The organism is Bacillus sp. PS237 (genome assembly GCF_037963345.1).
Lineage (GTDB): Bacteria > Bacillota > Bacilli > Bacillales > Bacillaceae > Bacillus > Bacillus subtilis.
In genome coordinates, this window is record NZ_CP150156.1 from 3,398,690 (window position 1) to 3,456,360 (window position 57,671).

Below are 57,671 nucleotides of genomic sequence, written 5' to 3' on the forward strand. Positions count from 1 at the left end.
AAGCAGAATAGTGGAAAAAGAGAAAGGTCAGGGCAATAACGGCGGCTATGCCGATCATGACAGCCGCATAATGACCAATGCCGCTATGTCCGGCGGAAAGGCTCATCACTGTTGCAATCGTTCCGGGCCCAGCAATGATCGGAATGGATAAAGGTGTGACTGATATATCCGCTTTTTCCTTGCTTTCCTTATGTTCATCATGGTGAAGAGATTGCACGTGCGATTCTTTCGCATTCAATAGATTATAGGCAATGCCGAAAATGAATATGCCGCCCGCCACTCGGAGCGCGTGAATGTTGATATCAAACAGTTTAAAGATAAGATGACCGAAAACCAAAAAAGCTGCGAGAATAAAAAAGGATAAAATAGCTGCCTTCCGGGCAATCGCTTTTCTTTCCGCTGCAGTATAGCCTTCTGTCAGCGTCAGAAATATCGGTACGTTTCCGATCGGATTCGATACTGCGAATAAAGAAATGAAGACGTGAACGATAAATGAGAACATCATATACCTCCTTGTTGATAGTCTCTGCACAGGAAATAGAATGATTCTCCACCCTTTTACCCGGAGGCGATTTCCCGGTAAACCTTTATAGCCTGTCAGAAACGCGCCATGCTACAATGAAGTGACAAATTGAATAGGAAGGACGTATACAGATGTTCAAAAAAATTGCGGCAGATGCCTTGGGCTTATCTGATATCGGAAAAATTATCGAACCTCAGGACTATGACAAAACAGACGCAGATGACTATGTCATGCATGAAGATAATGAGAAAATTTATTTCTTGATTAAAACAAAAGCAGACGAGTATTGCTTTACGAACCTGGCCCTGATCCATGTGGACGGCGAACGCGCCACTTCCTCAAAACGAACGTTGAAACGCTATCCTTATTCGCAATATAAAATCTCTGACGTTTTTCTTGAAACTGCCGGAAAAGTGGATTTGGATGTTGAAATTAAGTTCAAGCTGGGCGGTGAACAATTCGACATTGATGTCCACAAAGACCAGATTGAAAAGTTAAAAGACCTTTATAAAGCACTGCTTCGCATCGCTGAAACAACCTATGAAAATGACATTTTAATCAATCAAGCGGAGCAAAGCTTAGATAAAGCAGTGACGATTCTTCACCATACCCGCCCTGAGCACGTCAATATTGAAACGCAATACAAAGAGCTGACCGAATTCGGATTCACTTGGCTGACATCCGTTCGCTCGCAGTATCATATTAAGGATTTTGGGGATGTATTTGAGAAATATATTAATAACTAGATAAAAAAAGACACAGCTGCTATCGTGCTCGTGTCTTTTTTTGTATGAATATTGATTACTTTACAACTTTTTTCTTTTATAATAAAACTATTAGTCTATTTTCCCTATATTACAGATAAAGGAGTTATTTTATGTATTGTCCTCAATGCGGCCATCAAACAGATGGCGGAAATTTTTGTGAGAAATGCGGATCACCGCTCCCCGGTCAATCAGGCCACCAGCATGCAGCTCAAACTGGAGCCGCTGCAAAGCAAGCAGCAAAACAGTTCGGTTCATTTGTCTTATCCGTCCTGAAACGCCCTTATCAGGAATGTAAAGCAACAGGCGGAGAACAGCTGATCAGCGCAATCATTACGATGGTTCTTTTCAGTTTGCTGACCCCTTTGATGTTTTATATTCTTTTTTCAGACGGTCCCGGAAGCGTAAGCTTTACAGCAATCTTCTTAGAGCCAACCATTTATTTTATTTTATTTCTATTTGGCCTGCATGCATGCATCTTTTTCGCCCTGAAAATCGCGGGAAACCAAGTGTCTTTCAAGGATTCATTCTCAAGATTCGGAGCATTTCTTATTCCTTTTACGGCTATTTTGATTCTTGCCCTTTTCTTCTTTTTATTACATACAGACATTTGCTTTACCATATTAGCCGTTGGTTTAATCGGTGCATTCTTCGCCATTCCTCCTGCGATGCTGAGCAGTTACCAGCATTCATATAAAGGGAAGGTTGATTTCATTTACTCAACGATTGTGATTTATCTGATCATCTGCGTTACATTTCAGCTTATTATCGAACACTATGTCAAAGAAATTTTCCGTTATATGCTCTTTTAAAAACAACCCCATCACCTGCTGGTGATGGGGTTGTTTTATTGAATAGACGTTAAGTAAATTCTTCCGTTCTTCACTACGCCGGTGTAGGTCCAGTTATATGTTCTGAGCTTTGGACTGCCGCCTGATTTTGTGATATAGAATTCTTCATACGTCTTAATCGTGATAGCCGACCCATTTTGGCTCCAGCTTTTCACTTCATAGTTATTAAAGTCTTCTGTTGTCCCCTCTTTATTTAATTTCGACACGAGATGCTGCTGGTCGGAATAAAGGGAACTGCCTTTTTCAAGGCTGTCTTCCATCAGTGAGAAATTATTTTGATTCACGGCATCTGCCTGACTTTGCAGATAACTGCCCATAAATAATGTCACTTGTTCATCTGTAACATCGCCGCTTGCAGAGCTTTCACTGCCTTTGTTTTTCGAGCCAGCCCAGGCGGAAGTGTATGTCTCTGGTTTATCATTTTTGATTTTCTTTATATTTGTGCCTGCAGATTCGAATGTTGATTCTGCATCTTCGAAAATCCACTTTTTCTGTTTTTTATCATATGAAAGAAGATATTCATAACTCGGACTGTCGTCAGTCATTTCAGACTTTGTATAGTCGTTATACGAAGAAGACTGGTGAAGTTCTTTTCCTGTTACCGATACCTGCCACGTTCCGTCGTTTTTCTGAGAGAGGGCAAATGTGTCCAGGTCAAAATCAGTTTCCAAGTATCTATCTTTTAAGTATGAATCCGCGCTTTTCATAGAATCGACGGTGTCCTTCGTCTCCGCCTTCCAATTGGCACTTGCCTCTGTCATCTGGGCTGTATTCCCATCAGATAGAGCTTTGGAGTATTGTTTTGTTGTTTTGACAATTGTGTTCATAATCTGTTCCTGTGTATCTTGATCAGGAATTAACGTTAACTCCATTTCTTTATCATCGATCGGAACGCCGGCAGTTTTTGTTTTTCCCCACGGAAATTCTGCCTCGACTGAAGCTGTCATTGATCCATCTGTCAGCAGCGGACCATATGTTACGGATTTGAACGGATCTTTATGAATTGATTTACCGTTAATCAGCAAATCTCCCTTCCCGCTCTTGATGTCATTCGCTAAGCTGAATGTCACATCGTCTGCTTCCAATGAGAGATCAACACGAAAGCTGCTATCGCCAATCGCCTGAATGTCTTCCTTTTTCACAAGGTCAACGACATCGTTTTTCAGTTTGGCTGAGACTGTATATTCGCCGGGAATGTACGGACCAAGGGTTTGTGCTTGATCTGCTTTCTTTACAGATCCGGCTTCCTCTTTATTGACATATAGATCGGTATTTTTATAATTGCTGCTCACTTCAAAATAAACAGGTGCTACCTTTAAGTCATAATGGTCAAATACCAGCAGGCTTTTCCCGTCTTTTTCCGCATATACGATATCCTTCTGGGCTGTTTCATCACGCAGCGATGCAAAAAGTTCATCTTTTTTGTCTGGATGATCCTTCAAATATGTAAGAAACGGTTTTACATTATTTTTAGTGAGTTTAAGATTGTCATTTACCGGTGTAAGCAGAGTCGCGATTTGGTCCTGATCCCCATCATTTACGGCCTGTTCAAACTTGTCTACTAACCTATCCTTTGAAGTAAAATACGCTCCGGTTTTATATGCGGCGAATAATATAACGCACGCCGCGGCAATGCTGCTCCATAAAATGATGGTTTTCTTAGGGATCGGTTTTCGCGGAGCCTGCCTCGTTTCTGCAGTGCTAGCTGTTTCTTGATTTGCCTGTTTGCTGCCCCCTCCGATCGGGGTGCCGCATTGTTTACAAAACTTGGCTCCTTCATTATTCTGGGAGCCGCAATTCTTACAAAATAACATGACTTTCCTCCTATTCTACTAATTTGATAACATTTACTGCTTTTCATATTTTATAATAAAACAGAATGAAATTGGGAACGAATGAAAAAATTAAATGTCTATCAGACTAAAAAGGTGGAATGAATATGCAAAAGCTCAGGATTGAATTAGGAGAAGAAACAAATGACGAATTATATGATCTATTGCTGCTCGCCGATCCATCGAAAGACATTGTAGATGAATATCTTGAGAGGGGAGAATGTTACACAGCTTGGGCCGGTGATGAGCTTGCAGGGGTTTATGTATTGCTAAAAACAAGGCCGCAAACAGTTGAAATTGTAAATATTGCGGTAAAAGAATCTCTTCAGAAGAAAGGCTTTGGCAAACAGCTTGTACTTGACGCCATCGAAAAAGCGAAGAAGCTGGGGGCGGACACGATTGAAATCGGAACGGGGAATTCGAGCATTCATCAGCTTTCCCTCTATCAAAAATGCGGATTCCGCATTCAGGCGATCGACCACGATTTCTTTCTCAGACATTATGATGAGGACATTTTTGAAAACGGGATTCAATGCCGCGATATGGTAAGGCTTTATTTGGATCTCTGAAAGCATAAAAAAGCCGCCGAGAGAAAATCCCGGCGGTCTTTTTATTACTTGTTTAAGTTGTAGAAAGAGTTGATACCGTGGTATTGAGCAGTTTCAGCCAACTGATCTTCGATGCGAAGAAGCTGGTTGTATTTCGCAACACGGTCCGTACGAGACGGAGCACCTGTTTTGATTTGTCCTGCGTTTGTTGCCACAGCGATGTCAGCGATTGTGCTGTCTTCAGTTTCACCAGAACGGTGAGAGATAACAGCTGTGTAGCCTGCGCGTTTCGCCATTTCGATCGCATCGAATGTTTCAGTCAATGTACCGATTTGGTTTACTTTGATCAGGATAGAGTTGCCTACGCCGTTTTTAATACCTTCAGAAAGTTTTTTCGTGTTTGTAACGAAGAGGTCGTCACCAACAAGCTGAACTTTTTTGCCAAGACGCTCAGTAAGAAGCTTGTGGCCTTCCCAGTCGTTTTCGTCAAGTCCGTCTTCGATCGAGATGATTGGGTATTTAGAAACAAGCTCTTCATACCAGTCAACCATTTCAGCAGATGTTTTCACAACGCCTTCGCCAGACAGATGGTATTTGCCGTCTTCTTTGTTGTAGAACTCAGAAGATGCAGCATCCATAGCAAGTTTAACTTCTTCGCCAGGTTTGAAGCCGGCTTTTTCGATTGCTTCAACGATTGTTTGAAGCGCTTCTTCGTTAGAACCAAGGTTTGGAGCGAATCCGCCTTCGTCACCTACAGCAGTGTTTAAGCCTTTTGCGCTTAATACTGATTTCAGGCTGTGGAAGATTTGAGCGCCCATGCGAAGTGCTTCACGGAAGTTAGGAGCACCTACAGGCATGATCATGAATTCTTGAATATCCACGTTGTTATCAGCATGCTCTCCGCCGTTTACGATGTTCATCATCGGTACAGGAAGCGTTTTTGAGTTGAATCCTCCAAGGTATTGGTAAAGAGGAATCTGTAAGAAATCAGCAGCAGCACGCGCACAAGCCATAGATACGCCAAGGATTGCGTTCGCACCAAGTTTGCCTTTGTTTTCAGTACCGTCAAGCTCGATTAAAAGCTGATCGATTGCGTTTTGTTCAGTTACATCAAAGCCAAGAAGCTCTGGAGCAATGATTTCGTTTACGTTGTTAACAGCTGTTAACACGCCTTTTCCAAGGTAACGGTCTTTGTCGCCGTCACGAAGCTCAACCGCTTCGTATTCACCTGTAGAAGCTCCGCTTGGCACTAATGCGCGGCCGAAAGCTCCTGTTTCTGTATATACTTCAACTTCAACTGTTGGGTTGCCGCGGGAGTCTAATACTTCGCGTGCATAAACATCAACAATGTATGGCATGAGTTTTGTCTCTCCTTTTGATTTTCAAATTATTTTTGAATTAAAGATGTTCCTGTCATTTCTTTCGGTTTTTCAACACCAAGAAGGTCTAATAACGTTGGTGCAAGGTCGCCTAGGATTCCGCCTTCACGCAGCGTAATGCCTTCTTTCGTTACAATCACAGGGACTGGGTTTGTTGTATGCGCAGTGTGCGGTTCGCCTGATTCTGTAATCAGAATGTCAGCATTACCGTGATCAGCGGTAATGATAGCGTGTCCGCCTTTAGCAAGGATCGCGTCAACGACTTCGCCCAAGCATTCGTCCACTGCTTCAATTGCTTTAATTGTTGGTTCAACCATTCCGGAGTGGCCGACCATATCAGGGTTTGCGAAGTTAAGAATGATCGCGTCATGCTTGTCAGCTTCAATTTCTTTGACAAGCGCGTCTTTCACTTCATACGCACTCATCTCAGGCTTCAAGTCATACGTTGCAACTTTAGGCGAGTTGATGAGAATACGCTCTTCACCCGGGAATTCAGCTTCACGGCCGCCGCTCATAAAGAACGTGACGTGCGGATACTTTTCAGTTTCTGCAATTCGAAGCTGTTTTAACCCGTGCTGAGATAATACTTCTCCGACTGTGTTATCAAGATTTATCGGTTTAAACGCTACATAGCCGTCAACTGTTTCACTGAAGTGAGTCAGGCAGACGAAATACAGGTTCTTTGGATAATTCTCGCCGCGGTCGAAGTCACGGAAGTCTTTGTTTGTGAACGTGTTGGAAATCTGGATGGCGCGGTCCGGTCTGAAATTATAGAAAATCACAGAATCGCCGTCTTGGATTTTCGCAACAGGCTCACCGTTTTCTTTTGTGATGACAGATGGAATCACGAATTCATCGTAGATACCATTTGCATATGAATCATCAACAACATCCAGGGCGCTGCGGTAAGATGGGCCTTCGCCGTACGCCATTGCGCGGTACGCTTTTTCTACACGGTCCCAGCGTTTGTCGCGGTCCATAGAGTAGTAACGTCCGGAAATGCTGGCGATTTCACCTACACCGATTTCCTTGATTTGATCGTTCAACTGGTTGATGTACGTTTTCGCTGTCTGCGGACCTACATCACGGCCGTCAAGGAAGCCATGGATATAAACCTTTGTCAGCCCTTCTTTTTTCGCAAGCTTTAACAGTGCGAATAAATGATTGATATGGCTGTGCACGCCTCCGTCAGATAAAAGACCGAACAGGTGCAAGGCTTTGTTGTTTTCTTTCGCGTTGCTGATCGCGTCAAGGAATGTTTGATTGCGTTCGAACTCTCCTTCACGAATGGCAACATTTACGCGTGTTAAGCTTTGGTACACAATACGTCCCGCACCGATATTTAAGTGACCTACTTCGGAGTTCCCCATTTGCCCTTCAGGAAGACCTACAGCCTCGCCTGAAGCAGTCAAAGTTTGATGAGGATACTGGTTCCAATAGCGGTCAAAATTCGGTTTTTTCGCTAAAGCGACTGCGTTCCCTACTGTTTCGTTACGTAATCCGAACCCATCAAGAATGATGAGTGCAGCTGGTTTTTTACTCATATTGACCTTCCTCCAATAATTGAACGAATGACTGTGGCTCAAGGCTCGCGCCGCCGACCAAAGCACCGTCAATATCGGACTCTGCCATATATTCTTTAATGTTTGCAGGCTTTACGCTTCCGCCATATTGGATGCGAAGCTTGTCTGCAGCTTCTTGGCTGAAGCTTTCAGCGACGGTTTTACGGATATGCGCACACACGTCATTCGCATCTTTCGCTGTAGAAGATTTGCCTGTTCCGATTGCCCAGATTGGCTCATACGCAATAACAGAAGCAGCAACTTGTTCTTCAGAAAGACCAGCAAGGCCTTTTTTCACTTGGTCAGCAACAAGATCATTTGTTTTGCCGGCTTCACGCTCTTCAAGCGTTTCACCTACACAGATGATCGGCACAATGCCGTGTTTGAAAGCTGCGTGTGCTTTTTTGTTAACTGTTTCATCAGTTTCAGCGAACATTTCACGGCGCTCAGAGTGGCCGATGACGCAGTAGTCAACGCCAAGGTCTTTCAGAGCAACCGGGCTGATTTCGCCTGTGAACGCGCCGCTTTCTTCGAAGTGCATGTTTTGAGCGCCGACTTTTAGGTCAGTGCCTTTCACAGCAGAAGCAAGCTTTTCTAAGAAAAGCGCTGGCGCGCAAACAACAGCTTCAGCTTTGTCTGCTGCTGGAATGGAAGATTTCACTTCTTCAACGAAGCTGACAGCTTCGCCGAGTGTTTTGTTCATTTTCCAGTTACCGGCGATAATTGGTTTTCTCATCTGTTCCACTTCCTTATAGCAGTTTTGAGATTATTTATCGTTCAGTGCAGCTACCCCTGGAAGCTCTTTGCCTTCCATAAACTCAAGGGATGCGCCGCCGCCTGTTGAGATGTGGCTCATTTTGTCAGCAAGGCCGAATTTTTCAACCGCTGCCGCAGAGTCTCCTCCGCCGATGACAGAGTATGTATCTTTCGCCTCTGCCAATGCTTCCGCAACCGCTTTTGTTCCTTGAGCGAACAAGTCGATTTCGAATACGCCCATTGGTCCGTTCCACACGACAAGTTTGCTGTTTTTGATGACGTCAGCATACGTTTCGCGTGTTTTCGTACCAATGTCGATTGCTTCTAAATCACTAGGGATTTCAGAGATCGGCACAATTTTCACGTTTGCATCGTTAGAGAAATCATCTGCAACGAGTACATCTTCAGGCATGTAGAAGTTAACGCCTTTTTCTTTAGCGCGGTCCATAAATGATTTCGCAAGCTCGATTTTATCCTCTTCAAGAAGAGATTTCCCGACTTCATAGCCAAGCGCTTTTACGAAAGTATAAGCAAGACCTCCGCCGATGATCAGGTTGTCTACTTTATCAAGAAGACTTTCGATTACACCGATTTTGTCTTTTACTTTCGCTCCGCCGATGATCGCTGTGAACGGGCGGTCAGGATTGGAAACCGCTTTTCCAAGTACATCAAGCTCTTTTTCCATTAAGAAACCTGCAACTGCTGGCAGATGCTCGGCAATTCCAGCTGTAGATGCGTGAGCACGGTGGGCAGCACCGAATGCGTCATTTACATATACATCTGCAAGCTCAGCAAATGCTTTTGCAAGCTCAGGATCATTTTTCTCTTCACCAGGATAGAAACGTACGTTTTCCAATACAAGAACGTCTCCGTCCTTCATCTCAGAAATTTGTGCTTTTACAGCATCGCCGTATGCTTCATCCGCTTTTTTCACTTCTTTGCCAAGCAGTTCGCCGAGACGTGCAGCGACAGGAGTTAAACGAAGCTCCTCAACCACTTCGCCTTTCGGGCGGCCTAAGTGGCTCGCAAGAAGGACTTTTGCGCCTTGGTCTGCAAGGTGTTTGATTGTTGGAAGCGCAGCACGGATACGTGTATCGTCTGTTACTTCCCCGTCTTTCATTGGAACGTTAAAGTCAACGCGGCAGAATACAACTTTGCCTTTTACGTCGATGTCTTTGAGAGTTTTTTTATTCATGCCTAGGAGATCCTCCTTCAAAATGGTTTGCATACAGCACGAAAAACGTGAAACCGTCTGTTCAAGCGATAACTCCGCTAGGGCAGATCGCAGTCTTTTTCGGCACAGGGCAGTTCGTCTAAAAGCCAGGGCAGCGGCCTTAGGCGAAAGCGCCGGCAAAGCTGCTTAAAACGCGGTCGTTTCTCTATCACAGAGCGTTTTCTGAAAGCCGGTCTTCATGGAAAAAGGGAAAGGGAGTCCGTCCCCTTCCCTTGTCCGCTTTCATTATAGCGCTTCTATTCGAAAGAACCAAGTCAGGTCCTTTTTCAGCTATAAATTAAAGACCTTTTTTTGCGATGTAAGCTGCAAGGTCAACAACGCGGTTAGAGTAGCCGCTTTCGTTATCGTACCAAGAGATTACTTTTACCATGCTGCCTTCCATAACCATTGTAGAAAGAGCATCGATTGTAGAAGAGTTTTTGTTTCCGTTGTAGTCGCCAGAAACTAATGGCTCTTCGCTGTAGCCAAGGATTCCTTTAAGGTCGCCTTCAGCCGCTTCTTTAAGAGCTGCGTTTACTTCTTCAGCTGTTACTTCTTGGTTCAGTTCAGCAACCAAGTCAACTAGAGAAACGTTTGGAGTTGGAACACGCATTGCTCCACCGTTCAGTTTGCCTTTTAGTTCAGGAAGAACTAGAGAAACTGCTTTAGCAGCACCAGTTGATGTTGGGATGATGTTTTCAGCTGCTGCACGCGCACGACGGTAGTCTTTGTGCGGAAGATCAAGGATTTGCTGATCGTTTGTGTAAGAGTGAACAGTTGTCATCATACCGCGTTTGATGCCGAATTTATCGTTAAGTACTTTTGCAAACGGCGCAAGGCAGTTTGTTGTGCAAGATGCGTTAGAGATAACATCGTGGTTAGCCGCATCGTATTTATCTTCGTTAACACCCATAACGATTGTGATATCTTCTTCGTTAGCAGGAGCAGAGATGATTACTTTTTTCGCGCCAGCTTCTAAGTGTTTCGCAGCGTCTGCGCGTTTTGTGAAGAAACCAGTAGATTCAACTACGATTTCAACGCCTTGTTTGCCCCAGCTAAGTTTAGCAGGATCGCGTTCTGCAGAAACTTCAATTGTTTTGCCGTTAACAACAAGGTTGTTACCGTCAACTGAAACTTCAGCGTCTAATTTTCCGTGTACAGAATCATATTGTAAAAGGTGAGCCAGCATGTTAGCATCTGTTAAATCGTTAACCGCTACTACCTCAACTTCAGGATTGTTTAATGCTGCGCGGAATACGTTACGTCCAATACGACCAAAACCGTTAATACCGACTTTTACTGCCATGATTGTTTCCTCCTTTAAATAAGTGAGAGATATTTATATTGAGGGATTATTCATCCCTTAATAACTTCTTTGCGGCTCCTTCGTCTGTGACGAGAACCGTGTTGCGTGGCTTTTTAAAGTAAGCCTCGATCGCTTCGGCTTTTGATGATCCGCCCGCTACCGCAATAATATCGGGGATGGCGTCTATGTCATCCAGCTGCATTCCGACAGAATGCACTTTGTGAACCACTTCGCCGTCCGCGTTAAAATAGTAGCCGAACGCTTCCGTCACCGCGTCGTTATCATCTATTTTCTTTAAATCTTCTAAAGGCGTGTTTCTGCGCTGAGCCATAGTTTTAGCTTCGCCGATTCCGTGAACCAGCATACTCGCTGATTTAATGGTGTTCAGCACCTCTTTGACAGAAGGCTCTTCAATAATAGATGAATAGGCGCCTTGTGACAGCTGTCCCGGAACAAACAAAAGCCGGTAAGTGCCTGAAGCCTTCTCCGCCATATGCGCGCATATGGTGTTCGCCTGGTTTTTCACGTCTTCGCCTAAACCGCCTCTTGCAGGCACAAACAAAAGCTCGCGGTTTTTAGAATCCGGCGTCATCATTTCGGCGACAGCTTCAATTGTCGTACCGCCAGTTACAGCGACGATATTTTTGCCTGAAAATCTTTTTTTCATACATGCGACAGCCGCTCTTCCCATTTCTTTTTTGACCCATGGGGATTGATCGCTGTCTCCGGATACGATAATGGCATCCTTTAGATTTAAACGTTCTTTTAATGTCTTTTCCAAAAGAGTCAAACCTAAAACATCTTTCATCGTATCTTCCAAAACAGAAAGCAGTTCATAGCCCTCTTCTGTCAATGTCATGCCGTTTGTCTTAATATCGACCAGGTTCTGTTCCTTTAAAAACTGAACCTCGCCCCTCAGCACACGCTCGCTGATTCCGAGACTGGCAGACAGGCTTCTTCGCCCGATGGGTTCTGTCAGCCTGATATACTGCAAGATTTCAAACCTCTTTTGCATAACGAGCAGAAGATCAGGCAATAATTTTTTTTGAGCTTGTATTAACTGGTTCATGACTCAAACGTTCCTTCCTTTTTTGCTGGACATTATATGTCCCGCTATGACAAAAAACGTCCCGTCATAGCCAAAAAAAATCATTTCTGCTTTCTTTAATTATTTTAACAGGGTGGAATTGTTTATTCAACTGTTAAGAGCCAATTCATCGACAATATTCGCAGAGTTTTCATGCCGCGTCGTTTTATCCAGCAATATTTTATCCTATATATCTTTATCTTATACAGAAAGCGCCAAATGGTGCATCCCAATATAAACAGCCCTTCCCGTAGAAAGGGCTGTTTCATTAAAGCGTTTTCATTTTATCCAAAGCTTTTCAATTTCCTCGAGCGATTTGTTCTTCGTTTCTGGACAGATCGTAACGACAAACAGGAAACAAAGGATGTTAATCACCGCAAAGATCCAAAATGTATAGGCGAGCCCGAAAGAATCGATCATCATTGGCACAAACTGTCCGATCGCCCAGTTTGCTCCCCATAAAAAGATGGTCGCAATGCCCGCGGCCCGCGCACGCAGATGGTTCGGGAAGATTTCAGAAATCATAATCCATGTGATCGGTCCGACCGAGACACAGAAAGCAGCGACAAAACCTAATATAAGGACGATCATCATGATCCCGCTTGTTAACTCAAAATAAAACGACGTCCCGATTAAAATCATAAAAATAGCCATAAAAGCAGAACCGATGGACATCAGTTTTTTTCGTCCGACTTTATCAATCAGCAACACCGCAATAACGGTAAAAATAACTTCTACAACCCCGACGATACAAGTCGTCACAAATCCGGCGTTTTGCCCGAATCCCATCATTTTAAAGATTTCCGGCCCGTAGTAAGTAATCGCGTTCATGCCGATGACTTGGTTAAACAGCGCCAGCAGGATTCCAATGACAAGCGCCTTTCTGAGACCCGGCTTAAACAGCTGGGAGAGCGACCCCATTTGTTCTATTTTTAAAGAGTTCTCAATGTTCTTTAATTCTTCTTTTGCAACAGTTTCTCCATTAATACGTGTCAGGATCTTTAAAGCTTCATTTGTTTTGCCCGCTTTCGCCAGCCATCTCGGACTTTCCGGGACGACGAGCAGGACAAGGAAAAAAATGACGGATGGCACCATTCCATAAGCAAGCATCCATCTCCAGCCGGTGTGCACGCCCCATTCGTATGTTCCGGACCGCTGCACAGCTAGATTAATAAAGTATGTTGCGGAAATACCCAGTATCGTAAAGAGCTGATATAACGAAGATAAACTTCCGCGTATAGCGGGCGGTGCCGCTTCTGTAATATACGTAACAGAGAGCGATGAGCCCATCCCGATTCCCAGCCCCCCGATAATCCTTGCAATGATTAAGGTGGACACGTCTTGAGAAAGCGCTGAAACGATTGCTGATATCGCAAATAACAAAGCGGCTGTCATTAAAATTTTTCTCCGGCCGAATCTGTCACTTAAAAATCCGGATATCCCGACGCCCACAACTCCTCCAATCATAATGCTTGAAATGACAAGTCCCTCCATAAACGGACTCAGGCTGTATAAATCTTTCAGAAAACCGATGGCGCCAGAAATCACTGCCGTGTCATAGCCATACAATAAGCCGCCAAGCCCCGCCGCACATGAGATCAAAATGACAAATCCCATTGAATGGCTTCTTGTTACAGGAACATTTGGTTCTAATTGAGTTGGAGTATTCTTCATTTCCCTGCCCTCCCGAATGTTGAGTAAAGCGTTTTCATTTAAACCTTCAATTGTACGTACTTATATTAAAATTTAACGAAAATTACATTTAATTAGTACGTACAAATATAGAATAATCTTGTTTGCATTTTCTGTCAATGTTTTCTTACAAAGAACGCTGTGATATACTGAAATTTGTCCGTATACATTTTGGAGGAATGGATATGTTACCAAAATACGCGCAAGTAAAAGAAGAAATCAGTTCTTGGATTAATCAAGGCAAAATACTGCCCGATCAAAAAATCCCTACCGAAAACGAATTAATGCAGCAATTCGGCGTCAGCCGGCATACCATCCGCAAAGCGATCGGAGACCTCGTATCACAAGGTCTGCTGTACAGCGTGCAAGGCGGAGGCACCTTTGTCGCTTCACGCTCTGCTAAGTCAGCGCTGCATTCCAATAAAACGATCGGTGTTTTGACAACTTACATATCAGACTATATTTTCCCGAGCATCATCAGAGGAATCGAGTCCTATTTAAGCGAGCAGGGGTATTCTATGCTTTTGACAAGCACAAACAACAACCCGGACAATGAAAGAAGAGGCTTAGAAAACCTGCTGTCCCAGCATATTGACGGACTCATCGTAGAACCGACAAAAAGCGCCCTTCAAACCCCAAACATCGGCTATTATCTGAACTTGGAGAAAAACGGCATTCCTTTTGCGATGATTAACGCGTCATATGCCGAGCTTGCCGCGCCAAGTTTTACCTTGGATGATGTGAAAGGCGGGATGATGGCGGCGGAGCATTTGCTTTCTCTCGGCCACACGCATATGATGGGTATTTTTAAAGCTGATGACACACAAGGCGTGAAACGGATGAACGGATTTATACAGGCGCACCGGGAGCGTGAGTTGTTTCCTTCTCCGGATATGATCGTGACATTTACAACGGAAGAAAAAGAATCAAAACTTCTGGAGAAAGTAAAAGCCACACTGGAGAAAAACAGCAAGCACATGCCGACAGCCATTCTTTGTTATAACGATGAAATTGCGCTGAAGGTGATTGATATGCTGAGGGAGATGGATCTTAAAGTGCCGGAGGATATGTCTATTGTCGGGTACGATGATTCACATTTCGCCCAAATCTCAGAAGTGAAACTAACCTCTGTCAAACATCCGAAATCAGTGCTTGGAAAAGCAGCCGCCAAATATGTCATTGACTGCTTAGAGCATAAAAAGCCGAAGCAAGAGGATGTCATATTTGAGCCTGAGTTGATCATTCGCCAGTCCGCACGAAAACTGAATGAATAAAAAAAGCAATGTATGGGTCTCCCCGCTACATTGCTTTTTTTATAGCTGTTATCTGTTTTTCCAAACGTCAGCGATGATTTCAAACGAACGCATTCTGTCTGCGTGTTCAAAGGTTTCTGAGTTAACCATAATTTCGTCAGCCTGTGTCGTTTTGACGAAATCTTCAAGCTTCGCCTTCACTTCTTCCGGACCTCCGACAATCGTGGAGCTCAGCTGCTCATTGACCATCGCTTTTTCATACGGGCTCCAGATTTGGTCCATATCCTCAACAGGCGGTTTAAGCTGGTTAGGCGTACCGCGGACAAGATCAAGAAACCTTTGATAATGGGAAGTCGCAAGGTGCTGCGCTTTCTCGTTTGTATCTGCCGCGATAATGGTGACACCGACCATCGCATACGGTTCGTCGAGCACGTCTGACGGCGTGAAGGAATTGCGGTACAGCTCCAAAGCGGGAACCGTATTCGCCGGTGAGAAATGGGCCGCGAACGCAAACGGAAGACCAAGTTCGCCAGCCAGACGGGCGCTGAAGCCGCTTGAGCCCAGCAGCCAAATCGGCACATCTATGCCCTCTCCGGGAATGGCGCGAACTTGATTGCGCACATTTCCTGACGGTTTAAAATAATTGCGCAGTTCCTCTAATTGTTCTGGAAAATCCTCCCCGCTGTTGATGTTTCTGCGGAGCGCTCTGGCTGTCAATTGGTCTGTTCCCGGCGCACGTCCAAGCCCCAGATCAATCCGCCCGGGATACAGTGTTTCCAGTGTGCCGAATTGTTCAGCAATGACTAATGAAGAGTGGTTGGGGAGCATAATGCCGCCGGAACCGACGCGGATTTTCTTCGTGCCTCCGGCAATATGGCCAATCAAAACTGCGGTGGCAGAGCTTGCAACACCTTCTATATTATGATGTTCAGCAAGCCAGTAACGGTGATAGCCCCATTCCTCTGCCCGGCGCGCCAAGTCCATGCTGTTTCGGAATGATTCTGCAATCGTTCCTCCCTGAACAACCGGAGATAAATTCAAGACAGAAAGCAAGGTATCTTTGCGTTGGTTGTTAGACATATTGTTCTCCTTTGCAAATGTGTTATCAGTAAACAGCCCAAAGCTGTCAGGTCATGATTGAAAGAACTTCTATCACACCATAACACAACTGCATTCAGGAATAAAAGAATTTGATTCGATGAAATTCGAACAATATAAAACGAACGGTTTGGAACATTATTCTGCTCCAAACAACTCCTTAGCCATCTCAATAAAGAGCTTAGCCGCCAGAGAAGCCTCCTTTAGCGACGGAACAGCAAGCTGCACATCACGGTATACCTGCGGGTCCAATTCCCTGGTCACCACATGCTCTGGCAGCGGCATCCCCGACATGGACATTTCTGATAAAATGGCCAGGCCCAGGCCTTCTCTGATCATACTGATCGAGGTGTTGATGTTATAGACCGTGAAAGCTGGGTGCAGCGTAGCACCCGCCTGCCTGAACATATCGATAAATGGTGATTCATAGCCGCCGTCACAGACGATCATCGGTTCATGGTCAAGATCTTTCAGCGTAATGGCTGAATGACTGGCAAGCGGGTGATCGTCCCTGAGCACGACAGCCATTTTGTCTTTTTTCAAATGAATGTACTCCATCTCCTCTGTTGGATACAGAAGAATCCCAACATCTATCATCCGCGTATGAAGCCACTCCTTGACTTCATTTACAGTTCCCTCGTGCAGCACGAGCTCAAGTTTCGGATATTTTTGTTTAAATTCACTGATCAGCTTCGGCATAAAATAAGCCGAGGCAGTTGAGAATGTGCCGATATGGATCGTTCCCAGTTCAAGCCCTTTTTCCGCTGCTGCTACCTGCTCAACTTTTTCAATGCCTTTTAAGACTTCTCTGATGTGTACTAAGATCTGTTTTCCCGTATCCGTCAGCATCAGGCCATTGCGGCGGTCACGAATGATCAGCTTTACATCAAGCTCAGCTTCGATCGCAGAAATCGCATGGCTGACAGCCGGCTGTGTCATGTTCAGCGCCTGACCCGCTTTTGTAAAGCTTCCCGTTTCAGCTATTTTCACAAAAACCTTTAATTGAGTAATGGTCATAACAATTTACTTATGCTCCTTATAAAAAAGATTCATTTTATTTATCTTATGTTCTACCGTATCATATGATGGAAAAGTTCTACAAGGAGTGAATGAACAATGAAGCAGCTCCCAAAAACGCGGACAGCTCTCCTGCTCGCATTTCTCGTCATCATGTGGGGCGTCAATTGGCCGCTGTCCAAAGCCGCGCTCGCCTATTCTCCGCCATTATTGTTCGCGGGCATCCGAACGCTGATCGGCGGGCTTTTATTAGTCATAGTCGCACTGCCGCGTATTCATAAATTACGCTTAAAAGAAACGTGGCCGATTTATCTTGTTTCTGCTCTTTTAAATATTACATTATTCTACGGCCTGCAAACGATCGGGCTGAATTATCTTCCGGCCGGCCTGTTTTCTGCAATCGTCTTCTTCCAGCCTGTTCTGATGGGTGTATTTTCTTGGCTGTGGCTCGGCGAATCCATGTTTGTAATGAAAGTGATTGGCCTCATCCTCGGTTTTGCGGGAGTAGCCGTCATTAGTGCTGCGGGCTTTGGCGGGCATATTTCTGTCATTGGGGTTCTGCTGGCTCTCGGCTCCGCAGTCAGCTGGGCGCTCGGGACAGTATATATGAAAAAAACAGGCAGCCGCGTCGATTCCATCTGGATGGTCGCTCTGCAGCTGACGATCGGAAGCGTGTTTCTGCTTATCTCCGGCTTTTGGACAGAAAGCTTTTCGGCGATCCAATGGACAGCTCCGTTTATTACGAGCCTGCTGTTCATCTCCGTATTCGTTATCGCACTCGGCTGGCTTGTCTTTTTTACGCTTGTCGGTTCAGGAGAAGCAAGCAAGGTCGCATCTTATACTTTTTTGATTCCGCTCATATCAATCGTGGCCAGCTCCATTTTCCTGCATGAACCGCTCACCCTTAGCCTCTTGGCAGGGCTGCTGCTGATTGTCACGAGCATCTGTCTCGTGAATACAAAATCAAAAGCGCAGAAAGCTGCGGCGATTGGTATAAACGAGAAAGCTGCACAATAATAAAAACCCTCTTGCCGGATGCGGCAAGAGGGTTTCTTATTTACTGATGCTTGCGTCCTTTGACCAAATATGCAACTGTAATCAAAAGGTAGATCGCCGCAGTAATGCCGGTAATGACAATTGATGTTGTCATGATGACCCCGATCAGAATGGCGAGTAATGCCACAATCGCAAACCATGTCGTGTACGGGAACCATTTTACATAATAGGCCGGTGTTTCCGTTTGCTGTTTTCTCGATTTTAAATGAGCGAATCCGATGATCAGCCAAATGAATAAAACGGTATATCCCAATGATCCCATTAAATAATTAAATGTTTGGCTTCCTGCGAACAGAGAAATCAATACGCCAATATAGAGAGAAGAAGTGCACATCAGAATCGCAAACATCGGTACGTTTTTCGATGAAAGCTTCGAGAAGACCTTTGGAAGCCTTCCGTCACTTGCCTGTGTATACAAAATGCGTGATGATCCGTATAAACCTGAATTCATAGAAGAAATGATCGCCAGCAGGATGACTGCATTCATGATATGATCCGCGCCCGGAATGCCTACCATTTTAAAGACCATCACGAAAGGACTTTCCGGAACGGAATTGACTTGGTTCCATGGAATCAGGCTGACGATGATGAAAAACGGCAGCAGGTAAAACGCGACAATCCGTGTCAGTGTGCTGCGGACAGCTTTCGGGACAACCTTTTCCGGATTTTTTGTCTCTGCAAGCGTTACACCGATAATTTCTGTACCGCCGTAAGAGTAGATGACGACAAGCATCGCCGTGATCAGCCCTGTGCCGCCGTGCGGGAAAAATCCGCCGTGGTCTGTCAGGTTGGAAAATCCGGATGCTGTATGATCACCGAATGATACAAATAAGAGCAGCAATCCCAGAATAATAAAGATAATAATAACGGTAATCTTGATCATTGCCAGCCAATATTCAGTTTCGGCGAAGATTTTAACAGAAAGCAAGTTTACAATCGTGACGATAAGAGAAATTCCTAATGCCAACACCCAGATCGGGCAGCCCGGCAGCCAATATTGAATGAAAATCGCAGCTACAACAGCTTCAGCCGCAATGTTAAGCACCCACATTTTCCAGTAGATCCAGTCCAAAAAGTAAGCAGCGTAATTTCCCAATACCTGCTGGACAAGATCACGGAAGGTTCTGGCGTTACGGTTTCGAACAGCCATTTCCGCCAGCCCCTGCATAATAAACAGCAAAATAATCCCGCCGAGCAGGTATGCGATAATGACAGATGGCCCTGCCACATCGATCGCTGAGCTGCTCCCCTTAAATAAACCTGCGCCGATTGCTCCGCCCAGCGCCATCATCATAATATGGCGGGACGTCATCGTGCGTTTTAACGTTTGATTGTCGTTTTTCATCCTCTTCTACCTCTCCTTCTCGTTTTCAAAAACAAAAAAGCCCGCCGTCTCCTACCTAATCTAATAGATAAAGAGACGACGAGCCTTCGGCTGACCGCGGTACCACTCTTGTTGATTCTTCATGAAGAATCCTGCTTTTGACCTGTAACGAAGGTTAGCCGTTAAAACATAGGGAATATTCAATCTATTCCGTTCCGTCTTACCACTCCCGGGCGAGTTCAAAGAAGAATCAGGCTGCGTCGCACCACCCCGCAGCTCTCTGTTCTGATCACTTTCTTTTACTGCTCCCAATCTATGTGTTTTAGTTTTCTGAAAAACTCAAATTTTATGATCTGAATATATTAACATAATATACGTGCTTCTCTTTTAACTGTCAATAACTTCAGAGAAAAAAGAAACTGTTATTTTGTCCCTTTTCGAATGGCTTTCCAAAAGGATTCTGACTCGTTTCCTAATGCGTAAACTGAAACACCTGCTATTTTATATTGCTTTGCCAGATGGCTTTTCGTTTGAACGGTTTTTTCGTTTTCATACCACACGACATGTTTATGCTTCTTTTTGTCAACATAAGAAAACGTCATCGAGCCTGATTTTTTGTTGAATGCCGGCTTTGCTTTTTGTTTTTTGATGAGGGATTTGAGCTCATTCCATTCCCTTATTGTGCTGGTACTTCCGTCTTTTACATCCCAGTCATAGCCGTACGCAGGGATTCCCATGATGACTTTATTGGCTTTGATCTTTTTGACTGAAAACTGCAGAGAGCTTTTGATCCAGTTTGTGCTTGCCACTGACCCCGGCTCACCCCAAATGCCGTGTTCATCGTAGGTCATGACTTGTACGAAGTCGGCATATTTGCCGATTTTCGCATAATCATACGGCCAGCTCCAGTCATCATTTTTATCATCGGCGCTTTTGGCCGGAACGGATACCATTGTTTTAATATGTTTCTTATTCAAAGCCTGTGAGACATATTGAATGAAGTTCGAGTATGCAGCGCGGTCTTCTGGATTTACTGCTTCAAAATCGATATTGATTCCGTAATATGAGTGCTTTTTGGCCAGTGTAATTAACTGATCTGTGAATCGTTTTTTCGCTGTTTTATTGCTCATGACCCGACTCGCTAAATCTCCGTCAAAATCATAAATGGCATCATTATAGTTTGAAATGACAGCCCATGTCTTGATTTTTTTCTTTTTCGCATATGTCAGCTGCTTAGTTGGGGCATCGCCAATGATTTGTCCGTTTTTTTCAAACGCAAATGTATCGGTTGCGATGGCATTCATGTATGTATGATATTTCGTAAGAGAATTGTATGAAGCCGTATCCCCAGTCGTGTAGCCTACTGTCATACCGGCTGCCTTCGCTTCTCCTTTTGTATACATAAACAGAACAATCGCAATCGCCAGTGAAACCGCTATGATCAGCCATTTTTTCATCGCATTTCCTCCTGTATCAAGTCATACTCTTCTCATCGGCCAAAAAATTGGAAGTTGAAGTTTTTTCAAGCAAAAAGCCCGGCATATGCCTGCCGGGCTTCCTGAGTTCAGCGGTCAGAGACGAGAATATATGCTGCCTTTACTGGTCCATGCACCCCCACAACTAAATCCATTTCAATGTCGGCTGAGTTACTCGGTCCGGTAATGTAGTTGATACATGAAGGAACAGTGACACCGTTCGCAATGTTTTGGCGGATGATATCACTGGCTTGTGTCATTCTCGGTACAATGCTTGATTTCGGCACGATCGCAATATAAGTCGTTGGCAAAAGGCTGACAGAGCGGCCGATGTCTTTTGAGGAGAAGAGGACAACCGTCCCCGACTCAGCCAATGTAATTTCGCTGAATGTAATCCCTACATTGGCTTGCTCCGCTTTTTTAATATTTTCCTCGCCTTTGTCAGCATCCCACTCCCAGACCGGCGTTCCTTCACTCGGCCAGTCCTTGGTGAGCAGGCTTTTCAGTCCGTATTCTTCAAAGCGGGGGTCCTTCGGAATGATGACAGGGCCTCCAGAAAAGCGGCTGACTTGCTCGCGCAGGGCATCGTAAAGGCCGGTTGAATCCGTTTCAATCAGCTCTGTATGGATTTTGACACAATGGTTTTTGAGCACTGTGACTAAGTCATCCGCTGAATAACCTTCAAGTGTTTTATATTGCGGCTGATGCGCCCATTCAGGGACTGCCACGCCTCCTGTTCTTCGTTCACGGCCCAGGCTGGATGCGATTCGGTTTAAAAAGCTCTCTTGATTCTGAATGGTTCCCTTCGTCATCACTGCTCCTCCTTCGTGCGTTCACTTGTTTCTCTGTCCGCAAACCAGTCTCTGAATCTCGATTTATGCGGTGCCGGGAAGTCGCGAATCTGGGTCCAATTTTTAAGCGGGCCGGGCCCTTTCGAAATTTTTTCGTCCTCTGTAAAAGGCGTCATGGCGGCCGGCGCCCATTTTGAGCCCATTTTGTAAAGCGATAAGGAGGATGCGCCAAGTCCGAATGCTTTCATTGCAAGCTTTTCACTGATCGGCGCCCTGCCTTCTTTTTCGACGATATTCTGACGATGCTTGAGTAGCAGCTCATGAAGCGGGATTTTGACCGGGCAGGCTTCTGAACAAGCAGCGCACAGTGAAGATGCGTACGGCAGCTCCTTATAATCGTCATAACCGCCGAGCAACGGTGATAAAACAGCTCCGATCGGCCCCGAGTAGATTGAGCCGTATGAATGTCCGCCGACATGGCGGTACACAGGACAGACATTGATACAGGCGGCACAGCGGATACATTGCAGCACAGACTGGAATTCCGTTCCAAGGATATTGGATCGTCCATTATCAACGATGACAAGATGGAATTCTTCCGGACCGTCCACTTCACCTTCCAGCTTCGGACCCGTCAAAGCTGTAATATAGCTTGTCAGCCGCTGTCCGACAGCACTTCTAGTCAGCATGCTGACTAGCACTTCAAATTCAGAAAATGACGGGACAATCCGCTCCATTCCCATGACGGTAATTTGTGTTTTCGGCAAGGTGCTCACAAGCCGTCCATTTCCTTCATTGGTCACAAGGCTGACGGAACCCGTGTCAGCGATGGCGAAGTTACAGCCGGTAATGCCGATATCCGCTTCCAGAAACTTTTTCCGGAGAATGGCGCGCGCATGCATCACCAGCTCTTCCGGTTTTTCTGTATGTTGATAGTCCAGTCTTTCTTTAAACACATCGCGTATCTGCTCTTTATTTTTATGAAGAGCGGGCGCTACGATATGTGACGGCGGATCGTGATCATCAATCTGCAAAATATACTCGCCGAGATCGGTTTCTACGACTTCACAGCCTTCCTTCTCCAGCACCTCATTCAGATTGATTTCCTCTGTGACCATTGATTTAGATTTCACAATTTTCTTCCCGTTCTTCTTTTGAATGACATCCCGAATATAGGAAGACGCCTCTTCCGCTGTTTTCGCGAAATAGACATGTCCGCCTCTTTTCGCCACATTTTCGGCAAGCTGTCCGAGATAGAAATCAAGGTTTTCAAGGACATGCTGCCTGATTTCCTCTGATAATGAGCGCCACTCCTCCCAGTTTCCCAGTTCTTCTGCTGCCTCTAGGCGCCGCGTCCGCAGACGCTCCTGTGCACCTGAAACAGCGCCTCTCATAAATTCATTATCAATCCCCTGTGATACCCGCTCTTTAAAAGCGTCAGTACCGATTTTCATCGCCATGATCCTTTCCCCCTCTGAATCCAGTTTTATCTGCTGTTGAGCACTTCGGCGATGTGCATCACTTTGACATTCTTATCTTTTCGGCCAAGCCGTCCCCCGATATTCATCAAACAGCCGCAGTCAGCACCGATCAGCACCTCTGCTCCCGTTTCCTCCACACATTCGACTTTTTCATCGACCATCTGCTCAGAAATCTGCGCCATCTTGACTGAGAACGTTCCTCCGAATCCGCAGCAGTTATGTTTGCCCGGAAGCTCTGTAAACTGCAGGCCCTTCACATGGCTCAACAGCTTCATCGGCTCCTTCCGAACACCCAGCAGCCTAGTCATATGGCACGACGTATGTAAGGTCGCTTTTGTATGAAGGGTCGCGCCGACATCCTCTACCCCAAGGACGTTCACAATAAAATCTGTCAGTTCATACGTTTTATCCGCCAGCTTTTTCGCTTTATCGGCCCATTTCGGATCATCCTGAAACAGGTGCGGATACTCCCGGAACATCGTTGTGCAGGAACCCGAAGGACTGACAACATATTCGGAATCCTGAAACGTTTCGATCATCCGTTTCATTGCTTTTTTGGCGTCATGTACATAGCCGCTGTTGTAAGCCGGCTGTCCGCAGCAAATCTGCCCTTCTGGAAAATCAACCTCGCACCCAAGCCGCTCCAGCAGCTCAACCGTTGCTTTTCCGACATTTGTTTGAAACATATCAACAAGACAAGTGACAAAAAGTGAGACTTTCATGATGAACCCCTCTCTCATCCCCAATATATGATCAGGTCATCTGATGACCTGAGTTAAAATAACTATATGAATATCGTACACTATTCTGACAATGGAAGGAAAGAGTTTTCTAGGGATATTTTCATTTGTGGCATATCAAAAACACTCCCGATCTCCCAGGAGTGCAGTATATGGTTAGATCCAGCCCTTTTCCTCAGCGATGCTGGCGGCTTCTGTCCGATTTTTCGCATTAAGCTTTTGGATGATTTCTGAGATATAGTTTCGAACTGTGCCTTGAGATAAATAGAGCTCCAGCGTAATGTCTTTTGTTGTCTTGCCTAAAGCCGCAAGCCTCAGAATTTCTTGCTCTCTAACGGTTAGCGGATTTTCGTCTCGCATCATATTAAACGTCAGCTCAGGGCTGAAGACACGTTTTCCCTTTACACATTTTCGAATGGCATCGGCCAGATCGTCAATTTCACCGTCTTTCAGCAGATAGCCATGTGCACCGGCCTTTACGGCGCGTTCAAAATATCCGGGGCGGGCAAAGGTGGTTAAAATAATGACCTTGCTGACGCAGCCTTTTTTCATTAATTCCTCTGCCACATTCAGCCCGCTTCGAACCGGCATTTCAATGTCCATAATGCATACATCCGGCTCCAGCTTCAAAATAGCATGTAGCGCCTCTTCCCCGTTTAATGCTTGTCCGATGACTGTCATATCCTCTTCTAAATCAAGCAAAGATCCCAAAGCGCCTAAAAGCATTCGCTGGTCCTCAGCAATAAACAGACGAATCATTCTTTTCGTCCTCCAATCATTCTGCTTTTTTAATAAGCGGAATCGTCAGTGCCACAACCGTTCCGTTATGGTCTGAAACCGTTAATCCCCCTTCAATGAGCATGAGCCGTTCTTCCATTCCCCACAGGCCATTCCCAAACATTTTCTCCTTCGGCGCTCCCTTTCCGTCATCCCGTATTACGATCCTCATTTTGTCAGCAAATTGAGAAATGGTGATGGCACAGTGGGTTGCTTTGCTGTGCTTGATAATGTTAGTCACGGCTTCCCGCATACACATACTGATAATATTTTGAGTGACGGGAGATATCACTGAAAAGTCGTCGGCTCCTTCGTATTGAAAGGTAATGTTCCCCGCTCTTAATATGTGCTGAATGTTTACGAGCTCCTCTGTTATCGTGACCGTTCTCATATCAGAAACCAGCTCTCGAACTTGCTTGAGTGCGGAGCGTGAACTGGTTTCCATTTCTTTTGCCTCAAGCTTGGTCCGTTCTGGATCAGATGCAGCCAGCCGCTGAATGAGCTGGCTTTTTAATGTAAGCAGCGACAGGGTGTGGCCAAGAGTATCGTGAAGATCACGGGCGATTCGAACACGTTCCTCCCTTTTAGAGAGTTCTTTTATCTGTTCGTTGGCTTGTGCAAGCTTAGCTTCAAGCTCAATCCTCCGAAACATAGAACGAATTCCGAATGGAGAAATGAGCATAATGACGAGAAACGGGAGAACAGAAAAAAGCTCCCGAAGCGAGACCGAATTCGCGATAAATTGGTATAGGCATGGAAAAAGCAGTATAAAGATTAAAGCGCAGAACGCACGGTTAAAATTCGTTTTCTCTTTGTAATAACCAACAAAGTTTGCCGGAAAAAAACCTAAGTATATATAGGTGATATTGTAAAACACACTATACATCAAAATAACCGCCATTTGCACGATAAGCCAATATGTAAACGAAGCTTTGCCCACGCTGCAGAATAACTGGCGATATGCCGCTACAAAAAGGAGCAGCATACCATATCCGATCCCCTGTTTGACCCCTGATTCTTTTAATAAAGAGAGGAACGGCATAATCGTATACACCAGAAAGATATAAGGGAAAAACCCGAATTCCTTCGGGAAAATAGATATTGCCTTTTTCATGTATTACACCGCTTCTTGTTTTCTTCTTATATATTTAGATAGTAGCATGAAGAGCATCATATAAGCGATTAATATCAGAATATTTTTCCAAGTCGGACTCCCACCCCGGACAAGTTCCCACGCTCCGCTCCCGAAATGATAAGACGGAAGCCACTGGCCAATGCTCTGCATCATGTCAGGCATGACCTCAAACGGCATCCACATCCCTCCGCCTAAAGCCAGCAGCATATAAAGCACATTACTGATTCCGGCCGCTGTTTCTACTTTTCTCATGAGGCCGATTAGTGTGCCTAATGCTAAAAAAGGCAATGCGCCAAACAAAATCCACAGTCCGCTCATCATCCATTCAAACGGTGACAAGGCAATATCATTGATGATTGCGCCGAACAGAAATATGACGGTAATTGATAAAACGTGAATGACACTTTGGCCGATCATCTGAGCTGATAAATAGATATGATCCGGAAGAGGCGTAAGGCGGATAAAGGCGGCCCAGCCTTGTGACCGTTCTTGTACCATTCGGATGCCAAGCGTCATGATAGAGGAACCCATCACGCTGAAGACTGTCATCGACATCAGGTAATGGGCTTCCCATGCACGTTGATCAGGGACGTTGGTATTCACTACATTTGTAAAGAAATAATAAAAGGCAATCGGCATGATCAGAGACCAAAGCACAAAGTACTTGTTCCTAAGCACCCTTTTCATTTCAGCGATGCTTTGCTTTTGCAGCACGTTCACTCACATCGCCTCCCTGTTGCCGTCAGCCAGCTGGCGAAATGCCTCATCGAGCGTTGCTTGCTCAATTCGAATATCCCGTGCATGTATGTTTTCTTGAAAGATCAGCGCCAACACTTTGTCTGTATTTGATGTCTGGATGATGGTTCTCTCATGCTCGTGGATCACTCTCTCGACTTCCGGGTGACAAGACAGCCTTTCCAATGATTCACTTGAATGAAGCGTAAAGGAAACAGACTGTTTTTGAATTCTTGAGCGGATTTGCATTGGTGAGCCGTCTGCAACAAGCTGTCCTTCAGTAAAAAATAGGATTCGCTGTGCGGCATCATCTGCTTCCTGTAAATAATGAGTTGAAAAAATAATCGTTTTTCCTTGGTCCGACAGTCCGTGAATGGTCTGCCAGAATCGGTGTCTTGATGAAGTGTCCATGCCGACTGTCGGTTCATCAAGTATAAGCAGCTCCGGGTTCCCGGCAAGAGCCAAAGCAAAGCTCAAACGGCGTTTTTGTCCGCCGGATAATTTTTCTGCTCTTGTTTTCAAATCTTCTTTGGTGAGTGCTGTTAACGAAACGAGTTCTTTCATGGACAATGGATTCGGATAATAGCTCCGGAAGAGTTCAAGGATTTCATCCACCTTAAGGCCCGGCATGACACTTACTTCCTGAAGCATTACACCTATTTTTTCACGAACCTGTTGATCATCGGGAACCCGGTTAAATAGTTTGATTTCTCCCTCACTCGGTTTCAGCAATCCTAATATCATCGAGACGACGGTCGTCTTCCCTGCCCCATTTGGCCCGAGAATGGCTGCAATTTCTCCTTTTTCAATACTGAAGCTGATGTTGTTTACAGCGGTTTTTCGCTGGAAATGTTTTGTCACGTTGCTTACTGTTACTGCTTCTTTCATCACATGAGCACCTCCTGATCGTTTACATTGATTGTAAAATGACGGAGAAGACGATGTTAGTATGGGGTGTCATGATGATGGAGTGACAAATGTCATTTTTTTCTCACCCCGGTGTCTAGGCAATCCTCCTCCTGCATCTTCCAATTCATCCATCTTTTCTATCTCCCATGTCCTCTTTCTTTTAAACTGCTGTGACATTCATAGAAAGATACACTCTTCAAACCATCCGAGTGTTATGATAGAAATATTGAACTTTATATTACTTTCCGGCTGAAAGGAGCCAATCATGAACGAAGCGATTTTGTCTAGAAATCATGTGAAGGTGAAAGGCAGCGGCAAAGCATCTATCATGTTCGCACCTGGTTTTGGATGCGATCAAAGCGTGTGGAATGCCGTGGCACCTGCCTTTGAAGAAGATCATCGGGTGATTTTATTTGATTACGTCGGTTCGGGACATTCAGATTTGCGCGCATATGACCTGAATCGTTACCAGACACTTGACGGCTATGCCCAGGATGTTCTTGATGTTTGTGAAGCTTTAGATCTGAAGGAAACCGTGTTTGTGGGTCACTCCGTCGGGGCCTTGATTGGGATGCTTGCATCCATCCGCCGCCCGGAGCTTTTTTCCCATCTGGTGATGGTGGGGCCTTCTCCTTGCTATTTGAATGATCCGCCTGAGTATTACGGAGGATTTGAAGAGGAGCAGCTCCTTGGCTTGCTGGAGATGATGGAGAAAAATTATATCGGCTGGGCGACTGTATTTGCGGCAACCGTTCTGAATCAGCCAGATCGGCCTGAAATTAAGGAAGAGCTTGAAAGCCGTTTTTGTTCTACTGATCCTGTCATTGCCCGCCAATTCGCGAAAGCGGCGTTTTTTTCTGATCACCGAGAGGATCTTTCGAAGGTAACGGTTCCCTCTCTTATTCTCCAATGTGCAGATGATATCATCGCACCTGCAACAGTAGGTAAGTATATGCATCAGCATCTGCCTTATAGCAGTCTGAAACAAATGGAGGCTCGCGGACATTGCCCTCATATGAGCCATCCAGATGAGACGATACAGCTGATCGGCGATTATTTAAAAGCACACGTGTGATATAGGAACGAAAGGGATAGAGGTGACCCTCTTAGATGGACAAACAATTGAATGATGCACCATGCGGTTTCCTCGCTTTGTCAGAAGAGGGGTCGATCATAGCTGCCAACCGCACCCTTATCAAGATTCTGGATTATGAACCGGAGCAGGTTATCGGCCAGCACATGAATATGATGTTGACCATTCCCGCGCAGCTTTTCTGCCAGCTTTATTTTTTTCCGCTTTTGAAATTGGAGCATCACATCGAAGAAATATACATTTCCCTGAAAGCAAGAGATGGAGAAGAAATTCCCGTCCTTATCAATGCTATTGCGAGACACGATAGCGGGGCTTCTGTCTTTGATTGTGTTCTGATTCCAATGCGAAAGCGAAATGAATATGAAAATGAGCTGCTGATAGCCAGAAATGAGGCTCAGGAAGCTTTGCTTGCCAAACAGAAAGCCAATGCGGAGTTAGAAATTGCCTTGGAAACGCTGAAAGCAAAACAAGAAGAACTTCTTGAGATCAATAAACAAAATCAACAATTTAAATTAAACACCAAAAGAGAGCTTGAACTCGCCAGAAAGATCCAGAAAAACTCGTTGACTGAACCGATTGTAAACGATCAGGTTCAGATTGACTCTTATTACAACGCATCGAGTGAATTGTCAGGTGATCTTTACGGATATTATCAAATCGATGAACACCGTTACGGCATTATTATCCTTGATGTGATGGGGCACGGAATTTCATCTGCATTGATTACGATGTCTCTTCATCCTTTGTTCCAGCGCCAGATCACGCAAGGTCTCAGCCCCGTTAAAGTTATGAAGGAATTGGACCGGCACCTTCACAGCTTGTTTCAAAATGATGAGGAAGCAAGACATTATTGCACTGCTATTTATCTCGAGATTGATATAGCACGGCAAAGAATTGATTATGTCAACGCAGGGCATCCGCCGGCACTTTGGCAGGACGATAGCGGAACTCAACATCTGCTTCACGCGACCTCGCCTCCGATCGGGATGTTTGAAGACTTAGAGTTTCAGTCAAGCAGCCTTTCATACACGGAGGACGGAAGATTGCTTCTGTATACGGATGGCGTGATGGATCCTACGGCTTCATGTTATTTATTTGATTTACTAAAGGATCATCCTGATTCGCCAATCGCTGACCTGAAGGAGAAAATCCTTACATCACTGCAGCATCAAAAGGAAGCTCATCATAAGAGTGATGACGAATGTTTTATATTAGTTGATGTAAAATAAAATGATCCATGAGACATAACAATGATTTGTTACATCTCATGGATTTTTTTGTTTCAGCGTTTCTTTGGAATATGTCCTGACTCCGCATATTGAAACACCTGCAAGGAAGGCAGCGGGTGTCCATTAAAATCAAATAAAGCTTGATTATCTACAGCACTTCCCCCATACCACTTCCCGGCGTCTTCAGGGTCGTATTCAGCAGCATAGCTGGACGCCCACCCTGACCCGTATGTTTCCCATAACACTTTGTTTTTCTCTATCTGTGTCTTCGGCCCGACTGGAATCCACGCCGGCTCCCAGTAGAAAACACCAAGTCCTGCTTTGCCCGTATTCGCCACTGCCTCCATTACATCTCTTACTGCAGTTGCCTGGCCTTGAACAGAAATTGGATATGGCAACGTCTGCCCGCTTTTTGGTGCTGTATTTCCATGCCCATCGCCATCCTCAGCGGTATAGGTGTACGATGTCTCCGCCACCATGACTTTTTTGCCGTACGTATTGGCAACAGCCTTCAGCACGGAGGTCAAATTTTGTAATGTGCCATGCCAGAAAGGATAATAGGAGCTAGCAAACACATCATAATCCACTTTGTTTTTGCTGAGTGTTTCTGCAATAAATGAATACCTTCCAGCCGTTTCAGGATTGGTAAAATGCAGGGCGACCAAAATATTTGAATTTGTCTCCCTGACCGCTCGGCTTCCTTCATTAAATAATTGGCACATCTTCGTCCAATCAGTCTCACCGGCAAATCCTCCTGTTGTTTCATTTCCGACCTGAACCATGCCGATGTCAACGCCTTCCTTGATCATCTTTTGCAGGCTTTGTTTCGTATACTCATAGAGCTTTGCTTTTTTTGCTTCAAAGCTGAGATTCGCCCAGGCTTTGGGCACCTTTTGTTTCGCTGGATCGGCCCAGAAATCAGAGTAGTGAAAGTCGGCCAGCACCTTCATTCCGTTCGCTGTCGCTCTTTTTCCGATTTCGATGGCTTTTTGAACATCATTGTTTCCCCCGCCATACCCGTTGCCATTTGAATCATACGGGTGATTCCAGATGCGGACGCGAACATAGTTGACCCCAGCCTGTTTTAAAGTTGTAAAGATATCCTGGCGTTTTCCGTTTGTATTGTAAAAGGTGACACCGCTGTTTTCCAAAGCAATAACGCTGGATACATCTGCCCCTTTGATAAAATCCTTGTTCATCCCCTCTACTTTTTTAACAAAAAGATCCTCTGCCCGAAGCTCTGACACGTGCTTCTCCTTCTCAATGGCAGCGGCATATCCTGTTGAACTACATGCACTCCACACGATGGCAGCCGCAAAGAACATTTTCACTTTGCTTTTCATGATTTCATCCCCCCAAGACTTAGCAAGCGTTTTCATTCTATAGAAAAAAGAATCCGCCCATATCGAGCGGAGCATCAGCCTAATGTGTGTTTACGACAATTCTCACTTCATACTTTTCCATCGTCAGGTCGCCTGACAATATGTCTCCTGTCATTATGTCCTTCACACTCTGATCAAACGTGACCAGCTGTTTTTCTTCCGTGAAATTCATGACAAAAATATAATCATTGTCCTGATCCTGCCTCGCTTGTACGGAGACGCCTTTTCCGTGCCGAACCGGAAAAACTGGAGAGAGAGACAGGTCTGTGATCAGACCCTCATAGAAATCACGCTGAAATTGATCCTCCAAACGCGCGCCGATAAAATACGCCTTGCCCTGCTGATACTCATGGCTTGTGACCGCTGGCGTGCGCGCATAAAAATCTTCTTGATACACCGCTTCCACTGAAGCTGTCTTTACATCAATCACGGTTGCATAATCCTTCATTTCATATATTTGGCTGCGGTAGCTGACAGCGTTTCGATCCTTCGGATACAGGGTGTCCGTTTCAAGAGGCTCAACTCCAAATATAGCTTGAAGATCCGGATGCCATCCGCCTGTGTATGTTAAGTCATGCTCATTCACAACCCCGCTGATATACGTCATGACTAAGGTGCCGCCGTCAGCCGTAAACGCTTTTAAACGGGAAACGGTGTCCTCGCTGATTAAATACAGCATCGGGACGATCAGCAGTTTATATGGTGAAAAGTCTTGTTCTTTCGTGATGACGTCGACAGGGATATCGTGTTCCCAGAATGTGCGGTAATGCTGCTGAAGCGTTTGCGGATAACGTTTTGTCGCCTTCGCAAACCCCTGAGCATCCTCGAGCGCCCAATGATTTTCCCAGTCATATAAAATCGCGGTTTGAGCCGGCCTCTTCGTTCCGACAACTTCGGACAGCCGTTCCAATGTCTCGCCTACCTTGGCCACTTCTTGAAAGACGCGGTTCTTCGGGCTATTGTCATGATCCACAACCGCTCCGTGTAATTTTTCTGATGACCCCCGTGATTTGCGGTATTGGAAATAGAGAACGCTGTCCGAGCCGTGGGCAATCATTTGCATGGATGACAGCAGATTCATGCCCGGGCGCTTTGCCTTGTTGACGTTATGCCAATTGACCGCGCTTGGCGTACACTCCATTAATAAGAAGGGCTGCTGCTTCAAGCTTCGGTACAGATCATTGATAAAGCCGACCTTCATCGCCAAATCAGCTGTGCTTTCCCAGTCATTGTGCCAGACAGGATAAGCGTCCCAGCTGATGGCATCGACATGCTTTGCAAATTTGCTGTAGTCGAGGCCCTGATACGGGATCAAATCCGGTGTGTCAGCCATAAAATTCGTTGTGATAGGGATATCAGGCGTCAATTCTTTCAGCGGAATGATTTCATTTTCATAAAACGAAATCGTTTGATCGGTGACGAACCGGCGCCAATCTAAATTCAGGCCATGCAAGCCATTTTCACCGATCGGCGAAGGGCTTTCAATTTGTGACCAGTCATTGAACGTATGGCTCCAAAAAGGGGTCCACCACGCATGGTTCAATGTCTTGAGGCTGTTGTCATATTTCGATTTCAGCCACTCCCGGAAAGCATGCTGGCATAAATCACAGTGGCAATCTCCCCCGTATTCGTTTGAAATGTGCCACATTAACAGCGCCGGGTGATGTCCGTATCGTTCTGCTAATAAGCGGTTGATGTGCCGTGTTTTTTCTCGGTAGACTTTAGATGTGAGGCAGTGGTTGTGCCTTCCGCCGTGCAGCTGTTTGACGCGGGAGGCATTGACGCGCAAAACTTCCGGATAGGTTTGCGACAGCCAGGCCGGACGGGCTCCGCTCGGCGTTGCTAATATGACCCGGCCGCCTATACTGTGAATCCGCTCAAAAATATCATCCAGCCATTCAAATTGATATACGCCCTCCTCCGGCTCAAGTGCGCTCCATGCAAAAATGCCGACAGAAAACGTATTCGTATGAGAAAGCTTCATCAGTTTGATATCGTCAGCTAAAATATCGGGCCGATCCAGCCACTGATCGGGGTTGTAGTCTCCCCCATGGAGCATAAATTTTGCTTTTGTTACGTGCGTTTTTTCAAGCTTTGACATCACATTCTCCTCCTTGTTCTCTTAGCCCTTCGTTCCGCCTGCGGTTAATCCGGACACAAAATTCTTTTGCAGCATAATAAAGATGACGGCAACCGGTATGCTGATAAGCAGGGCTCCGGCCGCAAATGTCGTATAGCTGGCCCCCATGACATCATTCACTAAATTGAATAGACCGACGGGCAATGTATATGATTCAGGCGTTCTCAATATGGTTGAGGACAGCACAAAATCTCCGAGCGGACCGGTAAAGCCGTTCATGGCCACGACTGCCGCCATCGGTTTTGATAATGGCAGAATGATCTGGAAGAAGATTCTGGTGCTGCTGGCTCCGTCAATCTTGGCGCTTTCGTCTAAATCCATCGGAATGGAATCCATGTACCCTTTCATCAAATACGTATTCATCGGGATCAGGCCGCCGATATAAAGCAAGATTAGCAGCCAGTGGCTATTGATCATTCCCAAGATTTGCGCCAGCACAAACAAGGCAATTAAAGCTGAAAACTGAGGAATCATCTGCAGCAATAAAAAGAGCGTTAAAGCGTATTTCCTCCCTTTAAACCGAAAGCGCGAAAACGCATAGGCCGTAAACGTCACACAGAGCAAAGACCCTGCCATTGTAAACAGGCTGATCTTCATAGAGTTGACATACCACTGCACATATTGAAGGCTTTCCTTGCCCGCAAATAATTCCTTGTAATGATCGAATGTCGGATGCTTCGGAATGATGGATGTACTGATTAAGCTGTTGCCGGGATTAAAGCTTGCGCCTGCCGTCCAAAGGAGAGGATAAACAATGATGACCGCCATAAAGGCTAGCAACAAGTAAGAGAAAAGGAGACGGATATATCTTCTGACTTTCATATCTGCCAGCATACCTTATGCCTCCTCTTTAAAAGACTTTGTCTGTCTGAACTGCCACAATGCGATGGAGATAACAAATACAGATAATAAAATGGTTAAAGCCGCAGCAAGTGAATATTGGCTGGACTGCATTGTCAATTTATAAATCCATGAAACGAGGATATCTGTCCCGCCGGCTGTTGATCCGGTTACAGCCGGACCTCCGCCATTGAATAGATAGATAATATTAAAGTTATTAAAGTTAAACGTAAACTGAGTAATGATAATCGGAGCCATTGCAATGAACACCATCGGAAGCGTGATGTATCTCAGCTTTGAAAAGACAGAAGCGCCATCAATCGTAGCTGCTTCATACAGATCGTCCGGGATGGATTGCAATACGCCTGTTGAGACGAGAAAGATGTACGGAAATCCGAGCCAGCCCTGCATGAGAATCAATGCAAGCCTCGACCAATTGGCATCTGTCATCCACGGAAGCGGATCTATCCCGAAGAAAGCCAAGATGTCGTGATTCATCGCACCGAAGCTATCATTAAACAGTCCCGCAAAAATTAAAATCGTCACAAAACCGGGAACGGCCCATGGCAAAATCAGAATCGTCCGAAAAAAACGTTTAAACCGAAGGTCTTTCTGGTTAACAATGATCGCGAGAAAAATCCCCAAGGTGACTTGCAGTGTGGATGCAGCAAGTGTCCAAACCACCGTCCAAGCCAGTACATCAAAAAAAGTCGACCTCCAAATATCAACTGTGAAAATATTTGCGAACGTTTGAAAACCGACCCAATCAATTAATTTTGCAGGAGGAGAATGATACAAATCATAGTTTGTAAACGCTAATGCAAAGCTGAATAAGATAGGAAAGATCACGGCGAAAATTAAAATAAACAAAGATGGGCCGCTGACGACATAAGGATAGCCCTCAGAAATGATATGCTGGTATTGTTCCTTTAAGGAACTTAATGGCTTATTTTCATCACGCTGTTTTCCGCTTTGGAACGCATCGCGAAGATTTACATAATACACCGCAAGGCCAAAGCAGGTCACGATGACAGCAATAATCCCTTCCGCCAGCAGAAAAACGGAATTATCCCGCGGCACTTCTGTTCCCAGTGTAAAGATTCCCCAAAACCCCATATTGAGCAGATCTCCAAAGACCGCAAAAAACGATGCGCCTAAGAAAAGAAAGACAATACCTTTTATCCATTGCTTGTTATAAAATTGCCCGAGTCCCGGAATGATAGAAAGCAACAAAGCGACTTGACGATGCTGCACCGTTTTCACCTCTCTTACAATACAAATCTAGCTTTCTCTTTATTTTCCGCTGTGCTTTGCCTTAATTTGTCCTTTGGCCGTTTCAGCTGCTTGATCCAATGCTTGTTTCGGATCTGCCTTCCCTGTTGCAACCGTCTGTAATGCTGAATCAGCCGGCGTCCATATTTCATTCATTTCCGGAATATTTGGTGTTGGCTCTGAGAAACGGGATTGTTCAGTAACAGCCCGTGCCGCCTCGCTTTTCATAATAGCCGGGTCATTGGCTAGGGATTTCACAGCAGGAACTTCTTTCGTTTCTTCATATCGTGTTTTAGAATTTTTTTCATTTGCCAGGAAAACGGCTAATTCTTGCGCCAGCTCTTCATTCTTTGAAAATGCACTGACGTTGTAGCTTTTGACGCCGATAAAGGAGCTCATGTTTTTCCCATTTTCCAGCTTCGGCAGTTTCGTAATGCCATAATTGATTCCTGCATTCGAAAAGGCTTCTACATTCCATGGACCAGAAATAATTGCGGCGGCTTTTCCTTCTGTGAACAGCGATTCCAACACGTTAATCCCTTGTTCTCCAATAATGCCAGCCGGGAACAGGCCATCTTTGTAAAACTTCTGAATCAGCGCCGCACCTTTGACAGCTCCTTCATTATTGATTCCAATGTCTGACGGGTTATAGCTCCCATCTTTGGCCTTTCCAAAAATGTATCCGCCATATCCGCTCATCACACTTTCTGCATAATAAATTTGATCGAATAGGGCTAAAAAGCCAAATTTGCTGCCGTCAGCAGTCTTTTTGGAATAGTCGTACCACTCTTCCAGCGTTTTGGGCAATTCCTTTTCTGTGATGAGATCTTTGTTGTAAAAAAGCACAGTCGTTTCGACCGCTTTTGGCAGTCCATAAAGCTTTTGATCTACCATTTGAGACTGAATGGAAGCGTCAGTATAAAGTGATTGAACGTCTTTTTTGACATGTAATTCCTTGAGTAATCCTTCCGTGACAGCGGTTCCGATTTGGTCCCCTGGCATTGTTAACACGTCAGGGCCTGTGCCGGCCGGTCCATCCATTCGCAAATCTTCAATCTGCTTGGCATACGGTTTTTCAACGACTTTGACCTTCACATCATGCTCTTTTTCAAATGCAGCCACAGCGTCTTTAATGCCGTTGCTCTTTTCTTTATCCTCCCATACAACAAGCTCTGACCCTTTTGAACTCGATTTGGCGCTGCTGCTTTCCTTTGGGCCGCAAGCCGCCAAGGATAAACTGACAGCTGCGCAGAGCATGAATACGGAACACTTTTTTGCCATTTTCATTGATTGTCACCCTTTCGGTAGGAATGAAAGCGCTTTAAAGATAATATAGCATGCCTGAGAAAATGTGTAAACAAACTATTTACTTCATAGAGTAAATTTTTTTACCTAAATAAAAAATGACTTAGTGTCCTAAGTCATCCTTAATTCATACTCTTCCTGACGATTAATTCTGCGCCCACATATAATGTTTTTACCGTTCTTCTCTTGTCCTGCACTTGTTCAAGCAGTAATTGAACAGCGTTTTTACATAATTCATGTATATCAATATGAAACGTCGTCAGAGGAGGCGAGACATACTTCGCGAAGCTGATGTTGTTGATACTCACAATGCTTACCCTGTTTGGTATGGCAATTCCTTTTTCGTTCAGGGCTTGCAGACAGCCCACTGCAATCGGGTCCGCTGCAATCATAAAAGCAGTCGGAAGCTGATCGCCTAATGTGTCGATCGCTGCTGACATCAGGCGGTAGCCGTTTTCTACAGAGAATCCGCGATGACAGAAAATATAGCGCTCGTCCAGCATGGCTTTTTCCCTCATATAGGATCTGAAGGTTTGTTCACGGATGTCCATTTCATCCTGATTGGTATTCGGATTTTTGTATGTGCCGCCGATAAAACCGATGCTCTTATGCCCCTTCTCAGTCAGGATGTTTACCGTCTTCCTTGTCATTTGTGCCAAATCGGGCCTTACCGAGTCAAAATGATCGGGATCAGGAGTTGAATCGATGAACACGCCGTTTTCAGTGAGATTTCTGAGGAAAGCCAGCTCTTCATCTGAAAATGTGCCGACGGCAATAAACCCTTCCGTATGTTCAGGAATGCTCTCGATTCCATCCGCTATTTTATAAGTGGTCATATCGACATTGAATGCTTTCGCCAGTTTCTCTACTTCTAATCTCATCGTTTTAAAATAGACATCTTCTAATTCTTCTTTATCTGTCAGCCAATATAAAAACGCAATATGTTTCACCAGCGGCCTTACTGTTTTTTTGCGGTAATTGAGCTTTTCCGCCGCTTCATAGATTTTCTCCCGTGTCTCATCAGGAACAGAAAGGCTTTCATCGTTATTTAAAACGCGGGAAACGGTTGAGATTGAAAATCCCGCTTCCTGCGCGATATCTTTAATTGTCGCCATTGTATCTGCCTCCATTATTCAGCTCGCATTGTTTTAGTAAAATATTTTACTTTCTTTTTCACAAATGTCAAGTGCACAAAGCCCTCTGGCTGCCATGTAAAAAGACTGAACCATTTGCGGCTCAGTCTCAGTTGTTCGTATCATTCGGAACCGGCGGAATTGCCCGGGAAATGAGTTGGTTATTGCACATTTTCCTCGAAATATCCCGAAAGCACATCTTCCACATTCGTCAAATGCGCCAGCATGGCGGCTTCCGCCTGTGCACCGTTCCCGGCAGCCACAGCATTGTAAATCCGTTCGTGCTCCTCATACAGCCGCTGAACGGAGGTCTTCTTGGAAAACAGCCAGATTTTCCTCGTTTCCCTCATTGTTTCCAGCAGCAATGATGACACGTGATTCATCAAGTGTTTAAGAAGTTCATTTTGAGAAGCGTCCGCAAGCGCAAGATGAAATGCAAAGTCTGCTTTCTCTCCCAGCTCCCCGTCCGCTTCAATGCTGCCCATTTCCTTTAGTGCATCCTGAATTCTTTCGAGATCTGCTTCTGTCCTTTTTTCAGCCGCTAGTGAAGCCACGCCGATTTCAAGCAGTTTTCTGACCTCGAGCAGCTGCTTGACGTCCTCTTTTTTCATCAGAAGGGCGGCTGAGAGCGGCTGAGAAATTTGATTGAGCTCAAATTCCTTCAGATACGTGCCTTCTCCCTGTTTCATTTCGACAAGCCCCATCGCTTTTAGCGCAGAAAGTGCTTCGCGAACCGCTGAACGGCTGACTTGAAAGCTCTCAGCAAGCGCCTGAACAGAGTCCAGTTTATCCCCCGGCTTCAATTCGCCATTTTTGATCATATCTAATAGGGCATCCGCTACTTCTTCATATATTTTTTTTGTTTTAATCTGTTTATATTTCAATGCAATTCACCCCGTAACTTGTAGGTCTGGCTGTTTACGATCTATTATACTCTGTTTTGTGGGCCGCCAAAAGATTTTGACTATTTTGTCAAAAAGTCTTGTACTTTGATTTTTTTCAAAATATAATGCTAGGTAACTGGTCTTATTACCCAGTCATCAGATGATCATATCATCTATAGAAACCGCTTACATATGGCGCCAGTTTATGTTTCAAGGAGGGGTTTGGGATGCAATGGACACAGGCATATACGCCTATAGGGGGAAATTTGCTATTATCAGCGCTTGCCGCACTTGTACCGATTATTTTCTTTTTTTGGGCACTCGCGATTAAACGGATGAAGGGGTATACAGCAGGCTTGGCCACATTGGGGATCGCCCTTATCATTGCTGTATTGGTTTATCGTATGCCGGCGGAAAAAGCGCTGATGTCCGCGACACAAGGAGCCGTATACGGATTGTTGCCGATCGGCTGGATCATTGTGACGTCTGTTTTTTTGTATAAAATCACTGTGAAAACGGGACAGTTTGATATCATTCGCAGCTCTGTTCTCTCGATTACTGATGACCGACGGCTTCAAGCTCTCTTGATCGCTTTTTCATTCGGGGCTTTTTTAGAAGGGGCAGCAGGCTTCGGAGCGCCGGTCGCCATTTCTGCCGCGCTGCTGGTCGGTCTCGGCTTTAATCCTCTTTATGCTGCGGGGATCTGTTTGATCGCCAATACGGCGCCGGTTGCCTTTGGGGCAATTGGGATTCCAATTACAGCCGTAGAAGGGCCGACAGGGATTCCGGCGATGGAGATTTCGCAAATGGTTGGGCGGCAGCTGCCGTTTTTATCCGTATTTATTCCTCTTTATTTAATCATCATCATGAGCGGGTTCAGGAAAGCCTTGGAGATCTGGCCGGCGATTCTCGTATCCGGTGTTTCCTTTGCTGTTGTTCAATATCTCAGTTCCAATTTTTTAGGGCCTGAGCTGCCCGATGTTTTGTCAGCTCTTGTTTCAATGGCTGCGCTTGCTGTGTTTTTGAAATGGTGGAAGCCGAAAACAACATTCCGGTTTGCCGGTGAACAAGAGTCGGCCGCCTCAATTGAAACGGCGCGCACAAATCCGGCGGCGCCTGCATACAGAGGCGGACAGATTTTTAAGGCTTGGTCGCCATTTCTGCTGCTGACGGCGATGATTTCCGTATGGGGCATTCCATCTGTCAAATCCGCGCTGACCGGGCATTATGAAGGCTCTGCGGTGTTCTTGAAGTGGCTGAATGCTGTTGGAGAAAAACTGACTTTTTCCCCCGGTGTGCCTTTTTTGAACAATCAGATTGTCAATGCTGACGGTACGCCGATTGAAGCGGTTTACAAGTTGGAGGTGCTTGGTTCGGCCGGCACCGCGATATTGATTGCCGCAGTGCTGTCAAAATTCATCACGGCGATTTCGTGGAAAGACTGGGGAACCGTTTTTAAAGAAACAGTCCAGGAATTGAAGCTTCCGATTTTGACCATTGCTTCTGTCGTTGGTTTTGCCTATGTCACCAACTCCTCGGGAATGAGCACGACACTCGGGATGACACTCGCGCTGACAGGTTCGATGTTTACCTTCTTTTCGCCCGTTCTCGGCTGGCTCGGCGTCTTCATTACCGGCTCGGATACTTCTGCCAACCTGCTGTTCGGCAACCTGCAGAAAGTCACCGCATTATCAGTCGGCATGGACCCCGTTCTGTCTGTGGCCGCCAACTCTTCAGGCGGTGTCACAGGAAAAATGATTTCACCGCAGTCGATAGCGGTGGCGTGCGCCGCGGTAGGACTCGCCGGAAAGGAGTCAGATCTTTTCCGCTTTACCATTAAACACAGTCTGTTTTTGCTGCTGCTCGTCTGTATCATCACCTTTTTGCAGCATCACGTATTCAGCTGGATGATTCCTTAAAAAAATCCTCCCGTCTAGGGAGGATTTTATTTATATCGCTTTCTCGCTGCCGATGACGGAATATTCATTTGATCGCGATATTTTGCCACGGTGCGTCTCGAGATTTGGATGCCGTGTTGTTCATACAGCAAATCGACAAGCTTTTGGTCTGAAAGCGGTTTTGTTTTGTCCTCTTGATTGATCAGGTTTTCCAGATGCGTTTTGACTGCATAATTCGACGCATCTCCATCACCTGAAGCCTCGGCTTTTGCTGAGAAAAAGAGTTTCATCTCAAACAGCCCGTAAGGCGTTTGTATTGTTTTCCCTTTAATGGCCCGGCTCACAGTTGATTCATGAAGGCTTAGACAGTCTGCCACCTCTCTGAGAGTCAGCGGCTTCATTGCGCTTCGCCCTTTCAGAAAGAAATCCTTTTGGCGTGTGATCAGTTCATTGATAATTCTCGTGATTGTCTGTTTTCGCTGCCGCAGCGCGCGGCTCAGCCAGCGCCACTCCTGATATTTCGCAGATAAATAGGAGACAGTATCCTGACAGGAGCCGGATGATAAAAGCGTTCTGTACTGCGGATGCAGATCGATCTCGGGAAACGAGCGGGTATTCAGTTCCGCTGCGATGTGCCCATTTTTTACGGTGATAAAAATGTCAGGCTCAATATACACATCTTGCTCTGGCCGGGCAAACAGAAGGCCAGGTCTAGGATGAAGAGCCGCGATATCATCTGAGATATCTTGAATGGTATGAAGCGGAATTCCCGTCTCTACTGAAAGCGTTTTCCATTTTTTTTGCGCAAAAGCATCAAAATGAGCTGAAACCAGCATTTCCGCTTGTTCATTTCTGTTCGGCAGCCGCTGTAATTGAAGAAGGATGCATTCCTGCAAAGATCTCGCGCCGATTCCAGCCGGTTCTAACGACTGGAGTTTTGCCAAAACAGCCTCCGCTTCCTTGGCCGATACAGATAATCGCCGTGCTGCCTCCTCTATATCTTCTTCCAAGTACCCGTTTGAATCAAGCGAATGAATCAGATAATTAAAAATCTTTTTTTCAGTGTTTGTCAGATTCATATCGAGTGACTGCTGTTTTAACGCATCCTGCAATGTTTTTTGCGGATTACTTAATTGAAGGCCCGCTTCCTGTGCATTCATCCTGTTTTTGTTTGTTTTATGGTAAGATAGTGGCGGTGTGTCTGTTTCCTTTCGTTCAATAAGAGGGTTTTCCAGTGAGAGCTCATCAATGTACTCGGCGAGTTCTGCCGAATGATAGCCAAGCAGCGTGATGGCCTGCCTGAGCTCCTGTGTCAGTTGAGGCTTTAATACTTGTACTTGCTGAAGTTTCATATCCATCTTGCTCACTCCCCTTTCTTCATTGTACATGATTGAGATCACACCGTATACATTTATGAAAAAGGAGCTGCCAAAGAAATGTCTGAACTTTTTTCCGTCCCTTATTTTATTGAGAATTTAAAACAGCATATTGAAATGAATCAGTCTGAGGATAAAATCCACGCGATGAACAGCTACTACCGTTCCGTCGTCTCAACACTAGTGCAGGACCAGCTGACGAAAAACGCAGTTGTCCTGAAACGGATTCAGCATTTAGATGAAGCATACAACAAAGTCAAACGTGGAGAATCAAAATAAACCTTCCGCTCACATGTGAGCAGGAAGGTTTTCCTTCTTTGAGGCGTGCTGGATGAGACGGGTGCTTGGCACGCCTTCCATCCAGGTATGAAAGTAATTGGCGTTTTTCCCGTAGGAATTATCAATGACCGTGTTTTCTTTTTGAAGAAGAGAAGACAGGATGTGGCCGTGCAGCCTTGATGTTTCCACCGATTCGTAACGGCTGAAAAACCGAATCGCTTTTTGGACGATATAATCCGAGTATTTTTCCCATATATACGCAATGGGCAAAGGGTTGCCTGCTTTTTTATTCAAGACGTTCAGCGTTTGGAGAAAAGCAATCGTCCGGCGGTCTGAAGCTGACAGCACCGTGCGCCAGTCGTAGCTTTCCGCTTCTGCGTGTTCCTGAAGCGCCTGGTTTGCTTCATGATCTGTTCGGATAAATCTCAGCTTTTGATTGGACGGCTGCTGCGTGGGAATGACGGGAAACAGCTGATGAGCCATATCAGGCAGAAGCTGAATGTGATTTGTTGTAAAATAGGCCTGTGCCGTAGCATAGGAGGCTTTTTCCCTTGTCATGATGTGAAGGTTCGCATGCTTAGAAAATATCTCTGCCGTCCGCTTGAGGTTGTCTTTGTTTTGAAAATAAATCGATTGCGGCAGGATCACAATTTTGTGGTTCGGATAGGTTTGGACGATTTTCTCTCTAAAGCCTTGATAATACGGATACAGATCCCCGAAGTTTCCGCCTCCCTGGCAGACGATGATGAGATTCGGATCAAGCTTTCGCCCGATTGGGAAATTGTCTGGATTCCAGCGTTTTCTGACCCGAATCCCGTGTTCTTTAAAGAAGGCTTCTGTTCCTTTCATAATAAATAAATCCCCTACATTCCCATATAGAGGATAGTCAGCATATATAATCTCTGATTGTTTCGGAATGACGTCGAGCAGCCCGGACAGTTTCTGTTTCAGGCTGATCATCGAATGCTTGCTGTCCATTTCTTCACCTCGACAGTATGGAATAAGTGCAGTAGCACTTCAATGACCCGGCCTTGCTCATCTTCTGTCATATTGGACCCCGATGGGAGACAGATTCCTCGCTTGAACAAATCTTCGCATACGCTTCCTGTATCTTCATGAGAATAAAATAAAGCCGGATCGAACAGCGGCTGGGTATGGAGCGGCTTCCACAGCGGACGGGCTTCAATGTTTTCTTCAGCAAGACGTTGAACTATGTCATATGGGCTGAGCCCGTTATCAAGTGTGAGCGTGGTGAGCCAGCGATTGGATACGCCTGCTGCGTACTCTGGCATAAAGCGGACGCCGTCTAAGTGACCGAGCGCATTTTTGTATCTCGTGAAAATGGTCCTTCTTTTCTCCACTCGCTCATCCAGCACCTCAAGCTGGGCAATGCCGACGCCGGCTAAGATATTGCTCAGCCTGTAATTATGTCCAATTTCACTGTGCTGATAATGAACAGCCGGCTCTCGTGCCTGCGAAGCGAGAAATCTTGCTTTTTCAATTGCGGCTTCATCATTTGAAACGAGCATCCCTCCCCCTGATGTGGTGATGATTTTGTTCCCGTTAAATGAAAAAATGCCGAAGCGCCCGAATGTTCCGCTTTGCTTCCCTTTATAGACTGTGCCGAGAGATTCGGCTGCGTCCTCAATGACAGGAACTCCGTATGCATCACACAGGCTTACGATTTCATCCATTTTCGCGCTCTGCCCATATAGATTGACGGCAATTACCGCTTTTGGCAGTGTTCCGTTTCTTTTCGCTTCCTCCAATGCTCTTTCAAGGGCTGTCGGCGACATATTCCACGTATCAGGCTCAGAATCAATAAAGACGGGCACCGCTTTTTCATATAGAATCGGATTGGCGGTTGCTACAAATGTGAAGGACTGGCAAAACACGCTGTCACCTTCTTTTACCTCAAGCAAACGCAGCGCGAGATGAATCGCCGCCGTTCCTGAGCCGACCGCAGCTGCTGCTTTTACACCGACTCGTTCTGCCAGCTGTTCTTCAAATGAATTCACGAGCGGCCCAAGCGGCGCAATCCAGTTTGAGCGAAAGGCTTCTGAAATATAGTGCTGCTCCCTGCCGCTCATATGAGGGGGAGATAAGTAGATTTTTTTATGCATAGAATCATCCTTTGTTTGATGTTTGAATGGAAGAAATGATGCGTGCCGGAGCACCGGCCGCCGTTACCCTGTCCGGTATGGAACGGATCACCGCGGAGCCGGCTCCGACAATGCTCCAAGCCCCGATTATGATCTGCGGTATGACGGATGCACCGGTTCCGACGTGAGCGCCTTCCTGAACGGAAACCGCTCCTGACAGCGTGGCACGCGGGGACAGATGAACGTAATCGCTGATTTGATTGTCGTGCTCTGCCACTGCACCCGTATTGATGATGCAGTGGGCGCCGATGCGCGCATCCGCCTGAATGATCGCGCCCGCCATAATCACTGTCCCTTCCCCAATGACAGCCGACTTGCTGACGATGGCTGACGGGTGAATCAATGTAATAAAATCATCTTTCCCCAGTCCCAGTCGCTCCGCCAGCTGTTTTCTGACACTGTTATTCCCAACAGCAATCAGAAACAGCACATCAGGAATGAGCCTGCGCAGTTCAGTAACGGCTTTCGGCGGTCCTGTGTACCATTCTTTTCCGCCTTCGAACGTTTTGAATTTATCATCCAGCACCGCGGCTAAGCGCGTATCTGAGCGGGCGTTTATCAGCTCTCTGATCACCTTTCCGTGACCGCCGTCACCCACAATGGCCACATTTTTCATGAGGACACATCTCCGCTTCCGGTAAACCGTTCCGCGGTCACATGATTGGTTTGCTGAATCCCTTCTGAAACAAGGACCTTTCGCACCGTCAAACATAAAATTTTCAAATCGAGAAAAAATGACCAGTTGTCAACGTACCAAACATCTAATTCAAATTTCTTTTCCCAGGAAATCGCGTTTCTGCCATTGATTTGCGCCCAGCCTGTGATACCCGGCTTCACCTCATGGCGCCGTGCCTGTTTTTCTGTATAAAGAGGCAGATAGTCCATCAAAAGCGGCCGCGGCCCGACAAGGCTCAGATCGCCCTTCAGGACATTCAGGAGCTGCGGAAGCTCATCAATGCTCAGCTTTCTGATCAGCCTGCCCGTTTTCGTCAGCCGGACTTCATCAGGCAGCAGATTTCCTTTACTGTCCCGTTCATCCGTCATTGTCCGGAACTTATATAGGGTGAACGGTTTGCCGTGCAGGCCCGGCCTTACTTGCTTAAAGAAGACAGGTGATCCTATTTTCAGCCTGACAACGGCGATGGTGAACAGAATGATCACACTTGTACAGCACAACAAAAAAATGGCGGCCGTCAGATCAAAAAGTCGTTTCAGGATCAAAGATTCACAGCTCCTTTCGTTTTTCGAAACCGTTTTAATACCAGCTGTCTTTCCTCTTTTGTACAAACGAGCATAAAAGCGAAAACAGCGTAGCAAAAGCTGACTGTCACTCCCGTCGCTATCAATGACGGCCAGCTGTCAATCTTCACAATGAACTGAATTGCCTTACAGACCGTCCAGGCAAATACAGCGGCTGAAAGAGGCCCGATTATGCCTTTAAGGAACACGTGCTTTTTGTAGCCTGTAATGCGGGATACGTAAAGCGGCGTAAAGATGGCATTTTTTAAAATAAGAGAAATGGCCCCTGCCAATGTTATGCCGTACAGACCGAGATGAGCCGGCCCGCTCAGCGTGACCGCCAGCACCACATTCACCGCACCTAACAGCAGGGTAACAATCGCCGGTGTTTTTTGTTGATTAAAAGCGGTCCATATATAAAACAGCGGCATAAAGGCGAGGCTGACAACCAAGTATCCGGCATGAATAAATAAAAGCGGTGCTATCGTTGAAAAGGACGGTCCGAGCCAGATTGTCAGAAAAGGTCCCGCCAATCCGCCCAATAAGGCAGCAGGAAGTGCAAGCAAAAGACCATTGAGCCTTACTGCCTTATTGGCGTAATTCATCAATCCTTCCATATCGCCTTTTGAATAATATGAAGTCATGATGGGCGCAAACAGGGATGCGACCGTTCCGGCCAAGCTGCGCAAAAGCAGCGGAAACTGGATAATCGCCGCGTATTTCCCGGATGCAGACGCCCCCAGCATCAAATTGGCGGTTAACAGATCAATCTGCAAAAAAAGCAGGACGCCGATTTGATTGACGGAGCTCCATGCGCCCGCTTGAAACAGCTCCTTGCTTGTACGGAATGAAAGATCCTTCATACGAAACGAAAACCACGGAATCAGCTTTTTGAAGAAATAGAAAGACAGCACAGACGCAATAACAGCACCAGCTAAAGCTGCAAGCTGGATCTGCCAGATTTTCGGCGCAAAGCATGCAAACAGGAGCAGCACAGACAGCACCCGTATAAGCATTTGCACCGCCTGAATGGAACTGGTGATATAAAGGCGGTTGGCATAAAATGGTGCAGCGCCGAAGCCCGCCATCAGAAACGTTAAAATAAACAGCACACTGCCGATTAAAATCGACAAACGCACATCTGCCAAAAGCGCTTGCGGCACATTCATGACGCGGTCAATAAAAAAAGCCGAACCCGCAAGCGGCAGCAAGAGCAGCAAGGAAATCAAAACAGAGGCGGCTAAATAATTGCTGATATACGCATTTGCTTTCTCCCGCTCTCCCCTGTGGGCAGCAACAGAAAAGAACCGAACGACAACCGAGCTGAGCGCCACGGTAATAACCGAAAAGTAATTAATCACATTTTGTGTCAAGTGAACAAAGCCAAACGCTTCGACACCGAGCGTTTTGACAATAAAAGGCGTCATCCAAACCGATAGGAAAACAGACAAGAGAAAAGCCGTGAGATTCGCGCTGAAATTTATCGTGAATTTCATGCCTGCTTCGCACTGCCTTTCATTGTCCCCCGCTGCTCGAAAAACAGCTTGATGAGAAAAGTGAGCCGCCATTTACACAGTGCTAATACCAAACGCTCTCCTCTTAATAATTTCTCATGCTGAAACGGTGTATGTCTGACAGCCTGCCGCACCATGTCATAGGATAAAATCTGTCTGATCTTCTTTTTGATGTCTTTCGGCGAATTCGGAGAAGCACAGGCATTTGCCAAAAGCATCGGAAGCTGGTGCCTGCAAATGTACACATTCAAATCTTCTTTACATGCGCCTGCTAAGCCGTAGTGATTGTAGAATGCGATTTTAGCCTGATATTGTTTTTGAAGATGTTCATCCATCGCCGGCTTATAAGGGATTTCTGTCAGGCTGTTCGGGTTTTCACGATAAATGTACAATCCTTCATCAAGCATTTTCACCCGCTCCGCTTCGCGAAAAGCGGACAAATTAAAGGGAGAGTCTTCAGCAAAACGGATGTCTTCATCAAACAGCAGATTCGCCCTTTCAAAAAGCTCACGACGGTAAAGATAACGCCATACATACCAGATAAATCTCGTTTCGTGAGCATGTTTAAGCTGTTCAGTCATTTCTGGTTTCGTCAGCACGCGGTTTGCCTCAAGCTGCGGCGGCACATATGTCCGCCTGTCCGATGACTGCTTGTAAAAACCGCATCCGACGATGTCAAGCTGATTTTGCTCCGCTTCTTCAGTCAGCCTCTGGAACATGGCGGATGATACATAATCGTCTCCGTCTACAAAGCCGATGTAAGTGCCCCGCGCGGCCTTTATTCCCGTATTTCGCGCTGAACTAAGCCCGCCGTTTGCCTGATGAATGACCCGGATTCTCGCATCCCGTTTTGCATAGTCCTCTGCAATTTCGCCTGAACGATCCGGTGTTCCGTCATTCACGAGGATGATTTCAATATCAGAAAGCGTTTGACGAAGCAAAGAATCAATGCACTCTTCTATAAATGGTTCAACATTATACATCGGGACAATAATGCTGACGAGCGGGATCATTGCGCTTCACCGCTGATTTTGTCACGCAGACCTTTAAAATACACATCTCTCGGAAAGCCTGCACGGGATGTTTCTTTTGTTAAAAGCTCATTGACTGCGGCTGTTACGCGCTCTGGCTCCGGATGTTCTATCAGCTTCATGAACGGGATGTCTTTAAGCCATTGATAGCCCTCCATCACCTTATGGTCAAAGGAGCGAATGACAACACACGGCGTTCCTGTCAGCGCGCAAAAAATCATGCCATGAAGCCTGTCAGTGACGACGGCTTCTGCGCTTTGCAGCTTAGACCACAGTGCTTCAAGTTCATGTTCGCGTGTATCGCGGCTGACCCGGCGGCCGATCGTTGTCGTAAAGGATTTGATCTCGCCGAATTCCTCACATAGCGCAGCCTTGACCCGGTTCCTCTGCTCCTCCTGAAGCACGCTTTCCTGATCCTCGCGCAAACACATATAAACCCCTTCGCGTTCTGCGGGAGCCTTGCTTCTGTCTAAATACAGCACCATGTCCGGCTGCTTCAAAATTGTTTTTTCTTGAAAATGCTGTTTCATAAATTGATACGTTGTTTCATCCCGCGCCATCAGCAATAGGCCGGGGTGCGCATTATAAATTTTCTGTGCCCGTTTCAGCTCTTTGCGCCCTTTTTTCGTGTCAGAAAAATGAGCCGTTGCCGGAAGCTGGACAACCCGATAGTCATGGAATGTTTTAATGATGAAGCGGCGCGTCCACTCCTCATAACGGTATAAATCCCCCATGTTTCCGCCGCCGATGATAAAGACCATATCCTCCGGATGGCGCGAGCGGATCAGGCTTTTTGCTGATTTGTAAATGTCCTTCATATCGACCTCGACGATGTCAAAGTCCGGGTATTCTTGCTCAAGAAATGCCTTGCTGGCATAAGCAATTGCGTGATCTCCCAAATTGTCATGGGACGGCAGCAGGGTCAGTATGATTTTTTTCTGATGTGCTGCGGCCTTTACCGGTTGATCTGCCGCTCCCAGCCAATATTGGGACGGGTATTTGACCTTTAGCAGCAGCCATTCTGCAAAATTGATTTTCAACGATTGTAACGACATGTCCTCACCCTCTGTTTCTCATTTTGTACTCGATCACCCGCTGATACACAGCCGATGCCATAGCGACGAACGGAATCATTCTGTATTTCGCCATCAGAAGCAGGCATGACCGTTTTGCGTCAAAAGGAGCAGTACCCGTTTTTGAAAGACTTTCTTGAAACACCGGGTCCGCGCATATCACGCCAACATTTCTAAGCTTTTCAAACAGCCGGCGGCTGCCGCTCGTTTTCCATTCATTCAGCATACAGATGCTGCTGTGAAGAACGATAAAGGTATCAAGCTCCTTGCGATACTCCTCCAGTTTGTTGTTCTCCTGTAAAAACGCCGCATTCGTCTCATACAGCGCAAGTCCTGATTCAAACAATTTTTTCTGATAGCGCTGCACAATGGAGGAAAGGTGAATTCGATAATGATAGAGCGGCGTTTTTACGTAGGATACTGAGCGGGCGAAAAAATGAGCCCTGAAGCTGAAAAACTGATCCTCGACATGCTCCAGCTCGCCTCGGAGCGGAAACGACAGCCGATGGGCTTCAATCATGCTTCTTCTGTACAGTTTGTTCCATGAAAACCCTCTGACCTTCCCTTCGAATAACGCCTTGATATAGTGCTCCTTCGGCTGATCCTGATAGGTTTGGGCAATGTCAGAGTCCATGGTTTTGCCAGTGTCCTCAAACTCTGCGGCGTAATTGCAAATGACCAGATCAGTTTCATCGCCTGCTGTCCGGAGCATCTGCTCGCAATAATCAGGCTCAATCCAATCGTCTGAATCGATAAACGCGATAAATTCGCCGCGTGCAGCTTCAATGCCTTTATTCCGAACCGCACCGAGTCCCTGGTTTTCCTGATGAATCACCTTGAACCTGTTGTCCATTTTGGCGTATTCTTCTGCGATATCCGGGCTGGCGTCAGCTGAACCGTCATTGACAATGATGATTTCAATATTGTCCATTGTCTGGTTCCGCAGTGATTCGAGACACGTTCTGATATATGTTTCTGTGTTATAAACAGCGACTAACAGACTAACCGCAGGTGTTTCCATAATGACCGGCTCCTCGTGCATAAATTACCGGGAAAAAATCGTTCTGTAAGGCAGAACCGATGAATCGACCGGCATAAGCAAATAACTGTAAAGAAAATAACAAACAACGATAGCGATATAGATAAGAGCGTTCGATTTTTCATCAAATATCCTGACGAAATAAGGGACTAGGATCATTTGATACAGACCGAAATAAATATTGAATCTGGCAAAAATCACGTCCTTTGTGGCCAAAAGGCCGAACAAAAAACCTAGCAGGCACAAATTGACGACAATATCAATTTGCGGCCACAGACTCCGCAGTCGTTCTTTATAGCAAAATGCAAGGAACAGCGGCAGAACCAAAACAGCGATTTTGATCACATTCATTCCATTTGTGTTCGTCATGAGCCATTTTTCATAATGGCTGTATGAGCTGTTTTCAAGTACAACGACAAACACAGAAATAAATTTTTGATATAAAAATGTCATGCCGAGAAATAAAGCGGATAGGCCGAATATCGCCGGTGACCAGGCTTTTCTTCTGACAATAAAGTACACTGGAATCATAATCAGCGCCGACGAATGAAAGAGCGAGCTGACCAGCACAATCAGGAAATATCGCTTCCAGTTCCCGCTAATGATATAACGGATCGCCCAAAACAAAACAGCTGCCACCATGTATTGCCTGATGCCGTTAAAAGATGCGTAATAATGAAAGGTTCCCAAAAATAAAAAGACACTCAGCTCAAACGGCCTGCCATAGTCGGCGAGTGTCTTCATAATAAAGCTGTAGGTCACGACCGCCACCGTAAAATACATGATTTGAGGATCTTCCGTGATGAAATTCATCAGCCAAAGGAGTGCGGTAAACCCCGGATCTGTCGCTGTTTTCGCTGTGCCGAAACCGAATATCTGCCACACATTTTGATAATCGCCCGCCAATTCGTACAACAGCGTGTACGTCTGAAAATCCGTGCCGACTCGATAGCGGAGACCTGACACGAGCACAAGTGAAGCGAGCGGAATCCAGATCAAAAGCTTATTCGGCCGATACCCCGTGGCAAGCGAATCATCACGGCCGCCGCACATTTTAGCGAACCAAGACCAAATAAATACAATCCCCATATTGACGGCATATACAATCATCGGTTATGGTCCTTTTCCGTGCTGATGTTGTATACATTCAGCAGCGCTCCTACATTTTGCTGTGCATCGTAGCCAAGTTGAGCGAGTGTTTCTTTGATGAACTCACGCTTCGGCCTGCCTGCGGCGGCCGCCCTTGCAATGGTTTCAGCCCAGACGCTGATCGGCTCAGAAAGACTTAATCTTGTGACAAGCCCGAGACCGGCGTCGACTTTTTCTGTAATGCTGTCTGAAATGATGCATGGAAGCCCCGACGCCTGCGCTTCCACAAGCACAACCGGCAAGCCTTCGTACAGAGACGGCATGACAAATACATCGAATGTTCGCATCAGTTCATGGATCCGTTCTTCCGTGCCTAAAAAGAGGACGTCTGATAGCAAATTCTGCTGCCGCGCCTCCTCCTCTATCTCCCCGCACAACGGCCCGTCTCCCGCCAGAACGAGCTGAAAGCGAATGCCTCTTTCCTTGAGATGTGCGGCAAGCTTCAACAGGAACGCGTGGTTTTTCACTTCATGAAACCGGGCCACATGGCCAATGATGAGCCGGTCGGCTGCAATGCCGCGTGCTGCTTTTTCTTCATCAGCCGCCTGCCCATTTGGGGCGAACAACTCAAGGTCAATCCCGTTAGGAAGAAGGTGAACACGCTCCCGCTCCATATTGGACTGTCCAAATAAAAACCTGCCCGCATCCTCTCCGCAGGCACACAGCGCTGTCGCATTTGCCAAAATGAGCCGCCTGAACACGAGCAGCTGCAATCGATCCTTCCAGTTGAAGCCGGTCTTCCAAGACGTATTGTGGGAGTGGCATACCCTGACCGGCACTCCGGCGAGCCTTGCCGCAAGGGCGATAAAACCCGTTTGGAAATCCGTGTGCGCATGAACGGCGCTGAACGGCCCATTTTCTTTTATCGCGTTTCTCACATTCCTCACAAATGTAAGGGGATTGCTTTGCCCAATGCTCGGGACATAAAAAAGCCGCCCGCCTAAAGATAAAATCTCTTCATCATAAGCGCACGGATCATTTCGATACGTTAAAAAATCAAATTGCACTTTGCTTTTGTCCATCTTCCGATATAAATTCATTACCATGGTTTCCGCGCCGCCCCTGTTCATGCCGCTGAGAACATGGAGCACGCGCTTTTGGCTGCTATTCATGCTTGACAAGCCCTTCCTTTTGGTTCATCACTCTTTTTTTATGGTAGCGATTCATCACAGCTGCAGGCATAAAGGCGCGAATTAACGGTTTTGCGATATATATGTAATCAGATAAAGGAAGCTTCAAGCGTCTGCACGCCTGATAGACAAGAATGGCATTGTCGATTGAATACGTAAATGACCGCCGTTTGAATGCATCGCTGTCTTCCCTCACTTTATACAAGGCTTCCTGAAGATTATAGCCCCTGAAGCCCTCTTCAAAAAAGCGAAGCCACAAATCAATATCTTCCATTCGTCTCGTCCGCCGCACCGACCGGTAGCCTTTCAGCGTGCGGTAGGCACTCGCTCTCATCATAATCGTGCCGTGGCAAAATGGAGTCCCTTTTGCCATGATGCCCGGCTCCGGAACAGAAGGCAGAATGCGGGCGCCTCTTACGCCAAATTCATCAAACACAAGCATGCCGGTGCCAACCACCTGATAGTGTCGGTGCTTTTCTAAAAACGCGACCTGCTTTTCCAGACGGCGCGGAAACGAAAGGTCATCTCCGTCCTGACGTGCGATATAATCGCCTGTCGCATGCGAAAGACAATGATTTAATGATGCGGCAAGCCGCTTATTTGTTTTGTTTTGAATCAGTTTGATGCGGTCGCTGTAATGAGCGGCATACTGCTTCGCGATACGGAGCGTGCCGTCTGTTGACGCATCATCGCACAAAATCAGCTCCCAATTTTTATAGGATTGGCTGAGTATGGATTCTATGCTTTCTGCCAAAGTGCGTTCGCAATTATAAATGCCCATAATGACAGAAACTTTCGGTCCTGAGTTCATACGCTTTTCTCCTTTGTATCCATATCCATGTACGCGGAATAAATATCTGCCATTTCTTCCACCGTTCGCGCCTCCGAGAAGCGCAAGGCTGTTTTTCGGCCTTCCTGTCCCAGCTTTCGGCAGAGCTCCGGCTTATGGTAAAGCTGTTCAATCCGGCGGGCAAAAGCAGCACTGTCACCGATTTTGATCAGAAAACCGTTTTCTCCGTCGCGGATGATTTCCCGATGCCCGCGATTATCTGTGGCGATCGCCGGTTGTTCTGCCGCCATTCCCTCAAGCACATTCATACCGAGGCCTTCTCTAATGCTGGATGCGACAGATACATCCGCAAGCTGAATCAACTCATGTATGTCGCTGCAAAAGCCGTAAAAACAGACATGGGCGGAGGCACCAAGCTTTTCAGCTAACGTTTGATACGTATGTTCCATTGCCCCTTCCCCGGCAAACACAAGGCGGAGTGAGGGAATTTTTTCTTTTAGCAAGGCTGCGGCTTCAATTAACTGCTTCTGGTTTTTGTTCAGATTGAGCTCAGCCGGATAAACCAATATAAAATCATCTTCACGGAACCCGTGCTTTTCTCTGAGTCTTTGCTGCTCTATCGGACTGACAGGCCGGAAACGCTCGGTATTGACGCCAATGCCGTGAATTTTCTGCGTCCTTCCGCCCGGCCTTTGAAGTCCTTTCGCCCGTATGTAATCCTCTTCATTAATCGTAATCAGGCAGTCTGTATATGCTGAAAGCCATTTCTCAACCGGATAGTAAAGAAGCCAATTTTTCATCGGTGCCCCTTTGCAGAAGTGAAATCCGTGCGCTGTGTACAGCACCTTTGTTCCGTGCCGCCGTGCCTGCCTCGCCGCCAGTCTGGCGAGAACGCCGCCGACCGGTGTATGGCAATGGACAATGTCGTATTCATAAGTGTCAATCACTTTCTTCAGCTGCCTATAAACGGCCAGGTTCTGAGGGTCAAAAGGTGACCTGCGAATCGGGATGGAGAATTTCTCATCCACATACGGCAGCTTGGTTTGTCCGTTCGCGGCGACATGAACCTCCCAGCCCATTTGCTTGAACCATTTAAAATAAGGGAGGTGAAAGGCCTTAAAATGATAATCAACAGTCGCGCAAAACAATATCTTTTTCGTCATTTTCACTCCCCCTAATGAACGCTGGCAGCCGTCATTTCTTCTGATGTATTGATTGCCGCAAACAGCCTCGCTCTCAGGTCGGCTTCCGGCAGCTCATGAAAATCCTCGATAAAGCGCATCAGCACCGGCCAATCGCCGTCCACCGCTTTACCGATGTGAATTTTTGGAAAGATTTGTTCAGCATGGACTTCATTTTTGTTCAGCAATTCTTCATACATTTTTTCGCCCGGACGAATGCCTGTGAATTCGATTGGAACCTGCTCAGTCGTGTAGCCGGACAAATGAATGAGGTTTTTGGCAAGATCCACAATCTTTACGGGCTCTCCCATATCGAGAACGAAAATTTGACGCCCTTTCGCCAGTGCCCCAGCCTGAATCACAAGCCTTGATGCCTCGGGAATCGTCATGAAATAGCGGGTCATTGCCGGATGTGTTACTGTCACCGGGCCGCCTTTTTCAATCTGTTTTTTGAAAATTGGAATGACGCTGCCGCGGCTCCCGAGTACATTGCCGAAGCGAACAGCAACAAATTTGGTTCTGCTGACTTTCCCAAGATTCATAATAATCATCTCTGCGAATCGTTTTGTCGCCCCCATTACGTTGGCTGGGTTCACCGCTTTGTCCGATGAAATCAGCACGAATGTCTCAGTTCCCGACATATCGGCTGCTTCCGCGACATTTTTTGTTCCGATAATATTGTTTTTGACCGCCTCTTCTGGATTGTGTTCCATTAAAGGCACATGCTTATGGGCAGCTGCATGATAGACAACATGCGGCTCGTATTTTTTCATCAAGGTAAACATTTTATCGCGGTCCTGCACATCAGCGATTTCCGTATGGAACACAATGTGTTTGCCGAATCGTCCGTTCAGCTCTGTATAAATCGAATGAATGCTGTTTTCCCCATGGCCGAGCAGAATGATTTCCTTAGGCTGAAACGCGCTGATCTGACGGCAGATTTCCGAGCCGATTGATCCGCCCGCTCCCGTGACGAGAACTGTTTTTCCTTTGATGCGGTTCGAAATTTCGCTAGTGTCGAGGGTTACCGGCTTTCTGCCGAGCAAGTCCTCAGCTTTTACATCTCTGATTTGTCCGGCAGTTCGTGTGCCAAGCAGCATTTCATCAAAATGAGGCATAATTTTAATGCTTACTCCGGTTCGCACACATTCTTTATATAACACCTGAAGCTCATGGGTGCGGAGTGAAGGAATGGCAATAATAATATAATTAATTTTGAGCTTTTGCACCGCAGGCATGATACTTTCTTTTCCGCCGATTACGGGCAGCCCCATAATTTCTAATTTATGCTTCGTTTGGTCGTCATCAATAAAAGCGACAGGTATGATATCAGGTTCATCTTTCGAAAGCAGCTGCCTGACCATCAGAGTCCCACCTGAGCCCGCCCCGATAATCAGCGCGCGGGACGAGGCGCAGCGTTTTTTCCTGATGCTTTCGTTTAATACTCTGGATAAAATACGGGTCCCTCCAATAGACAAAAGCTGAAGCACCCAGCACGCGGTTAACAGACGGAAGAACATCGTGTGATACACAGCATACTGAATGACGCCGGTCACAGCGGCTGAAAGCGTAATGCCCTTAAGCAGGACAATCAGCTCGCCAAGCCCGGTGTATGTCCACACCTGTTTATACTGATTGAACAGGAAAGCACACACATGATAGCTGAGGAGCAAGCTGACAGCGGTAAGCAGTAATGCTCCGGAGTCATAAAATTGATAGGAATCTTTTAAAAATTGATATCCTGCAATAACTGAATTTAAAACGAGGTAAGTATCCAGCGCAATAATCATTGACAGTCTTCTCCGGTAACTCAACCTTTTCCCCCCTAATTCTTTTATCGGTTTAGCTGCGGCGGTTTTCGTCTCTCCAAAAAATCGGCAGCAGCTAAACCGACAATACGTCCTATGTATATATGAGATAAGTGGGCATTTAACCCATCCTCACGCCCCGCCAGCGACGACCAGCATCTAAGGCAGCAACTTCAGCTGCCCACAGCAGAGCCGAGTGCCTCCATTGATACAGGTCAGGAGACATCACCTTTACAAAAACTAGTAGGAATAGTGTTCCGATTTTTTCATTTTCTTTTTGTTTAAAAGAGCGCCTAACAGCTTCGCATTGGATTGTTCCAGTGCATCTTTTGCTTTCAGAACGGTATCGGTTTTTGTTTTTCCGCTTAAAACGACGAGCACGCTGCCGTCTGTCTGATTTGCTAGAATCTGAGCATCTGCAACAGCCAAAAGAGGAGGGGAATCAAAGATGACGAGGCTGAATTGTTCATAGATCTCAGATATTAAATCTCCCATTGCTTTTGAAGACAACAGTTCTGCCGGGTTTGGCGGGGTCGGCCCGCTTGTCAGTACATATAAGTTATCGATCGGCGTCTTTTGCACCGTCTCACTGAGTGAAGCATTGCCGACCAGCACATTTGTCAGCCCGGTTACATTATCAACCTGAAACGTCTGATTGATGGTCGGCTTTCTTAAATCGGCATCCACCAGCAGTACTTTCTTTTCCTGCTGCTGCGCAAAGACAGCCGCAAGATTCGCTGCACTGAACGATTTACCTTCACCAGGCACAGAGGAGGTGACGAGGATAGATCGCAAGTTGGTCTGGACAGATGAGAACTCAATGTTTGTCCGAATGGTGCGATATTGTTCCGCAACAACTGATTTATTGTGTAAAACAGATATTTGAGCCAAACCTCGCCTTGCTTTCTTTTTTCTAAAGATCACTCGCTTCACTCCCCGAAATGTTTTATCCCGCGATTCCGCCCTTTGTGGACATCAGGAACGGAGCCTAAGCATGGCAATCCGGTTCTCTCGCTGAGCTGCCGTGCGCTTTTGCATGTATCATCGAGAAAATGCAGAAAAAATGCCAGTGTAATGCCGCCCATGACAGCAGCGCCAAAAGCCATGACCATATTTCGCAGCCTGGCCGGCTTGATCATCGGGCTTTCCGAAGCCTTCGCCTCTGATAATATATGTACGCCTTGTACATTCATTCTTTCATCTACTTCTTTTTCAAACTTGTTCACTAACGTGTTCGCAATCTCAGCTGCTTTCGCCGGATCGTGATCCTGAACGGCAACGTTGATTATTTCTGATTCATTTTCACTGCTGGTAACCACTTTTCCTTTCAGCGAGGAAGCCGATTCAGATAGGTGCAATTCCGCCTTAACTTCTTCCATCAAGGCAGTGCTTTTCATAATCGATTGGAACGTGCTGCTAT

At 46.0% G+C, this 57,671-nt stretch carries 52 protein-coding genes and 1 other annotated feature (2 of these 53 running past the window's edge); of the genes, 9 read left to right on the forward strand and 43 right to left on the reverse strand.

The genetic code is table 11. The features are described 5' to 3' along the window. Window positions 1–505, reverse strand: the 5' portion of a protein-coding gene (locus NST22_RS17720; RefSeq protein WP_010886614.1) for an NAAT family transporter. The gene continues 131 nt to the left of window position 1, outside the view; only the first 505 of its 636 coding nucleotides appear in the window; its start codon is at window positions 503–505; its stop codon lies beyond the left edge, outside the window. A gap of 149 nt (window positions 506–654) precedes the next feature. Here NST22_RS17720 and NST22_RS17725 point away from each other — a divergent pair, with 149 nt between their 5' ends. Next, on the forward strand, window positions 655–1,269 hold the full coding sequence (locus tag NST22_RS17725) for a PH domain-containing protein (protein WP_003243118.1): 615 nt from the start codon (window positions 655–657) through the stop codon (window positions 1,267–1,269). Between the two features lie 131 nt (window positions 1,270–1,400). After that, window positions 1,401–2,099, forward strand: coding sequence for a zinc ribbon domain-containing protein (locus NST22_RS17730; RefSeq protein ID WP_003228340.1), 699 nt, complete (start codon window positions 1,401–1,403; stop codon window positions 2,097–2,099). A 35-nt stretch (window positions 2,100–2,134) separates the two neighbouring features. On the opposite strand, the gene NST22_RS17735 is transcribed toward NST22_RS17730, so the two are convergent. Then, window positions 2,135–3,952, reverse strand: coding sequence for a zinc ribbon domain-containing protein (locus tag NST22_RS17735; protein ID WP_003228338.1), 1,818 nt, complete (start codon window positions 3,950–3,952; stop codon window positions 2,135–2,137). 119 nt (window positions 3,953–4,071) lie between these two features. On the opposite strand from NST22_RS17735, the gene NST22_RS17740 reads away from it, so the two are divergent. After that, entirely contained in the window at window positions 4,072–4,539 is a 468-nt protein-coding gene (locus NST22_RS17740) for a GNAT family N-acetyltransferase (RefSeq protein ID WP_003228335.1), read from the forward strand. Between the two features lie 44 nt (window positions 4,540–4,583). Here NST22_RS17740 and eno read toward each other — a convergent pair whose 3' ends face one another. From eno to araE, 7 genes are all read right to left on the reverse strand, one after another. Further along, on the reverse strand, window positions 4,584–5,876 hold the full coding sequence (eno, locus tag NST22_RS17745; protein WP_003228333.1) for a phosphopyruvate hydratase: 1,293 nt from the start codon (window positions 5,874–5,876) through the stop codon (window positions 4,584–4,586). Window positions 5,877–5,905: 29 nt separating this feature from the next. Beyond that, the gene (gene gpmI, locus NST22_RS17750) at window positions 5,906–7,441 is read right to left on the reverse strand and encodes a 2,3-bisphosphoglycerate-independent phosphoglycerate mutase (RefSeq protein WP_003228330.1); all 1,536 of its coding nucleotides are present in this window, start codon (window positions 7,439–7,441) and stop codon (window positions 5,906–5,908) included. Beyond that, window positions 7,434–8,195: a triose-phosphate isomerase gene (gene tpiA / locus NST22_RS17755; protein WP_003243394.1), complete on the reverse strand. Its 762-nt coding sequence runs from the start codon at window positions 8,193–8,195 to the stop codon at window positions 7,434–7,436. The genes gpmI and tpiA overlap by 8 nt, the downstream gene beginning before the upstream one ends. 30 nt (window positions 8,196–8,225) lie before the next feature. Continuing rightward, on the reverse strand, window positions 8,226–9,410 hold the full coding sequence (locus tag NST22_RS17760; protein ID WP_003243051.1) for a phosphoglycerate kinase: 1,185 nt from the start codon (window positions 9,408–9,410) through the stop codon (window positions 8,226–8,228). A gap of 316 nt (window positions 9,411–9,726) precedes the next feature. Next, a complete protein-coding gene (gap, locus tag NST22_RS17765) occupies window positions 9,727–10,734 on the reverse strand; it encodes a type I glyceraldehyde-3-phosphate dehydrogenase (RefSeq protein ID WP_003219957.1) in 1,008 nt (335 codons plus the stop codon). A 46-nt stretch (window positions 10,735–10,780) separates the two neighbouring features. Further along, window positions 10,781–11,803 (reverse strand): gapA transcriptional regulator CggR, encoded by a 1,023-nt coding sequence (gene cggR, locus NST22_RS17770; protein ID WP_009968188.1) that lies wholly within the window; start codon window positions 11,801–11,803, stop codon window positions 10,781–10,783. A 297-nt stretch (window positions 11,804–12,100) separates the two neighbouring features. Further along, window positions 12,101–13,495, reverse strand: a complete 1,395-nt coding sequence (gene araE / locus NST22_RS17775) for an arabinose-proton symporter AraE (RefSeq protein ID WP_003243899.1) — start codon at window positions 13,493–13,495, stop codon at window positions 12,101–12,103. 203 nt (window positions 13,496–13,698) lie between these two features. Here araE and araR point away from each other — a divergent pair, with 203 nt between their 5' ends. Continuing rightward, window positions 13,699–14,787, forward strand: a complete 1,089-nt coding sequence (gene araR, locus NST22_RS17780) for an arabinose utilization transcriptional regulator AraR (protein ID WP_003243070.1) — start codon at window positions 13,699–13,701, stop codon at window positions 14,785–14,787. Window positions 14,788–14,835: 48 nt separating this feature from the next. On the opposite strand, the gene NST22_RS17785 is transcribed toward araR, so the two are convergent. Both NST22_RS17785 and NST22_RS17790 read right to left on the reverse strand, forming a co-directional pair. Continuing rightward, complete coding sequence (locus tag NST22_RS17785) at window positions 14,836–15,846, reverse strand: MsnO8 family LLM class oxidoreductase (protein WP_003228318.1); 1,011 nt, start codon at window positions 15,844–15,846, stop codon at window positions 14,836–14,838. A 156-nt stretch (window positions 15,847–16,002) separates the two neighbouring features. After that, the gene (locus NST22_RS17790) at window positions 16,003–16,881 is read right to left on the reverse strand and encodes a LysR family transcriptional regulator (RefSeq protein ID WP_003243271.1); all 879 of its coding nucleotides are present in this window, start codon (window positions 16,879–16,881) and stop codon (window positions 16,003–16,005) included. Window positions 16,882–16,980: 99 nt separating this feature from the next. Here NST22_RS17790 and NST22_RS17795 point away from each other — a divergent pair, with 99 nt between their 5' ends. Continuing rightward, window positions 16,981–17,898: a DMT family transporter gene (locus NST22_RS17795; RefSeq protein WP_003243358.1), complete on the forward strand. Its 918-nt coding sequence runs from the start codon at window positions 16,981–16,983 to the stop codon at window positions 17,896–17,898. A gap of 40 nt (window positions 17,899–17,938) precedes the next feature. Here NST22_RS17795 and NST22_RS17800 read toward each other — a convergent pair whose 3' ends face one another. From NST22_RS17800 to NST22_RS17840, 9 genes are all read right to left on the reverse strand, one after another. Next, window positions 17,939–19,282 carry an amino acid permease gene (locus NST22_RS17800; protein WP_003228313.1) on the reverse strand — a complete coding sequence of 448 codons (1,344 nt, stop codon included), beginning with the start codon at window positions 19,280–19,282 and terminating at the stop codon, window positions 17,939–17,941. A gap of 68 nt (window positions 19,283–19,350) precedes the next feature. Further along, window positions 19,351–19,586 (reverse strand) — a binding site (T-box leader). 97 nt (window positions 19,587–19,683) lie between these two features. Beyond that, window positions 19,684–20,718 (reverse strand): glycoside hydrolase family 18 protein, encoded by a 1,035-nt coding sequence (locus NST22_RS17805; protein WP_003228311.1) that lies wholly within the window; start codon window positions 20,716–20,718, stop codon window positions 19,684–19,686. A 107-nt stretch (window positions 20,719–20,825) separates the two neighbouring features. Next, window positions 20,826–21,548, reverse strand: a complete 723-nt coding sequence (gene lutC / locus NST22_RS17810; RefSeq protein ID WP_003228309.1) for a lactate utilization protein LutC — start codon at window positions 21,546–21,548, stop codon at window positions 20,826–20,828. Continuing rightward, the gene (lutB, locus tag NST22_RS17815; protein WP_003228307.1) at window positions 21,548–22,987 is read right to left on the reverse strand and encodes a lactate utilization iron-sulfur protein LutB; all 1,440 of its coding nucleotides are present in this window, start codon (window positions 22,985–22,987) and stop codon (window positions 21,548–21,550) included. Before lutB ends, lutC begins: the two co-directional genes overlap by 1 nt. 26 nt (window positions 22,988–23,013) lie before the next feature. Further along, window positions 23,014–23,730: a lactate utilization iron-sulfur protein LutA gene (lutA, locus tag NST22_RS17820; RefSeq protein ID WP_003244353.1), complete on the reverse strand. Its 717-nt coding sequence runs from the start codon at window positions 23,728–23,730 to the stop codon at window positions 23,014–23,016. 174 nt (window positions 23,731–23,904) lie between these two features. After that, window positions 23,905–24,507 carry a two-component system response regulator YvfU gene (yvfU, locus tag NST22_RS17825; RefSeq protein ID WP_003228302.1) on the reverse strand — a complete coding sequence of 201 codons (603 nt, stop codon included), beginning with the start codon at window positions 24,505–24,507 and terminating at the stop codon, window positions 23,905–23,907. Window positions 24,508–24,523: 16 nt separating this feature from the next. Continuing rightward, on the reverse strand, window positions 24,524–25,639 hold the full coding sequence (gene yvfT, locus NST22_RS17830; protein ID WP_003228300.1) for a two-component system sensor histidine kinase YvfT: 1,116 nt from the start codon (window positions 25,637–25,639) through the stop codon (window positions 24,524–24,526). Between the two features lie 3 nt (window positions 25,640–25,642). Further along, complete coding sequence (locus tag NST22_RS17835; protein ID WP_003228297.1) at window positions 25,643–26,380, reverse strand: ABC transporter permease; 738 nt, start codon at window positions 26,378–26,380, stop codon at window positions 25,643–25,645. Further along, on the reverse strand, window positions 26,381–27,286 hold the full coding sequence (locus tag NST22_RS17840; protein ID WP_003228295.1) for an ABC transporter ATP-binding protein: 906 nt from the start codon (window positions 27,284–27,286) through the stop codon (window positions 26,381–26,383). Between the two features lie 283 nt (window positions 27,287–27,569). Between NST22_RS17840 and rsbQ the strand changes: the two genes are divergently transcribed. Together rsbQ and rsbP are read left to right on the forward strand one after the other, a co-directional pair. Then, window positions 27,570–28,379: a sigma factor SigB/phosphatase RsbP regulator RsbQ gene (rsbQ, locus tag NST22_RS17845; RefSeq protein WP_003228292.1), complete on the forward strand. Its 810-nt coding sequence runs from the start codon at window positions 27,570–27,572 to the stop codon at window positions 28,377–28,379. 35 nt (window positions 28,380–28,414) lie between these two features. Next, on the forward strand, window positions 28,415–29,626 hold the full coding sequence (gene rsbP / locus NST22_RS17850) for a phosphoserine phosphatase RsbP (protein ID WP_003228290.1): 1,212 nt from the start codon (window positions 28,415–28,417) through the stop codon (window positions 29,624–29,626). A gap of 53 nt (window positions 29,627–29,679) precedes the next feature. Here rsbP and ganB read toward each other — a convergent pair whose 3' ends face one another. From ganB to lutR, 7 genes are all read right to left on the reverse strand, one after another. Further along, a complete protein-coding gene (gene ganB, locus NST22_RS17855; RefSeq protein ID WP_003243128.1) occupies window positions 29,680–30,969 on the reverse strand; it encodes an arabinogalactan endo-beta-1,4-galactanase in 1,290 nt (429 codons plus the stop codon). A 79-nt stretch (window positions 30,970–31,048) separates the two neighbouring features. Further along, on the reverse strand, window positions 31,049–33,112 hold the full coding sequence (ganA, locus tag NST22_RS17860; RefSeq protein WP_010886616.1) for a beta-galactosidase GanA: 2,064 nt from the start codon (window positions 33,110–33,112) through the stop codon (window positions 31,049–31,051). Window positions 33,113–33,130: 18 nt separating this feature from the next. After that, window positions 33,131–33,982, reverse strand: coding sequence for an arabinogalactan oligomer ABC transporter permease GanQ (gene ganQ / locus NST22_RS17865; RefSeq protein WP_003228283.1), 852 nt, complete (start codon window positions 33,980–33,982; stop codon window positions 33,131–33,133). Between the two features lie 3 nt (window positions 33,983–33,985). After that, window positions 33,986–35,242: an arabinogalactan oligomer ABC transporter permease GanP gene (gene ganP / locus NST22_RS17870; protein WP_003243623.1), complete on the reverse strand. Its 1,257-nt coding sequence runs from the start codon at window positions 35,240–35,242 to the stop codon at window positions 33,986–33,988. A 39-nt stretch (window positions 35,243–35,281) separates the two neighbouring features. Further along, window positions 35,282–36,547: an arabinogalactan oligomer ABC transporter substrate-binding protein GanS gene (gene ganS / locus NST22_RS17875; RefSeq protein ID WP_003228280.1), complete on the reverse strand. Its 1,266-nt coding sequence runs from the start codon at window positions 36,545–36,547 to the stop codon at window positions 35,282–35,284. Window positions 36,548–36,687: 140 nt separating this feature from the next. Further along, a complete protein-coding gene (gene ganR / locus NST22_RS17880) occupies window positions 36,688–37,680 on the reverse strand; it encodes a galactan degradation operon transcriptional regulator GanR (RefSeq protein WP_003244199.1) in 993 nt (330 codons plus the stop codon). A gap of 179 nt (window positions 37,681–37,859) precedes the next feature. Beyond that, window positions 37,860–38,582, reverse strand: a complete 723-nt coding sequence (gene lutR, locus NST22_RS17885; protein ID WP_003228277.1) for an L-lactate utilization/bacilysin biosynthesis transcriptional regulator LutR — start codon at window positions 38,580–38,582, stop codon at window positions 37,860–37,862. 227 nt (window positions 38,583–38,809) lie between these two features. On the opposite strand from lutR, the gene lutP reads away from it, so the two are divergent. Continuing rightward, window positions 38,810–40,501, forward strand: coding sequence for an L-lactate permease LutP (gene lutP / locus NST22_RS17890; protein ID WP_003228275.1), 1,692 nt, complete (start codon window positions 38,810–38,812; stop codon window positions 40,499–40,501). A 26-nt stretch (window positions 40,502–40,527) separates the two neighbouring features. On the opposite strand, the gene rpoN is transcribed toward lutP, so the two are convergent. Beyond that, window positions 40,528–41,838, reverse strand: coding sequence for an RNA polymerase factor sigma-54 (gene rpoN / locus NST22_RS17895; RefSeq protein ID WP_003242595.1), 1,311 nt, complete (start codon window positions 41,836–41,838; stop codon window positions 40,528–40,530). A gap of 78 nt (window positions 41,839–41,916) precedes the next feature. On the opposite strand from rpoN, the gene yvfG reads away from it, so the two are divergent. Continuing rightward, window positions 41,917–42,135, forward strand: coding sequence for a protein YvfG (gene yvfG / locus NST22_RS17900; RefSeq protein ID WP_003219905.1), 219 nt, complete (start codon window positions 41,917–41,919; stop codon window positions 42,133–42,135). Between the two features lie 9 nt (window positions 42,136–42,144). On the opposite strand, the gene NST22_RS17905 is transcribed toward yvfG, so the two are convergent. The 15 genes from NST22_RS17905 to NST22_RS17975 all read right to left on the reverse strand — a co-directional run. Further along, window positions 42,145–43,113, reverse strand: a complete 969-nt coding sequence (locus NST22_RS17905) for a polysaccharide pyruvyl transferase family protein (RefSeq protein WP_003228270.1) — start codon at window positions 43,111–43,113, stop codon at window positions 42,145–42,147. Continuing rightward, window positions 43,092–44,258 carry an aminotransferase class I/II-fold pyridoxal phosphate-dependent enzyme gene (locus NST22_RS17910; RefSeq protein WP_009968194.1) on the reverse strand — a complete coding sequence of 389 codons (1,167 nt, stop codon included), beginning with the start codon at window positions 44,256–44,258 and terminating at the stop codon, window positions 43,092–43,094. The genes NST22_RS17905 and NST22_RS17910 overlap by 22 nt, the downstream gene beginning before the upstream one ends. 4 nt (window positions 44,259–44,262) lie before the next feature. Next, window positions 44,263–44,913 carry an acetyltransferase gene (locus tag NST22_RS17915; RefSeq protein WP_003228268.1) on the reverse strand — a complete coding sequence of 217 codons (651 nt, stop codon included), beginning with the start codon at window positions 44,911–44,913 and terminating at the stop codon, window positions 44,263–44,265. Next, window positions 44,910–45,518, reverse strand: coding sequence for a sugar transferase (locus tag NST22_RS17920; protein ID WP_003243002.1), 609 nt, complete (start codon window positions 45,516–45,518; stop codon window positions 44,910–44,912). Before NST22_RS17920 ends, NST22_RS17915 begins: the two co-directional genes overlap by 4 nt. Further along, window positions 45,515–47,032, reverse strand: a complete 1,518-nt coding sequence (locus NST22_RS17925; RefSeq protein WP_010886617.1) for an MATE family efflux transporter — start codon at window positions 47,030–47,032, stop codon at window positions 45,515–45,517. The genes NST22_RS17920 and NST22_RS17925 overlap by 4 nt, the downstream gene beginning before the upstream one ends. Then, window positions 47,029–48,063: a glycosyltransferase gene (locus NST22_RS17930; RefSeq protein ID WP_003228264.1), complete on the reverse strand. Its 1,035-nt coding sequence runs from the start codon at window positions 48,061–48,063 to the stop codon at window positions 47,029–47,031. Before NST22_RS17930 ends, NST22_RS17925 begins: the two co-directional genes overlap by 4 nt. Next, window positions 48,060–49,136, reverse strand: a complete 1,077-nt coding sequence (locus tag NST22_RS17935; protein ID WP_003228262.1) for a polysaccharide pyruvyl transferase family protein — start codon at window positions 49,134–49,136, stop codon at window positions 48,060–48,062. The genes NST22_RS17930 and NST22_RS17935 overlap by 4 nt, the downstream gene beginning before the upstream one ends. 4 nt (window positions 49,137–49,140) lie before the next feature. Then, entirely contained in the window at window positions 49,141–50,175 is a 1,035-nt protein-coding gene (locus NST22_RS17940) for a glycosyltransferase (protein ID WP_003243644.1), read from the reverse strand. Window positions 50,176–50,199: 24 nt separating this feature from the next. Then, entirely contained in the window at window positions 50,200–51,303 is a 1,104-nt protein-coding gene (gene epsG, locus NST22_RS17945; protein WP_003228259.1) for a biofilm exopolysaccharide biosynthesis protein EpsG, read from the reverse strand. Then, window positions 51,300–52,454 (reverse strand): glycosyltransferase family 1 protein, encoded by a 1,155-nt coding sequence (locus NST22_RS17950; RefSeq protein WP_003228257.1) that lies wholly within the window; start codon window positions 52,452–52,454, stop codon window positions 51,300–51,302. The genes epsG and NST22_RS17950 overlap by 4 nt, the downstream gene beginning before the upstream one ends. Beyond that, a complete protein-coding gene (gene epsE / locus NST22_RS17955) occupies window positions 52,447–53,283 on the reverse strand; it encodes a glycosyltransferase EpsE (RefSeq protein WP_003244557.1) in 837 nt (278 codons plus the stop codon). The genes NST22_RS17950 and epsE overlap by 8 nt, the downstream gene beginning before the upstream one ends. Further along, window positions 53,280–54,425, reverse strand: a complete 1,146-nt coding sequence (locus NST22_RS17960; RefSeq protein ID WP_003242735.1) for a glycosyltransferase family 4 protein — start codon at window positions 54,423–54,425, stop codon at window positions 53,280–53,282. Before NST22_RS17960 ends, epsE begins: the two co-directional genes overlap by 4 nt. A gap of 11 nt (window positions 54,426–54,436) precedes the next feature. Next, window positions 54,437–56,257, reverse strand: a complete 1,821-nt coding sequence (locus tag NST22_RS17965) for a nucleoside-diphosphate sugar epimerase/dehydratase (RefSeq protein WP_019712407.1) — start codon at window positions 56,255–56,257, stop codon at window positions 54,437–54,439. A 234-nt stretch (window positions 56,258–56,491) separates the two neighbouring features. Continuing rightward, window positions 56,492–57,175 carry a protein tyrosine kinase EpsB gene (gene epsB, locus NST22_RS17970; protein ID WP_003228249.1) on the reverse strand — a complete coding sequence of 228 codons (684 nt, stop codon included), beginning with the start codon at window positions 57,173–57,175 and terminating at the stop codon, window positions 56,492–56,494. Between the two features lie 5 nt (window positions 57,176–57,180). Further along, on the reverse strand, window positions 57,181–57,671 hold the 3' portion of the coding sequence (locus NST22_RS17975) for a YveK family protein (protein WP_003228247.1). It continues 214 nt past the right edge of the window; the window shows 491 of its 705 coding nt (coding positions 215–705); the start codon falls outside the window, past its right edge; it ends in the stop codon at window positions 57,181–57,183.

What these genes read in the sequence shown, in the direction of transcription:
- NST22_RS17725 (WP_003243118.1), top strand. Translation starts at nt 655, where the DNA reads ATGTTCAAAAAAATTGCGGCAGATGCCTTGGGCTTATCTGATATCGGA.
- NST22_RS17730 (WP_003228340.1), top strand. Translation starts at nt 1,401, where the DNA reads ATGTATTGTCCTCAATGCGGCCATCAAACAGATGGCGGAAATTTTTGT.
- NST22_RS17735 (WP_003228338.1), bottom strand. Translation starts at nt 3,952, where the DNA reads ATGTTATTTTGTAAGAATTGCGGCTCCCAGAATAATGAAGGAGCCAAG.
- NST22_RS17740 (WP_003228335.1), top strand. Translation starts at nt 4,072, where the DNA reads ATGAATATGCAAAAGCTCAGGATTGAATTAGGAGAAGAAACAAATGAC.
- eno (WP_003228333.1), bottom strand. Translation starts at nt 5,876, where the DNA reads ATGCCATACATTGTTGATGTTTATGCACGCGAAGTATTAGACTCCCGC.
- gpmI (WP_003228330.1), bottom strand. Translation starts at nt 7,441, where the DNA reads ATGAGTAAAAAACCAGCTGCACTCATCATTCTTGATGGGTTCGGATTA.
- tpiA (WP_003243394.1), bottom strand. Translation starts at nt 8,195, where the DNA reads ATGAGAAAACCAATTATCGCCGGTAACTGGAAAATGAACAAAACACTC.
- NST22_RS17760 (WP_003243051.1), bottom strand. Translation starts at nt 9,410, where the DNA reads ATGAATAAAAAAACTCTCAAAGACATCGACGTAAAAGGCAAAGTTGTA.
- gap (WP_003219957.1), bottom strand. Translation starts at nt 10,734, where the DNA reads ATGGCAGTAAAAGTCGGTATTAACGGTTTTGGTCGTATTGGACGTAAC.
- cggR (WP_009968188.1), bottom strand. Translation starts at nt 11,803, where the DNA reads ATGAACCAGTTAATACAAGCTCAAAAAAAATTATTGCCTGATCTTCTG.
- araE (WP_003243899.1), bottom strand. Translation starts at nt 13,495, where the DNA reads ATGAAGAATACTCCAACTCAATTAGAACCAAATGTTCCTGTAACAAGA.
- araR (WP_003243070.1), top strand. Translation starts at nt 13,699, where the DNA reads ATGTTACCAAAATACGCGCAAGTAAAAGAAGAAATCAGTTCTTGGATT.
- NST22_RS17785 (WP_003228318.1), bottom strand. Translation starts at nt 15,846, where the DNA reads ATGTCTAACAACCAACGCAAAGATACCTTGCTTTCTGTCTTGAATTTA.
- NST22_RS17790 (WP_003243271.1), bottom strand. Translation starts at nt 16,881, where the DNA reads ATGACCATTACTCAATTAAAGGTTTTTGTGAAAATAGCTGAAACGGGA.
- NST22_RS17795 (WP_003243358.1), top strand. Translation starts at nt 16,981, where the DNA reads ATGAAGCAGCTCCCAAAAACGCGGACAGCTCTCCTGCTCGCATTTCTC.
- NST22_RS17800 (WP_003228313.1), bottom strand. Translation starts at nt 19,282, where the DNA reads ATGAAAAACGACAATCAAACGTTAAAACGCACGATGACGTCCCGCCAT.
- NST22_RS17805 (WP_003228311.1), bottom strand. Translation starts at nt 20,718, where the DNA reads ATGAAAAAATGGCTGATCATAGCGGTTTCACTGGCGATTGCGATTGTT.
- lutC (WP_003228309.1), bottom strand. Translation starts at nt 21,548, where the DNA reads ATGACGAAGGGAACCATTCAGAATCAAGAGAGCTTTTTAAACCGAATC.
- lutB (WP_003228307.1), bottom strand. Translation starts at nt 22,987, where the DNA reads ATGGCGATGAAAATCGGTACTGACGCTTTTAAAGAGCGGGTATCACAG.
- lutA (WP_003244353.1), bottom strand. Translation starts at nt 23,730, where the DNA reads ATGAAAGTCTCACTTTTTGTCACTTGTCTTGTTGATATGTTTCAAACA.
- yvfU (WP_003228302.1), bottom strand. Translation starts at nt 24,507, where the DNA reads ATGATTCGTCTGTTTATTGCTGAGGACCAGCGAATGCTTTTAGGCGCT.
- yvfT (WP_003228300.1), bottom strand. Translation starts at nt 25,639, where the DNA reads ATGAAAAAGGCAATATCTATTTTCCCGAAGGAATTCGGGTTTTTCCCT.
- rsbQ (WP_003228292.1), top strand. Translation starts at nt 27,570, where the DNA reads ATGAACGAAGCGATTTTGTCTAGAAATCATGTGAAGGTGAAAGGCAGC.
- rsbP (WP_003228290.1), top strand. Translation starts at nt 28,415, where the DNA reads ATGGACAAACAATTGAATGATGCACCATGCGGTTTCCTCGCTTTGTCA.
- ganB (WP_003243128.1), bottom strand. Translation starts at nt 30,969, where the DNA reads ATGAAAAGCAAAGTGAAAATGTTCTTTGCGGCTGCCATCGTGTGGAGT.
- ganQ (WP_003228283.1), bottom strand. Translation starts at nt 33,982, where the DNA reads ATGCTGGCAGATATGAAAGTCAGAAGATATATCCGTCTCCTTTTCTCT.
- ganS (WP_003228280.1), bottom strand. Translation starts at nt 36,547, where the DNA reads ATGAAAATGGCAAAAAAGTGTTCCGTATTCATGCTCTGCGCAGCTGTC.
- ganR (WP_003244199.1), bottom strand. Translation starts at nt 37,680, where the DNA reads ATGGCGACAATTAAAGATATCGCGCAGGAAGCGGGATTTTCAATCTCA.
- lutP (WP_003228275.1), top strand. Translation starts at nt 38,810, where the DNA reads ATGCAATGGACACAGGCATATACGCCTATAGGGGGAAATTTGCTATTA.
- rpoN (WP_003242595.1), bottom strand. Translation starts at nt 41,838, where the DNA reads ATGGATATGAAACTTCAGCAAGTACAAGTATTAAAGCCTCAACTGACA.
- yvfG (WP_003219905.1), top strand. Translation starts at nt 41,917, where the DNA reads ATGTCTGAACTTTTTTCCGTCCCTTATTTTATTGAGAATTTAAAACAG.
- NST22_RS17905 (WP_003228270.1), bottom strand. Translation starts at nt 43,113, where the DNA reads ATGGACAGCAAGCATTCGATGATCAGCCTGAAACAGAAACTGTCCGGG.
- NST22_RS17910 (WP_009968194.1), bottom strand. Translation starts at nt 44,258, where the DNA reads ATGCATAAAAAAATCTACTTATCTCCCCCTCATATGAGCGGCAGGGAG.
- NST22_RS17915 (WP_003228268.1), bottom strand. Translation starts at nt 44,913, where the DNA reads ATGAAAAATGTGGCCATTGTGGGTGACGGCGGTCACGGAAAGGTGATC.
- NST22_RS17925 (WP_010886617.1), bottom strand. Translation starts at nt 47,032, where the DNA reads ATGAAATTCACGATAAATTTCAGCGCGAATCTCACGGCTTTTCTCTTG.
- NST22_RS17930 (WP_003228264.1), bottom strand. Translation starts at nt 48,063, where the DNA reads ATGATCCCGCTCGTCAGCATTATTGTCCCGATGTATAATGTTGAACCA.
- NST22_RS17935 (WP_003228262.1), bottom strand. Translation starts at nt 49,136, where the DNA reads ATGTCGTTACAATCGTTGAAAATCAATTTTGCAGAATGGCTGCTGCTA.
- NST22_RS17940 (WP_003243644.1), bottom strand. Translation starts at nt 50,175, where the DNA reads ATGGAAACACCTGCGGTTAGTCTGTTAGTCGCTGTTTATAACACAGAA.
- epsG (WP_003228259.1), bottom strand. Translation starts at nt 51,303, where the DNA reads ATGATTGTATATGCCGTCAATATGGGGATTGTATTTATTTGGTCTTGG.
- NST22_RS17950 (WP_003228257.1), bottom strand. Translation starts at nt 52,454, where the DNA reads ATGAATAGCAGCCAAAAGCGCGTGCTCCATGTTCTCAGCGGCATGAAC.
- epsE (WP_003244557.1), bottom strand. Translation starts at nt 53,283, where the DNA reads ATGAACTCAGGACCGAAAGTTTCTGTCATTATGGGCATTTATAATTGC.
- NST22_RS17960 (WP_003242735.1), bottom strand. Translation starts at nt 54,425, where the DNA reads ATGACGAAAAAGATATTGTTTTGCGCGACTGTTGATTATCATTTTAAG.